43 protein-coding genes are annotated in these 46,901 nt (G+C 64.8%); 21 read left to right on the forward strand and 22 right to left on the reverse strand.

Features of this window, described 5'->3' with window-relative positions:
* Positions 1–24 precede the first annotated feature (24 nt).
* Positions 25–576: a VOC family protein gene (locus QUV11_RS14390; RefSeq protein WP_300883586.1), complete on the reverse strand. Its 552-nt coding sequence runs from the start codon at positions 574–576 to the stop codon at positions 25–27.
* 96 nt (positions 577–672) lie between these two features.
* On the opposite strand from QUV11_RS14390, the gene QUV11_RS14395 reads away from it, so the two are divergent.
* From QUV11_RS14395 to QUV11_RS14435, 9 genes are all read left to right on the forward strand, one after another.
* Positions 673–1,890, forward strand: coding sequence for an aromatic ring-hydroxylating dioxygenase subunit alpha (locus QUV11_RS14395; RefSeq protein WP_300883587.1), 1,218 nt, complete (start codon positions 673–675; stop codon positions 1,888–1,890).
* Between the two features lie 126 nt (positions 1,891–2,016).
* Complete coding sequence (locus tag QUV11_RS14400; RefSeq protein ID WP_300883588.1) at positions 2,017–3,402, forward strand: aromatic ring-hydroxylating dioxygenase subunit alpha; 1,386 nt, start codon at positions 2,017–2,019, stop codon at positions 3,400–3,402.
* Positions 3,399–3,812, forward strand: coding sequence for a nuclear transport factor 2 family protein (locus tag QUV11_RS14405; protein ID WP_300883589.1), 414 nt, complete (start codon positions 3,399–3,401; stop codon positions 3,810–3,812). Before QUV11_RS14400 ends, QUV11_RS14405 begins: the two co-directional genes overlap by 4 nt.
* A complete protein-coding gene (locus QUV11_RS14410; RefSeq protein ID WP_300883590.1) occupies positions 3,809–4,162 on the forward strand; it encodes a putative quinol monooxygenase in 354 nt (117 codons plus the stop codon). The genes QUV11_RS14405 and QUV11_RS14410 overlap by 4 nt, the downstream gene beginning before the upstream one ends.
* Positions 4,159–4,956, forward strand: coding sequence for an SDR family oxidoreductase (locus tag QUV11_RS14415; RefSeq protein ID WP_300883591.1), 798 nt, complete (start codon positions 4,159–4,161; stop codon positions 4,954–4,956). The genes QUV11_RS14410 and QUV11_RS14415 overlap by 4 nt, the downstream gene beginning before the upstream one ends.
* Positions 4,957–5,077: 121 nt before the next feature.
* Positions 5,078–6,556 carry a phytoene desaturase gene (locus tag QUV11_RS14420; protein WP_300883592.1) on the forward strand — a complete coding sequence of 493 codons (1,479 nt, stop codon included), beginning with the start codon at positions 5,078–5,080 and terminating at the stop codon, positions 6,554–6,556.
* Positions 6,557–6,744: 188 nt separating this feature from the next.
* A complete protein-coding gene (locus QUV11_RS14425) occupies positions 6,745–7,119 on the forward strand; it encodes a GFA family protein (RefSeq protein ID WP_300883593.1) in 375 nt (124 codons plus the stop codon).
* 212 nt (positions 7,120–7,331) lie between these two features.
* Positions 7,332–7,925 (forward strand): TIGR00730 family Rossman fold protein, encoded by a 594-nt coding sequence (locus QUV11_RS14430; protein WP_300883594.1) that lies wholly within the window; start codon positions 7,332–7,334, stop codon positions 7,923–7,925.
* Positions 7,926–7,968: 43 nt separating this feature from the next.
* Positions 7,969–8,934 (forward strand): phytoene/squalene synthase family protein, encoded by a 966-nt coding sequence (locus QUV11_RS14435; protein WP_300883595.1) that lies wholly within the window; start codon positions 7,969–7,971, stop codon positions 8,932–8,934.
* Here QUV11_RS14435 and QUV11_RS14440 read toward each other — a convergent pair whose 3' ends face one another.
* A complete protein-coding gene (locus QUV11_RS14440) occupies positions 8,935–9,369 on the reverse strand; it encodes a hemerythrin domain-containing protein (RefSeq protein ID WP_300883596.1) in 435 nt (144 codons plus the stop codon). It lies immediately after the preceding gene.
* A gap of 161 nt (positions 9,370–9,530) precedes the next feature.
* On the opposite strand from QUV11_RS14440, the gene QUV11_RS14445 reads away from it, so the two are divergent.
* The 6 genes from QUV11_RS14445 to QUV11_RS14470 all read left to right on the forward strand — a co-directional run bounded on the left by QUV11_RS14445 (position 9,531) and on the right by QUV11_RS14470 (position 16,492).
* Complete coding sequence (locus QUV11_RS14445) at positions 9,531–10,655, forward strand: efflux RND transporter periplasmic adaptor subunit (RefSeq protein WP_300883597.1); 1,125 nt, start codon at positions 9,531–9,533, stop codon at positions 10,653–10,655.
* Between the two features lie 31 nt (positions 10,656–10,686).
* Positions 10,687–13,767, forward strand: a complete 3,081-nt coding sequence (locus tag QUV11_RS14450; protein WP_300883598.1) for an efflux RND transporter permease subunit — start codon at positions 10,687–10,689, stop codon at positions 13,765–13,767.
* A 163-nt stretch (positions 13,768–13,930) separates the two neighbouring features.
* Entirely contained in the window at positions 13,931–14,464 is a 534-nt protein-coding gene (gene msrA / locus QUV11_RS14455; RefSeq protein ID WP_300883599.1) for a peptide-methionine (S)-S-oxide reductase MsrA, read from the forward strand.
* A gap of 103 nt (positions 14,465–14,567) precedes the next feature.
* On the forward strand, positions 14,568–15,431 hold the full coding sequence (gene galU / locus QUV11_RS14460; protein ID WP_300883600.1) for a UTP--glucose-1-phosphate uridylyltransferase GalU: 864 nt from the start codon (positions 14,568–14,570) through the stop codon (positions 15,429–15,431).
* A 78-nt stretch (positions 15,432–15,509) separates the two neighbouring features.
* A complete protein-coding gene (locus QUV11_RS14465) occupies positions 15,510–15,821 on the forward strand; it encodes a hypothetical protein (protein ID WP_300883601.1) in 312 nt (103 codons plus the stop codon).
* A gap of 122 nt (positions 15,822–15,943) precedes the next feature.
* The gene (locus tag QUV11_RS14470; protein ID WP_289618883.1) at positions 15,944–16,492 is read left to right on the forward strand and encodes a hypothetical protein; all 549 of its coding nucleotides are present in this window, start codon (positions 15,944–15,946) and stop codon (positions 16,490–16,492) included.
* A gap of 121 nt (positions 16,493–16,613) precedes the next feature.
* Here QUV11_RS14470 and metK read toward each other — a convergent pair whose 3' ends face one another.
* Positions 16,614–17,831 (reverse strand): methionine adenosyltransferase, encoded by a 1,218-nt coding sequence (gene metK, locus QUV11_RS14475; protein WP_300883602.1) that lies wholly within the window; start codon positions 17,829–17,831, stop codon positions 16,614–16,616.
* A gap of 75 nt (positions 17,832–17,906) precedes the next feature.
* Positions 17,907–19,442, reverse strand: coding sequence for an apolipoprotein N-acyltransferase (gene lnt / locus QUV11_RS14480; protein ID WP_300883603.1), 1,536 nt, complete (start codon positions 19,440–19,442; stop codon positions 17,907–17,909).
* Between the two features lie 128 nt (positions 19,443–19,570).
* Here lnt and QUV11_RS14485 point away from each other — a divergent pair, with 128 nt between their 5' ends.
* Positions 19,571–20,284 (forward strand): hypothetical protein, encoded by a 714-nt coding sequence (locus tag QUV11_RS14485; protein WP_300883604.1) that lies wholly within the window; start codon positions 19,571–19,573, stop codon positions 20,282–20,284.
* Positions 20,285–20,437: 153 nt separating this feature from the next.
* Positions 20,438–21,484, forward strand: coding sequence for a sigma-54-dependent Fis family transcriptional regulator (locus tag QUV11_RS14490; RefSeq protein WP_300883605.1), 1,047 nt, complete (start codon positions 20,438–20,440; stop codon positions 21,482–21,484).
* A gap of 148 nt (positions 21,485–21,632) precedes the next feature.
* Here the strand turns inward: QUV11_RS14490 and QUV11_RS14495 are convergent, their stop codons facing one another.
* The gene (locus QUV11_RS14495; RefSeq protein WP_054135089.1) at positions 21,633–22,304 is read right to left on the reverse strand and encodes a glutathione S-transferase family protein; all 672 of its coding nucleotides are present in this window, start codon (positions 22,302–22,304) and stop codon (positions 21,633–21,635) included.
* A gap of 255 nt (positions 22,305–22,559) precedes the next feature.
* Between QUV11_RS14495 and QUV11_RS14500 the strand changes: the two genes are divergently transcribed.
* A complete protein-coding gene (locus tag QUV11_RS14500; protein ID WP_300883606.1) occupies positions 22,560–23,096 on the forward strand; it encodes an outer membrane beta-barrel protein in 537 nt (178 codons plus the stop codon).
* Positions 23,097–23,189: 93 nt separating this feature from the next.
* Here the strand turns inward: QUV11_RS14500 and gltB are convergent, their stop codons facing one another.
* Genes gltB through QUV11_RS14515 form a run of 3 tightly spaced genes read right to left on the reverse strand, consistent with a single transcriptional unit; the run spans position 23,190 to position 30,010 of the window.
* Positions 23,190–27,713, reverse strand: coding sequence for a glutamate synthase large subunit (gene gltB, locus QUV11_RS14505; RefSeq protein WP_300883607.1), 4,524 nt, complete (start codon positions 27,711–27,713; stop codon positions 23,190–23,192).
* Positions 27,714–27,762: 49 nt separating this feature from the next.
* Positions 27,763–28,512 (reverse strand): DUF2059 domain-containing protein, encoded by a 750-nt coding sequence (locus tag QUV11_RS14510; RefSeq protein ID WP_300883608.1) that lies wholly within the window; start codon positions 28,510–28,512, stop codon positions 27,763–27,765.
* A 43-nt stretch (positions 28,513–28,555) separates the two neighbouring features.
* Entirely contained in the window at positions 28,556–30,010 is a 1,455-nt protein-coding gene (locus QUV11_RS14515; protein ID WP_300883626.1) for an NAD(P)-dependent oxidoreductase, read from the reverse strand.
* A gap of 357 nt (positions 30,011–30,367) precedes the next feature.
* Here QUV11_RS14515 and QUV11_RS14520 point away from each other — a divergent pair, with 357 nt between their 5' ends.
* Complete coding sequence (locus QUV11_RS14520; protein ID WP_300883609.1) at positions 30,368–31,162, forward strand: undecaprenyl-diphosphate phosphatase; 795 nt, start codon at positions 30,368–30,370, stop codon at positions 31,160–31,162.
* Positions 31,163–31,294: 132 nt separating this feature from the next.
* The gene (locus QUV11_RS14525; RefSeq protein WP_300883610.1) at positions 31,295–33,238 is read left to right on the forward strand and encodes an alkyl sulfatase dimerization domain-containing protein; all 1,944 of its coding nucleotides are present in this window, start codon (positions 31,295–31,297) and stop codon (positions 33,236–33,238) included.
* A 141-nt stretch (positions 33,239–33,379) separates the two neighbouring features.
* Here the strand turns inward: QUV11_RS14525 and QUV11_RS14530 are convergent, their stop codons facing one another.
* The 8 genes from QUV11_RS14530 to acnA form a co-directional block, all read right to left on the reverse strand.
* Positions 33,380–34,033: a glutathione S-transferase family protein gene (locus tag QUV11_RS14530; protein ID WP_300883611.1), complete on the reverse strand. Its 654-nt coding sequence runs from the start codon at positions 34,031–34,033 to the stop codon at positions 33,380–33,382.
* A gap of 19 nt (positions 34,034–34,052) precedes the next feature.
* Positions 34,053–34,709: a ribosome biogenesis GTP-binding protein YihA/YsxC gene (gene yihA, locus QUV11_RS14535; RefSeq protein WP_300883612.1), complete on the reverse strand. Its 657-nt coding sequence runs from the start codon at positions 34,707–34,709 to the stop codon at positions 34,053–34,055.
* Between the two features lie 111 nt (positions 34,710–34,820).
* Positions 34,821–36,611 carry a membrane protein insertase YidC gene (yidC, locus tag QUV11_RS14540; protein WP_300883613.1) on the reverse strand — a complete coding sequence of 597 codons (1,791 nt, stop codon included), beginning with the start codon at positions 36,609–36,611 and terminating at the stop codon, positions 34,821–34,823.
* Between the two features lie 50 nt (positions 36,612–36,661).
* Positions 36,662–36,871 (reverse strand): membrane protein insertion efficiency factor YidD, encoded by a 210-nt coding sequence (gene yidD, locus QUV11_RS14545; RefSeq protein ID WP_300883614.1) that lies wholly within the window; start codon positions 36,869–36,871, stop codon positions 36,662–36,664.
* Positions 36,872–36,880: 9 nt separating this feature from the next.
* Positions 36,881–37,321 (reverse strand): ribonuclease P protein component, encoded by a 441-nt coding sequence (rnpA, locus tag QUV11_RS14550; RefSeq protein ID WP_300883615.1) that lies wholly within the window; start codon positions 37,319–37,321, stop codon positions 36,881–36,883.
* Between the two features lie 26 nt (positions 37,322–37,347).
* Positions 37,348–37,482, reverse strand: a complete 135-nt coding sequence (rpmH, locus tag QUV11_RS14555) for a 50S ribosomal protein L34 (RefSeq protein ID WP_300883616.1) — start codon at positions 37,480–37,482, stop codon at positions 37,348–37,350.
* 168 nt (positions 37,483–37,650) lie between these two features.
* Positions 37,651–38,322, reverse strand: coding sequence for a hypothetical protein (locus QUV11_RS14560; protein WP_300883617.1), 672 nt, complete (start codon positions 38,320–38,322; stop codon positions 37,651–37,653).
* The gene (gene acnA / locus QUV11_RS14565) at positions 38,319–40,991 is read right to left on the reverse strand and encodes an aconitate hydratase AcnA (RefSeq protein WP_300883618.1); all 2,673 of its coding nucleotides are present in this window, start codon (positions 40,989–40,991) and stop codon (positions 38,319–38,321) included. The genes QUV11_RS14560 and acnA overlap by 4 nt, the downstream gene beginning before the upstream one ends.
* A 274-nt stretch (positions 40,992–41,265) precedes the next feature.
* Between acnA and QUV11_RS14570 the strand changes: the two genes are divergently transcribed.
* Positions 41,266–41,676, forward strand: coding sequence for a DUF2442 domain-containing protein (locus QUV11_RS14570; protein WP_300883619.1), 411 nt, complete (start codon positions 41,266–41,268; stop codon positions 41,674–41,676).
* A 62-nt stretch (positions 41,677–41,738) separates the two neighbouring features.
* Here the strand turns inward: QUV11_RS14570 and QUV11_RS14575 are convergent, their stop codons facing one another.
* The 6 genes from QUV11_RS14575 to nadE all read right to left on the reverse strand — a co-directional run.
* Positions 41,739–42,728, reverse strand: coding sequence for a hypothetical protein (locus QUV11_RS14575; protein WP_300883620.1), 990 nt, complete (start codon positions 42,726–42,728; stop codon positions 41,739–41,741).
* Positions 42,729–42,798: 70 nt separating this feature from the next.
* Positions 42,799–44,235, reverse strand: coding sequence for a metalloprotease TldD (tldD, locus tag QUV11_RS14580; RefSeq protein ID WP_300883621.1), 1,437 nt, complete (start codon positions 44,233–44,235; stop codon positions 42,799–42,801).
* Between the two features lie 165 nt (positions 44,236–44,400).
* Complete coding sequence (gene gltX, locus QUV11_RS14585) at positions 44,401–45,726, reverse strand: glutamate--tRNA ligase (RefSeq protein WP_300883622.1); 1,326 nt, start codon at positions 45,724–45,726, stop codon at positions 44,401–44,403.
* Positions 45,726–46,235 (reverse strand): type II toxin-antitoxin system VapC family toxin, encoded by a 510-nt coding sequence (locus QUV11_RS14590; protein ID WP_300883623.1) that lies wholly within the window; start codon positions 46,233–46,235, stop codon positions 45,726–45,728. Before QUV11_RS14590 ends, gltX begins: the two co-directional genes overlap by 1 nt.
* Positions 46,136–46,396, reverse strand: coding sequence for a type II toxin-antitoxin system Phd/YefM family antitoxin (locus QUV11_RS14595; RefSeq protein WP_300883624.1), 261 nt, complete (start codon positions 46,394–46,396; stop codon positions 46,136–46,138). Before QUV11_RS14595 ends, QUV11_RS14590 begins: the two co-directional genes overlap by 100 nt.
* A 47-nt stretch (positions 46,397–46,443) precedes the next feature.
* Positions 46,444–46,901 (reverse strand): NAD(+) synthase (nadE, locus tag QUV11_RS14600; RefSeq protein WP_300883625.1); only part of this gene is annotated, 458 nt, incomplete at its 5' end.

A 46,901-nucleotide genomic window follows, 5' to 3' on the forward strand; every position in this document is an offset into this window, starting at 1 on the left:
GCTGGGGGAGGATTTTGGATAGCGCTACCCCACCACCCTCACCGGATCACTCCCGTCCCAGCCCTTGGCCGCGTCCGCGATCATCGCGAAGAACCCGTCGCTGCCGCTGGCCGGCTGCAGCACCTCGATGATCGCCCCCGCGTTGGGCCGGGTTTCCGCAGGCCCGCAATCGGCGTAGATCACCGCGCCGTCCGCCCCCACCTTGCCCTCGACCAGGACAAGCCCGCCGCCCGCCTCGATCGCCGCGCGCGCCGAGGCGATGTCGTCGGTGAGCAGGCAGACATGGTGCATCGCGCCGCCAGCGGGCCGATAATCGCCGCGATAGATCGAGGGTGCGTCATTGTCCTGGCGGATAAGCTCGATCTGCACATCGCCCCATTGCGCCAGCGCGATGGTGAACCGGCAGTCGGACGGCGCGCCCAGGAAACGGCCGTCCTCGAGCACGATGTTCTCCATGACGAAAAACGGACCGACGCCCATGGCCTGCGTCCAGTGCTTGAGCGCCGCGTCGAAATCGAGCGGGACGAACGCAATCTGCATTGGCTTGCCGATGGCGGAAATGGCGGATGCGGTCATGGCGGTGCTCTCCCACTGACTAAACCAATAGTGTTCTTGGCGCGCTGGTTTCTGGCATGATCCCCCAAATTGCCATTGTCCAATTTGGGAGGCCCCATGGCCGAGCGCGATCCATCCGACAGCCTGACGCCCGACTGGGCGGCCTCGCGCAAGCTGCGTGCGCGCGAAATACGGCGCAAGATCGTCGCCAACGTCACCGCCAGGACCACCGACATGGCCGACGGCCCGCTGCCGCTGCACAAGTCGGTCTATACGGGCGAAACCCGGTTCCAGGCCGAGCGCGAGCATCTGTTCCTCGGCCAGCCTCTGGTCGCGGGGCTGACCGGCGACATTCCGGAACCCGGCGATTATCTGGTGTTCGACGCCGCCGGCCCCTCGATCCTGGTGATCCGCGGCAAGGACAACGTCGTCCGCGCGTTTCGCAACCTGTGTACCCACCGCGGCGCGAAACTCGTCGAGGAGGCCGAGCCGTTCACCGGCAAGGCATCGCGGATCTCGTGCCCGTTCCACGCCTGGACCTTCGACAATCTGGGCAAGCTGGTCGGCCAGCCGGGCAAGGCGGGGTTTGCCGATTGCGACATCGGCGCGCGCAACCTGCTCGAACTGCCCTGCACCGAGCATCTCGGGCTGATCTTCGTGCGCGCCTCCGAGGGCGATCCGATCGATGCCGCCGCGCATCTGGGCGACTTTGCCGACCAGCTCGCCTTGATCGAGCTGCACCGCGCTGTGCCGGTGAAGAAGGGCATATTGCATGCGCAATCCAACTGGAAGTTCGCGCTCGATACCTATGGCGAGGGCTATCATTTCGCCGCGCTGCACGCCTCGACCATCGGCCAGACGCATTACAACGACATCTCGGTGCTCGAACGCTTCGGCCGCCACCACCGCATCAGCTTTCCTGACAAGACCGTCGGCGATCTGGTCGGCACCAGTGAGACCGAGTGGCCCGACACCGAATATGGCGGGGTGCATTATCTGTTCCCCAACACCGTGATCTTCTTCGGCGCGGTGACGCCGGGCGTCTATTTCACGCAGGTGTTCCGGCTGTTCCCCGACGGCGTCGGCAAGACCCGCTGCCAGTTCGGCGTCTATGCGCCGTTCGGGATCATCGACGAGGATTATCGCGGCGTCTGCGAGATGGCGTACGATGCCACCGCCGAGGTGGTGCAGACCGAGGACTATCGCGTCGCCAGCCATGGTTTTGCGAACTTGCTGACCGCGCCGGCGGATTTCCACGTCGTCTTGGGCGCGAACGAAAGCGCCCCGCAGGCGGTCCACCAGCACATAGCCGAGGCGATCGGGATGCCGATTTAGTTCAAGCCGGTCCCCCGCGAAGGCGGGGGCCCATCTCCTGCCGGTGCATCTTGGTGCACGCTTAGAAGATGGGCCCCTGCCTGCGCAGGGGACCGGAAAAAACAGAATGCATAAGGAGAGTACCCCATGGAAGATGCGAGCCGGACCTACCCTGCCGACCGCTGCCCGGCGATCACGGTCGACGAGATTCTCGACCTCGACAGCCGCACGGTGCCCGACGAAGTGCGCGGCGACAGCTGGCGCGATCTGGGCACCGAGCCGGTCACCGCCGAGCGCTATACCAGCGCCACGTTCTTCGAGGCCGAGAAGAAGCACATGTGGCCCAATGTCTGGCAGATGGCAGCGCGCGAGGACGAACTGCTGCAGCCGGGCGATTATGTCGTCTACAACAATGTCGGCCGCTCCTATCTGGTGATGCGGCAGGACGACGGCTCGGTGAAGGCCTTCCACAACGTCTGCCTGCACCGCGGCCGCAAGTTGCGCACCGAAAGCGGCTCTGCCGACGACCTGACCTGCCCATTCCACGGCTTTGCCTGGAAGACCGACGGCGCGATCAAGCACATCCCGTGCGAATGGGATTTCACCCACCTCAAGGACCGCGACATGAGCCTGCCCGAATTGCGGGTCGAGCGCTGGCAGGGCTTCATCTTCGTCACCGAAAGCAGCACCCAGCTGTCCTTGCGCGATTATATGGGCGCGGAGGTCTATGACCGGTTCGGCCGCTGGCGGCTTGACGAATGCTATACCGCCTTGTGGATCGGCAAGGTGGTCGATGCCAACTGGAAGGCGGTGTCCGAGGCGTTCATGGAAGCCTGGCACTCGATCGTCACCCACCCGCAGATCCTGCCCTATACCGGCGATGCCAACACCCGCTATTCGATGTGGGGCGACCATGCGAACCTCGCGCTGACCCCGTTCGGCCTGCCCAGCCCGCATCTGGCCGCCGACAACCTCAGCCAGGACGACATCATCGCGGCATTCAGCCGCACCTCGGGTCGCTCGGCCTCGCTCGAGGGGCGCAAACTGGGCGAGGGCGAAACCGCGCGCACCGCAATGGCCGACACCAACCGCGCCAATTACCTCGATGCTTTGGGCTATGACAGCTCGGACATTTCGGACAGCGAGATGCTCGACGCATTCACCTACAACATCTTCCCCAACCTCTCGCCCTGGGGCGGATTCGTGCCCAACATCGTCTACCGCTGGCGGCCCTGGCCCGACCAGAATTCGACGCTGATGGAGGTGCGGCTGCTGGCGCGCAAACCCAAGGACGGCGCCATGCCCGAAGCCGCCGAAATGCGCTTCCTCAGCGCTGACCAACCCTGGGCCACCGTGACCGAATGGGGCGCGCTGGGCGAGGTGTTCGATCAGGACATGGAAAACCTGCCCTATGTGCAGGAGGGCCTGATCGCGTCGGCCAACAACCGCGTCGAGCTCGGCCGCTATCAGGAAGGCCGCATCCGCCAGTTCCACCAGACGATGGACAAATATCTGGCGGGCCAGCTGCCGTGACCGGTTTTCGGGGGGCAGCCGAAGACCAGCTCGCGATCCGCGCGCTGATCGACAGTTACACCGATGCGGTGTTCCGCCGTGATCCCAATGACTGGGGCGATACCTGGACGCAGGATGCACTGTGGAACCTGATGGGCACCGAGGTGCGCGGGCGCGAGGCGATCGTGGGGCTGTGGACGCAGGCGATGGCGGGCTTCCCGTTCGTGGCATTCTTCGCGCAGGTCGGAAGCATTGTTATCGACGGCGATCGTGCGACGGGGCGGGTCTACACCCACGAATATCTCGAACTGGCCGATGGATCGGTCAGCCGCCCGATCGGTCAGTATCTCGACGTCTATGCCCGCACCGCCCACGGCTGGCGCTTTGCCGAGCGGCATTTCCGTGTCCTGAAGGAGACCCATCGCCCATGAGTATCGTCATTGCCGGGGAAGTCGATTTTCCGCCCGAGAACCGCGACGCCGCGCTGGCCGGCGCAAAGGAACTGATCGATATGGCGCTCGCGGAAGCCGGATGCCGCCACTATGCCTGGAGCGCCGATCCGCATGACCCGGGCCGGGTGCACGTGTTCGAGGAATGGGACAGCGCCGACGAATTGCAGGTCCATCTCGAAGGACCCGCCTATCAGGGCATGCTGGGGCACCTCAGCCAGTTCACCATCCTCAACGCCGATACCCGCAAATACCGCTTCGACCTCAAGGAACCGGTCTACGGAGCCGATGGCGTCGCCACCGCGCGCTTCACCTCGGGAGCCGCCGCATGACCGACCTTGCCGGCAAGACCGCGATCGTCATCGGTGCGGCGGGTGACCAGAACATGGGCCAAGTGATCGCGCGCGCGCTCGCCAATGCGGGGGCGAAGGTCATCGTCTCGGGGCGCAAGCGCCAACCGCTCGAGGCGCTGGCGCGCGACATCGGCGGCGAGGCGGTGACGTGCGACCTCACCTCGCGCGGGGATGTCGATGCGCTGTTCGACGGCGTTGCCGCGCGGCACGGCAGCGTCGATATCGCGATCAACGCCACCGGCTGGGGGCTGATGAAGCCCTGGCCCGATGTCACCGACGACGATCTGGCGCAGATGGTCGCGCTGCAGTTCACCGGCGTGCACCATATGCTGAACGCCTGCCTGCGCACGATGACGCAGGGCGGGTCGGTGATCCAGATTTCGTCGGCGACGACGCAGTGCATGATCTTCGACCATGCCGCCTATATCGGCACCAAGGCGGGGTCGGAGGCGCTGATCCGCTGCTTTGCCAACCAGTATGGACCGCAGGGCATCCGCGCCAATATCGTCTCCCCGGGGCTGACCGCGACACCGATGGCGGCGAGCGCGCTGGCCGCGCCCGGGCTCGAGGCAGCGTTCGCAAAGGAGTATCCGCTGGGGCGCATCGGCACGGCGGACGACATTGCGCACACGATCTTGTGGCTGTGCGACGATCGCACCTTCGTGACCGGGCAGAATATCCACGCCAATGGCGGGCTGACGTTGCGGCGCAATCCGCGTCCGGAGGAAATCGCGGCATCCGTAGGGGCAGCGATGGCGGCGATGGCTTCATAACGCTCAAGGCGAATCCGATTGCCCCGGAAGCTGCGCATCTGCTGGCACATTGCAAACGTAACGCTATAGTGCCGCACAATCTGCCCGCGCATTCGGGTCGCAACCAGGGGCCAAGTATCACGTGAAGAAAGCTGCTGTCATCGGGTCCGGATTCGGCGGGCTCGCACTCGCCATCCGCCTGCAATCTGCCGGAATTGCCACCACCGTCATCGAAGGCCGCGACAAGCCGGGTGGCCGCGCCTATTTCTGGGAAAAGGACGGCTTCACCTTCGACGCCGGTCCGACCGTGATCACCGATCCGCCGTGCCTGGAGGAACTCTGGGCGCTTTCGGGCCACCATATCAGCGAGGATGTCGAGCTGATGCCGGTGATGCCATTCTACCGGCTCAACTGGCCCGACGGCACCAATTTCGATTATTCGAACGACGAGGCCGGGCTGCGCGCCGAGATCGAGAAGCTCAATCCTGCCGATGTCGCGGGCTATGAACGGTTTCTCGAATACAGCGCCGGCGTGCACGACGAGGGCTATCTCAAGCTCGGCCACAAGGCGTTTCTCGACTTCGCCAGCATGATCAAGGCCGCGCCCGCGCTGATGAAATATCAGGCCTGGCGTTCGGTCTATTCGATCGTCTCGTCGTTCGTGAAGAACGAGAAACTGCGCGAGGCGCTGAGCTTCCATACGCTGCTCGTCGGTGGCAACCCGATGAAGACCAGCTCGATCTACGCCCTGATCCACAAGCTGGAAAAGGACGGCGGCGTCTGGTTCGCCAAGGGCGGCACCAACCGGCTGATCGCCGGCATGGTCACGCATTTCGAGCGGATCGGCGGCACGATGCGGCTCAATGACCCGGTCACCGAGATCGAGACGATGGGCGACAAGGTCACCGGCGTGGTGACCAAGAGCGGCTGGCGCGACAGCTTCGATGCGGTCGCGAGCAACGCCGACATCGTCCACAGCTATCGCGATCTGCTCGGCAAATCGGGCCGCGGCAAGCGCGCGGCGGCGAGCCTCAAGAAGAAGAAGTTCTCGCCGTCGCTGTTCGTCGCGCATTTCGGCATCAAGGGCGACTGGCCGGGCATTCCGCACCACATGATCCTGTTCGGCCCGCGCTACAAAGGTCTGCTCGACGACATCTATGATAACGGCGTGCTGTCGAAGGACTTCTCGCTGTACCTGCACCACCCGACCGTCACCGATCCCAGCATGGCGCCTCTGGGCCACAGCACCTTCTATGTGCTCTCTCCCGTACCGCATCAGGGCAAGCTGCCGATCGACTGGAAGGAAATGGGGCCGATCTACGAAAAGCGGATCCTCGACGAGATCGGCCACCGGCTGATCCCCGACATCCACGAGCGGATCGTCACCAGCTTCCATTATACACCCGCCGATTTCTCGACCGATCTCAACGCGCATCTGGGCAGCGCGTTCAGCCTCGAGCCGCTGCTGACGCAGAGCGCGTACTTCCGCACCCACAACCGCGATGATGCGATCCCCAATATGTATTTCGTCGGTGCAGGCACGCACCCGGGCGCGGGCATCCCCGGCGTGGTCGGAAGCGCCAAGGCAACGGCTGCATTGATGCTCGAGGATATGCCTTGAACCTTAAATTCCTCCCCCAGCTTGCTGGGGGAGGGGGACCGCCCGCGCAGCGGGTGGTGGAGGGGAAGCGAGGTTGAGCTTCTCTCCAAAACATGCACTATCCCGCTTCCCCTCCACCACTGACCTTCGGTCGGCGGTCCCCCTCCCCGAGACAAGCTCGGGGAGGATTTGAGAACGGAGCACCTGTCATGCACACCGGATCCTGCTTGTGCGGCGCGATAACCTTCACCGTCTCGGCCCTGCTGAAAGCCCCCGACGCGTGCCATTGCGGACAGTGCCGCAAGCAGTCGGGCCATTACTGGGCCTCGACCGACGTCCAGCGCAGCGACCTTTCGATCTCCGGCGAACCCAATATCCGCTGGTATCAATCGAGCCCCAAGGTGCGCCGCGGGTTTTGCGCCAACTGCGGCAGCTTCCTGTTCTGGGACCCGCCGCAGCGCGATTCGATGGCGGTGGCGATGGGCGCGTTCGATGCGCCGACCGATACCCAGTTGCACGTCCACATCTTCACCGCCGACAAGGGCGACTATTACGATATCGCCGACGGCCTGCCGCAGGAGTGACCGTGCGCGTCTGGACCCACCCGGTCTCCTGCGAAGGCAGGAGCCCATCTCCGGACGGCGGCGATATCGGGTGAGGGTAGGAGATGGACCCCTGCCTTCGCAGGGGACCAGAAAATTTGGTGCCGGTGGCAATTCGCCTTTTCGGCAGACCTGTCGAAGGCTAAGCGATCTCGCACAACGCTCGTCTCCGATTGATCCGGGAAACCTTCACCATGACCGCCCCCTTCAAGCGCCTTGCCATCTATTGCGGCTCGGCCACGCCTTCCGACCCCGTCTATATCGAGAACGCCCGCATGGTCGGCGCGACGCTGGCCGGGCGCGGCATCGGCGTGGTCTATGGCGGCGGGCGGCTGGGGCTGATGGGCGCGGTTGCCGATGCCGCGCTTGAGCTGGGCGGCGAGGTGATCGGCATCATTCCCGAAGCGCTGGTCCGTCCCGAAGTCGCGCATGAAGGCTGCACCGAGCTGCACATCGTGCCCGGCATGCACGCGCGCAAGCAGAAGTTCACCGATCTCGCCGACGGCTTTGTCGTGCTGCCCGGCGGGGTCGGCACCATGGACGAATTGTGGGAGGCCATCAGCTGGTCGCAGCTTGGCTATCACACCGATCCGGTCGGGCTGCTCAACATCAACGGTTTCTATGACGCGCTGATCGCGTTCAACCGCCATATGATCGAGGTCGGCTTCATCCGGCCGCAGCACGCCGACATCCTGATCGTCGACGAGACGCTCGACGGGCTGCTCGCCAAGATGGAAGCCTATCAGCCGCACCGGACGATCTTTGCCATGACGGCGGATGACCTTTGATGGGTCTCCCCTCCCCTTTAGGGGAGGGGCTGGGGGTGGGGCTGTGACGTCCTCCCCCACCCCAACCCCTCCCCTAAAGGGGAGGGGCTTTGATCGCGAATCCCTCGTCGCTTACGCCCGCGATTCGATTGCGCGCGGGTCCAAGTCGTTCGCGCTTGCCTCGCAGCTGTTCGATGCGCCCACCCGCGAACGCGCCTGGCTGCTTTATGCCTGGTGCCGCAAGTGCGACGACCTCGCCGACGGCCAGGACATGGGCCATGGCATGAGCGCGGTCACCGATGCGCATGCCCGCACCGCCTATATCCGCGCGCAGACCGAAGCGGCGTTGGCGGGCGAGCCGACCGACGACCCCGCGTTTGCCGCATTGGCCGTGGTTGCCGCCGAATGCCGCCTGCCGCACGCCTATATCTTCGATGTCATCGACGGATTCGATCTCGACGCTGACGAATGGCGCCCGCGCAGCGCAAACGATCTGTATCAATATTGCTATCATGTCGCGGGCGCGGTCGGGCTGCTGATGGCGATCGTGATGGGGGTCGATCCCGACGACGACGCCACGCTCGACCGGGCCTGCGACCTGGGCCTCGCGTTCCAGCTCGCCAATATTGCGCGCGACCTGTCCGAGGACGACAGCGTCGGGCGCTGCTATCTGCCGATGGACTGGCTCGCCGAAATGGACATTCCGCCCGGCCAGCACATGAAACCCTGGTTGCGCCCGCAACTGGTGACGCTGGCGGCGCGGCTTGCCGACCGGTCTGAAGCGCACGAAGCATCGGCGCGGGTGGGGGCGGAAAAGCTGCCGCTGCGGGCGCGCTGGGCGGTGCTCGCGGCAGCGGGAATCTACGGCGATATCGCGCGCGAGGTCCGCAGCCGCGGCGCGGCGGCATGGGACCACCGGGTCATCACCACGCGCGGGCAGAAGTTCGGCTGGCTGGCGCGCAGCGGCTGGCAGGCGACGCGGCGCCCTGATCCGGTGACCCGCGAAGGGTTGTGGACCCGCCCGCGCTGATCAGGCTGCGCGCGTGGCCTTGGAGTGCTCGGCGAGCGGGTAGACCTCGCGATGTTCCATATCGATCCGCTGCGCGAGCGCCTTGAACACGGTGTCGGATTCGCTGCGAAACCTGGCCTGGTTGGCAAGCAGCGCGTCTGCGCGTTTCCACCGGTCGATGAAATCGAGGAAGATGTCGGCGAGCCCGCCCATCTCGCGCCATGCCCGCTCACCAATCGCAGCAACGTGCGGATCGCTGGATTTGCGCAGCGCCGGATAGAGAATCTCGTCTTCCAGCGCGAGATGAATGCGCAGGATGCCGGTCAGCCTCGCCAGCATCAATGTGATCTCCACCGCGCTGGGACGATCGGCGATACAGGCCGAACGGGTCTGGATATCCTGGATGATCGCCAGACACGCTTCGTGCTGGGACTGCAGTTGAGCGATGCGCCACATGATGCGGTGATACCCCGAAGCATCTCGGAAAGAGTGCGGCGTTCAGAATGAGGGCGTCATGCTTAACATTGCCCTAAGCGACCCAATGATGGCCCGAATTTGTCGGATCATCCGATGGATGAACGCTTGCCAGCGAAACTGGTTGCATATAGAAACCCAATATGCGCTGTTTTCCCCTTCCCGCCGTCCAGGCGACGCTTGGCCTGCTGCTATCCTCGCTCGTGCTGGCAACCGGCGGGTGCTCGGATGGAAAGTCCGCGTCTGCGCCCACGGGGACCGAGAAAATCTATCCGGTCACGCTGGCCGTGGTTCGGCCTGCTGCCACATCGAAAGAGATCACCGCAGCCGGCACGGTGCGCTATCGCTACGAGACGCCTTTGGGGTTCACGACCGCAGGCAAGATCGCCAGCATCCGCTTTCAGGAAGGCGACAGGGTGGTGCCCGGCGCGCTGATCGCCGCGCTGGATTCGACCCAGGTCAGTGCCGGGCTGGAAAGCGCCCAAGCCGAACAGCAGCGCGCACAGTCCGAACTCGCCCGCTTCCAGCAGCTCTTCGAGAAGGGCTGGGTCACCCGCGCCCAGCTTGAGCGCAGCGAGGCGGCAGCGCGCGCCGCCGGCGCCCAGGTGAGCAATGCAGGCTTTGCCAGCGGCACCTCGCGCATCGTCGCGCCTTCGGGCGGCATCATCCTGGCGCGCACCGCCGAGCCGGGACAGGTCGTGCTGGCGGGAACGCAGATCGTCGTGCTGGGCGAGACCAGCGGCGGCATGGTGCTGCGCGCGCCGATGATCGACAGCGATATCGGCCGTCTGTCAGCCGGAATGCCCGCGCAGGTAACGCTTTCGGGGCTGCCCGAAGGGAGCATCGAGGGGACGATCAGCGAGATCGACGCCCGCGCCAACCCGGCATCGGGCGCGTTCGAGGTCACCATCGCGCTGCCCGCCAATCCTGCCCTGCGCTCGGGCCAGATCGGCACCGCGCAGTTCCGCGTCGCGGCAGCGCCGGGCGATGCCGGGCTCGCCGTTCCCGCCAGCGCCGTGTTCAACGTGCGCGCGGGCGAAGGCTTCGTCTATCTGCTCGATGCCAAGGCCAATCGGGTGCGCGCGCGTGCGGTGCAGATCGGCAGGGTCGATGATCGCGAGCTGGTGATCACCGGCGGGTTGAAGCCCGGCGATCGGATCGTGGCCAGCGGACTGGGCATGCTGGTCGACGGCGCGCGGGTCAAACCGCTCGCCACCAGCCAGCCCAGCCGCACGCGCCAGCCGGCGCCCGCAGCATCCGCCCGGTGACGCCCCCGGTCCTGCAGGCGCCGCGCGTCCGATGAACCTCGCCGCGTTCACGATCAGCCGGTGGCAGCTCAGCCTGGTGGCGTTCATGCTGCTCGCCGCTCTGGGCCTCACCTCGCTGCTCACCATCCCGCGCTCGGTCGACCCGCATTTCCCGATCCCCGTGATCACGGTGATCATCGCGCTGCCCGGCGCCGACGCTGCCGATATCGAACAGACCATCGCCAAGCCGATCGAGGAGGTGCTGCGCGGCATCGACGATATCGACGAGATCCGCGCGGGCATCACCGACGGCTTTGTCTCGATCACCGCCGAGTTCGACTGGGACGGCGACCCCGACCAGTATTTCAACGACGTCGTGCGCGAGGTCAGCGCGATCCGCAGCCAGCTGCCCGAGGGCATTACCGAGCTGCGCTATCGCAAGGCGCGCACCACCGAAGCGGCGGTGCTCCAGCTCGCGATGGTCAGCGAGACCGCAAGCTGGCGGCGGATGCAGAAATACGCCGAGGACATCCGCGATACCTTCGTGCGCTATCCCGGGGTGCGGAACACCGTGATCGACGGCCTGCCCCAGCCCGAGGTGCAGGTCTCGATCGACAGCCGCCGCCTTGCCGAACTCGGTCTCGCCCCGTCCGCCATCGCCGATGCGCTGCGCCGGGGTGGCGCCGAATTGCCGCCGGGCGCGGTCGAAAGCGCAGGCCGCCGTTTCAATGTCGAGGCCGGCGGCGCCTATCGCGATCTCGAAACCATCCGCAATCTGCCGGTGCGCGCAGGCAACGGCACGTTGCTGCGCATCGCCGATGTGGCGCGCGTCGATTGGGGGAGCGCCGAGCAGCTCTACATCACCCGCTTCAACGGCGAGCGGGCCATCTTCCTCTCGATCCTGCAGAAGGATGGCTATGACGTCATCCGGCTGCGCGATTCGCTCGACGCGGAACTGAAGAACCAGCAGGCAAATTTCCCGCCCGATATCCGCCTCGAGCAGGTGTTCGACCAGAGCCGCGACATCGAATACCGGTTGCGCGAGCTCACCCGCGACTTCTCGATCGCGCTGTTTCTCGTCATCTTCACGCTGCTGCCCCTGGGCTGGCGCGCATCGGTGATCGTGATGATCTCGATCCCGCTGTCGCTGGCCTCGGGGCTGCTGGCGATCAGCGTGATGGGCTTCAACCTCAGCCAGCTCGCGGTCGCCGGGTTCATCGTCGCGCTGGGGCTGCTGGTCGACGATTCGATCGTGGTGACCGAGAACATCGCGCGGCACCTGCGCATGGGCAAGCGCCGCTCGATCGCCGCGATCGATGCCACCCGCGAGATCACGCCTGCGGTGCTCGGTTCGACCGGCGTGCTGATCTTCGCCTTCACCCCCTTGCTGTTCCTGCCCGAAGGCGCGGGCAAGTTCACCCAGTCGTTCATCTACACGATCATCTTCACGGTGTTCGCCTCGCTGGTCATTTCGCTGACCATCATCCCGTTCCTCGCCAGCCGCATCCTCTCGCGCGACGAGGACCCCGAGGGCAATGCGCTGCTGCGCTGGCTGACCCACCAGATCGAGCGCCTGTACCGCCCGATCCTGCACCGCGCGCTCGACATGCCGCGCCGCACCTTATGGGCATCGATGGCGCTCACCTTGTCGGCCTTCGCCCTCATACCCCTGCTCGGCTTCAGCCTGTTCCCGTATGCCGACACCAGCTATTTCCGGGTCACCGTCGATGCCGAGCAGGGCAGCGGGGTCGCGACCACCGATGCGCTGGTGAAAAAGACCGAGGCGGTGCTGGCGCGCGAGCCGGATATCAAGGTGCGCGCGGCCAACACCGGAAGCTCGAACCCGCAGGTGTTCTACAACGTCTTCGCGCTCGACCAGCGGCCCAATTTCGGCGAGGTGTTCGCGGTGATGGAGCGCTGGGACGCGGATGAAAGCCCGCAGATGGTGCAGCGCATCCGCGACCGGCTCGAGCAGATTCCCGGCGCGCGCTTCAACGTCGAACTGTTCCAGAACGGCGCGCCGATCGCCTCACCGGTGGCGCTGCGGATCACCGGCGAGGACCTCGATGTGTTGCGCACGCTCGCCGCCAGGGTCGAGGTGATCCTGCGCACCACGCCGGGCGCGCGCGACGTGATCAACCCCGTGGCCAACAACGGCATCGATCTGGATGTCGGGATCGACGAGGCCAAGGCCGCCTTGCTCAACATCGCGCCGGGCGAGGCGCGCCGCGCGGTCCGGCTGGCGCTGTCGGGTGAGAACGCCGCCGCCTTCCGCGACGAGGAGGGCGACAGCTACCGCGTCGTCGTTCGCCTGCCGATCACTGGCGCCCAGCCGATTTCGGCGCTCGACCAGGTCTATGTCGCCAGCCGCACCGGCGAGGCGATCGCGCTGTCGCAGATCAGCAGCCCCAGGCTGGAGAGCGTGCCGCCGCAGATCCAGCGCTATCAGCTGCAACGCTCGGTCACCGTCACCGCCAACGCCGAGCCCGGCGCGCTGCCTGCCCGGATCAGCCGCGAGGCGATGGCGAAAATCGAAGCGATCAAGCTGCCGGCGGGCTATCGCGTGTCCGCGGGCGGCGAGGCCGAGGCAATCGATACCGTGTTCGGCGGGCTGGGTCCGATCATCCTCATCGCCCTGTTCGGCATCTTTGCGGTGCTGGTCGCCGAGTTCGGCCGGTTCCGCGAGACGATCGTGGTCGCAGGGGTGATTCCGCTGGGCACCTTCGGCGGGTTCATTGCGCTGTTCGTCACCGGATCGTCGCTCAGCTACATGGCGATCATCGGGTTCGTCGCGCTCGTCGGCATCGAGATCAAGAACTCGATCCTGCTGGTCGATTTCACCACCCAGTTGCGCCGCGAGGGCATGGGGCTGCGCGCTGCGATCGAGCGCGCGGGCGAGGTGCGCTTCCTGCCCGTGCTGCTGACCTCGGTCACCGCGATCGGCGGGCTGCTGCCGCTCGCGCTGTTCGGCGGATCGCTCTACGCGCCGCTCGCCAGCGTGATCATCGGCGGGCTGATCTCGTCCACCGTGCTGTCGCGCATCGTCACCCCGGTGATGTATCTGCTGATCGCGCGCGGCGGCGAGAAGGATGACGATGCGAAATCCGCGGCTGCGACGCCGGTTGCCGGTTGAGGAGCTTGTGCAGCGAGCATCGCGCGCTATCTAATCAATCAACGCACCCCATCCGCTCAGCCTGAGCCTGTCGAAGGCCACGCGCCCACGCTGGCCCAATAGCGGGGCCTTCGACAAGCTCAGGCTGAGCGGAAGTGGGGATTGGACCGAAGGAAAAAATGTCATGACGCAACACACCTCCATCCTCGCCGGGGGCTGCTTCTGGTGCACCGAGGCCGTGTTCAACGATGTCGTCGGCGTCAGCAAGGTCGAGAGCGGCTATATCGGCGGGACGGTCGAGAACCCGACCTACAAGGCGGTCTGCTCGGACAGCACCGGCCATGCCGAGGCGATCCGCGTGACCTTCGACACCGAGCAATTGAGCTATGCCGACCTGCTCGATATCTTCTTCGCGACGCACGACCCGACCCAGCTCAACCGCCAGGGCAACGATGTCGGCACCCAGTACCGCTCGGCGATCTTCCCGCTCGATGCCGCGCAGCAGGTCGAGGCCGAGGCCGCGATGAGCCGCAATCAACCCGATTGGCCCGCCCCGATCGTCACCACCATCGAGGAGGCGACCACCTGGTATCCCGCCGAGGATTATCATCAGGAATACTGGAACGGCGAAGGGCAGCGCAACCCTTATTGCCTCGCGGTGATCCCGCCCAAGCTGCAGAAGCTGCGCAAGAGCTTTGCCGCGCGCGTGAAGGGCTGAAGACCCGCGGCTGGCTGCGTTGCGGCGCAGCATTGCCGCCTTGACAGGGTTGCAACGCACTGCAAGTCAGGGCGTTGTCGGGACATAGACAAAAGGATCCAACGTGAAGCCCATCCGCAAGGCTGTGTTCCCGGTTGCCGGTTTAGGCACCCGTTTCCTGCCCGCCACCAAGGCCATCCCCAAGGAGATGCTGCCGGTCGTCGACCGGCCGCTGATCCAGTACGCCGTCGACGAGGCGCGCGAGGCGGGGATCGAACAGATGATCTTCGTCACCGGCCGCGGCAAGAGCGCGATCGAGGACCATTTCGACATCGCCTATGAACTCGAGCACACGATGACCGAGCGCGGCAAGTCGCTCGAGGTGCTCGCGCCTACACGTCTCTCCCCCGGCAACTGCGCCTATGTCCGCCAGCAGGAGCCTTTGGGGCTGGGCCATGCGATCTGGTGCGCGCGCGATATCGTTGGCGACGAACCGTTCGCGATCTTCCTGCCCGATGAATTCATGGTCGGATCGCCCGGCTGCATGAAGCAGATGGTCGATGCCTATGCCACGCTTGGCGGCAACCTGATCAGCGTCCTCGAAGTGCCGCGCGAGGCGGTGTCGAGCTATGGCGTGATCGCCCCGGGGCGTCAGGATGGCGCGATCACCGAGGTCACCGCGCTGGTCGAAAAGCCCAAGGTCGAGGATGCGCCGTCCAACCTGATCATTTCGGGCCGCTACATCCTGCAGCCCGAGGTCATGCGGACCCTGGAAAACCAGGGCAAGGGTGCGGGCGGAGAGATCCAGCTGACCGACGCCATGGCGCGGATGATCGGCACCCAGCCGTTTCACGCGGTGACCTTTGCCGGCAAGCGCTATGACTGCGGATCGAAGGCGGGCTATGCGCAGGCCAATCTTGCGGTGGCGCTGGACCGCGAGGATATCGGTCCGGAAATCCGCGCCTTCGCGCTCGACCTCTTGAAATAGCGGTTCAGCATCGGCTCAGCCGCTCTATAGCAGGCAGGCGCGTGCCCGCATGACCTTGCGCGCCGGAGGACCGATTCGATGAAGGCCGCTTATCTCATCCTGCTGCTGGCACCGCTGGCGCTGTCGGGCTGTATCGCCAGCGCCGTGGGCACGGTGGTCACCGCGCCGGTGAAGATCGTCTCCAAGGGCGTCGACTGGGCGACCACCAGCCAGTCCGAAGCCGACGAGAACCGCGGCCGTGCGATGCGCAAGGCCGAGGAGCGGATGGGCAAATTGCAGCGCCAGCGCGACAAAGCCTGGCGCAAATGCTATGACGGCAACGAGCGGGCGTGCGCCGAGGCGCAGTCGTTCCAGGACGAGATCGACGAGGAAATGGCCCGCTTCAACTGATCTGCGGATGTTCGCGCGCTGAGCGCATCGCAACACTGGCCAAGAATCGCCGAAGCCGATAAGGGCAATGCTGCGCCGCAGCGATTGACCGCGGCAGCGTTGATGAAAGGCCTCGATTTCCCATGGATGGACAGCAGCTTTTTTTCCTGATCGCCGCTTTGGTGATCGTTGCTATGATCGTGATCTGGGCGCTGGTCGGGCGCAAGGGCGGCACTGGCACGTCCGGGCACGACGACCATGGCCATCACGACACCGCGCACGGCCATGAACCCGCCGCGGTCGAGCCACCGCCGACCATCGTCCCGACGATGGGCGCCGCGCTTGATCCGACCGTCGCTGCGCTCTCGACCGCGGATGTCGACGCGCAGATTGCCGCTCAGGCGCAGGAAGCCGCCGCCAGCGGCACGCCGCGCATCGCAGCAGCCGTCGGCGATCCCGACGACCTGCGCAAGATCAAGGGCATCGGCCCCAAGCTCAACACCCTGCTGGGGGAGCTGGGCGTCGCCCGCTATGACCAGATCGCCGCCTGGACCGCCGCCGACGTCGCCGAGGTCGATCCGTATCTGGGCAGCTTCAAGGGCCGCATCGTCCGCGACAACTGGATCGAGCAGGCCGGCTTCCTGGCCAAGGGCGACATCGCCGGGTTCGAGGCGAAGTTCGGAAAGCTGTAAGGGTCGGGAGGTTCGGTCTTACCACCCCCCGCTCAGCCTCCCGTATTTTCGAGCCCCAACAAAAAGGGCCGGGTCATCGTAGGATGACCCGGCCCTTTTGCTATCGATCGATCCGATCAGATCAGGCCAGAGCGGCCTTGAGCTTGTCGGCGAGGTCGGTCTTCTCCCAGGGGAAGAAGTCGCCTTCGGGCTTGCGGCCGAAGTGTCCATAAGCGGCCGACTTTTGATAGATCGGCTTGTTGAGGCCGAGATGCTCGCGGATGCCGCGCGGCGTCAGACGCACGAGCTGCGGCAGCACCGCCTCGATCTTGTCGTCGGCGACCGTACCCGTGCCGTGGGTGTCGACATAGAGCGACAGCGGCTCGGCGATGCCGATGGCATAGGACAGCTGGATGGTGCAGCGGCGCGCGAGGCCGGCAGCGACGATGTTCTTGGCCATGTAGCGGCTGATATAGGCTGCCGAGCGGTCGACCTTGGTGGGGTCCTTGCCCGAGAACGCGCCGCCGCCGTGCGGCGATGCGCCGCCGTAGGTGTCGACGATGATCTTGCGGCCGGTCACGCCGGCATCGCCATCGGGACCACCGATTTCGAAACGGCCGGTCGGGTTGACGTAGATCTTGGTCTCGTCGGTGATGAAGCCTTCCGGCAGCACGTCGTGCATCACGCCGACGACATAGTCGTACAGCGCCTGATACTTGTCGGCATCGCCCTGGCCTTCGTGCCAGTAATAGCCGGGAGCATGCTGGGTCGAGACGACCAGAGCGGTGGCGCGCACCGGCTTTTCGTTGTCATACGCGAGCGTCACCTGGCTCTTGGCGTCGGGCTCGAGGAAGTCGACGACCTTGTTGTGGCGGTCTTCGGCCATCTTCTGCAGGATCTTGTGCGAGTAATCGAGCGTGGCGGGCATCAGGTCTTCGGTCTCGTCCGAGGCATAGCCGAACATGATGCCCTGGTCGCCTGCGCCTTCGTCCTTGTTGTCCTTGGCATCGACGCCCTGCGCGATTTCCGAGGACTGGCCGTGCAGATGGTTCTCGAAGCTGAAGGTTTCCCAGTGGAAGCCGTCCTGCTCATAGCCGATCCGCTTGACGGTGGCGCGCACCGTCTTTTCGATTTCGTCGAGCGCGCCGGGAGCCCATTCGCCATTTTCGTAGACGCCCTTGCAGCGGATTTCACCGGCCAGCACGACGCGCTGTGTGGTGGTCAGCGTTTCGCACGCGACACGCGCATAGGGGTCCTTGGACAGGAACAGATCGACGACCGAGTCGGAGATCTGGTCCGCAACTTTGTCGGGATGGCCTTCGCTGACCGATTCGGAGGTAAAGAGGAAGCTCTTGCGCATGGGTCGCCTTCTTGCTGGGGCATGCCGGAGAACCTCCCGGCAGGCACATATAAAGATTTCCTTATATGATCGCCCTTAACGGCGGAATGCCCGCAGCGCAACCGCCAACAGCAGGAGCGCGCCCGCAAACATCACCGACAGCAGGTTGCCCCAGGTGGCAAACAGCGTCGGCGGATGCGCACGCGGCATAAGCGCATCGATATGCCCCGCGGTGCGGTGCGGGATGCTGTGCAGCAGCCTGCCATCGGCATCGATCACGGCCGATATGCCGGTCGGTGTCGAGCGGATCACCGGCACGCCTTCTTCGAGCGCGCGCAGCCGGGCCTGCGCCAGATGCTGCGGCGGGCCCCAGGGGCCGAACCACGCATCGTTGCTGGGGTTGAACAGGAAGCCGGGACGGTCGGCCGCATCGACCACTTCGGCTGCAAAGATGATCTCATAGCAGATCTGCAGCCCCATGTTCCCGAACGCACCCAGGTCGAGCGTCTGCGGGCCAGGGCCCGGGGTGAAGCCGATCGTGCCCGGCACCAGCCGCGACAGGCCGAGCTGCCCCAGGATATTCTCGTAAGGCAGATACTCGCCGCCGGGCACCAGATGGCTCTTGTCGTAGCTGCCCAGGATCTCGCCATCGCTCGACAGCGCGAACACGCTGTTGGCGGCAGCGACCGCCTGGCCGTTGGCATCGAAGTCCAGCTTGACCCCGCCGGTGATCAGCACATCGCCGTCATTGAGCGTCCCGGTCACACGGGCGCGGACGCCCGCGGCGGTTTCGGGATAGGTGTAGCGGCGCGGATAGCCGTCCTCGAGAAAGTCCTCGATCGCAGCTTCGGGCCAGAAGACGATCCGCGGGCGCGGCGCGCTGCGATCGATCGTCTGGCGGGTCAGCCGCGCGAAGTTCTGCGCGGCAGCGACGGGATCGTATTTGTCGCTCTGGTCGTTGTTGGGCTGCACCACGGTGATCGGCGTATCGGTCAAGCCGGCAGGCGCGCTCTGGCTGAGCCAGCCTGCCCCCGTCACCGCACCGACCCCCGCAAGCAGCGCCAGCGCGGGCACGATCTGCCGCCGCGCCAGCAGGCACAGGCCGCCCGCCGTCAGCATCACCAGCGCGCCCAGCCCGTAGGTCCCGATCAGCCGCGAGGCCCAGCCGGCCTCCAGCGCGATCACGCCCAGCGGGTTCCAGGCAAAGCCGGTGAACAGCCAGGCGCGCATCCATTCGGACACCAGCCACAATGCGGCAAAGGCGAGAACCAGCACCGCCGAGGCCTGCCCGCCCTCGCGGGGCGCCAGCCATCTGGCGAGCATCGCCGCCACGCCTGGAAACAGCGCGAGATACAGCGACAGCCCGACCACCGCGACCCAGCCCAGCCAGGCCGGCATCGCATCCTGATAGGTAAAGGCGATCGCGATCCAGTTGAGCCCGATCGTAAACTGCCCGACCCCGAAGGCCCAGCCGCGCGCAAACGCGCTGCGCCGGGTTGGCGCATGGGCAATCAGGTGGAGCAGCAGCGCATACGCCGCCAGCGTGACGGGCCACAGCCCCAGAGGTTCAAAGCCGGTGGCGGACAGGCCGCCCGCGAGCAATGCGAGCAATCGGGGATAGCGCAGGATCATGGGACTGAGCCTATGCCCGCCCGGCGATAGCCTGACAATCGGCGTTGCAACGCCGCTGTCATATCCCGGCGCCTTTTCGGGCGCAAAATCAGGTGACAGCCGCGGGGCCGATCCCCATAAGCTGCCGCATGAAAAGCCTGTTCCTGCTGCTGGCGAGCTTGCAGACCGCCACCGTCCCTGCTGCCGAGCCCGCAATCCCCCCGGCCGCCCCTGCGCTTTCGGCGCCGACGCTGACCCCGGCGCAGCGCCAGGACCTGACCTGCGCGGCGGCGTTTGCGATCATCGCATCCGAACAGGCGCGCGGGGTCACCTCGGCGCTGGCCTATCCCACGCTCGTCATCCGGGGCCGCACCTATTTCGTCGCCACCGCCGAGCGCATCGTCACCGAAACCGCAACGAACGACGACGCGGTCGGCCTCGCGCTGACGCAGATCGTCGAGGATTTGCAGGCCGAAGCCGCACAATCCAACGACCCTGCCGGCGTCGTCGACGCGGTGATGACCCCGTGCCTTGCCAAGCTCGACGCTGCGGTTCCGCTGCTGCCGCCGCCATCGATGCTGCAATGCGCAATCTACCTGCAGCTCGCCGCTGACGAGGTCGGTGCCCGAGAAGGCGACTCGGCATCGGCGCGCGACCTCAAGACGCTGGCCACCGTGCTCGAAGCGCGCGCCCGTGACGAGATGCGCGACGAGGGGCTGAGCGGCAACGAGGCCGACCAGCGCTTCATCGAGACCCGAGAGGCGATCGACGCGCGCGAAAAGGCACGCGATTCCGACGACGATGCCGCCGACGTCGATTTCGAACACTGCTTCACGCTGGCAAAACCCGCCGAAAAGCGCTGACCCATTGCGGCACAGCAGCGTGGGTCGCCCTGTCAAATAATTGGCGCAATGTGTCACCCGGGCTGACGGCTTTACGCATCGTTAACGATTTACCCCTAAATCGTTAACCCAAGGCGGTAACGACCGTCGGGGCAAATAAACGGGGCACATCACATGGAATCGCTGGACGCACTGGCAATGGCAGACATGATCGTGGGCAACAGCACCGCGATCCGCGAAGTGCGGGGACTTGTCCGCTTTGCTGCCGAAACCCGCGCCTCTGTCCTGATCACCGGCCCTTCGGGCACCGGCAAGGAACTGGTCGCGCATGCGCTGCACCGCGCATCGGCCCGCGCCGCCGCACCGTTCATTGCGGTCAACAGCGGTGCCATCCCGCGCGAACTGATCGAATCGGAGCTGTTCGGACACGAGAAGGGCAGCTTCACCGGCGCGATGGCGCGCCGCATCGGCCATTTCGAAGCCGCGCATGCCGGCACCCTGTTCCTCGACGAGATCGGCGAAATGCCGCTCGACATGCAGGTCCGCCTGCTGCGCGTGCTCGAGGACCACAAGGTCCGCCGCATCGGCAGCAATGACGACGTCAACGTCGATGTCCGCCTGATCGCAGCGACCCACCAGTGCCTGGAAAGCGCGATCGCCGATGGCCGGTTCCGTGCCGACCTTTTCTACCGCCTCAACGTCCTTCCGATCGAACTGCCTTCGCTGGCCGAGCGGGTCGAGGACGTGCCGGTGCTGGTCGAGCATTTTCTGTCGCGCGGCTTTGCCAGCGACAACCCTCCGGTGTTCACCGATGGAGCGCTCGCCATCCTGATGGCGCACGACTGGCCGGGCAATGTCCGCGAACTCAAGAATCTGGTCGAGCGCGCCGCGGTGTTCTTCCGCGGCATGGATGTCGGCCGCGACCAGATGGCGATGCTGCTGCGTCCTGCCCGCTCGGCCCGGCCCGCTGCCGTCGCCGCGCCCGTGGCGGTCGACCTGCCCGAGAATGTGGTGGCAATCGCCGCGAGCCCGCGCTTTGCCCGCCCGATGGATCTGCGCGAGCACCTGCAGAACGAAGAGAAGCGCGTGCTGATCGAGGCGCTCGAATCGACCGGCGGCGTAGTCTCCGCCGCGGCCCGCCTCGTCATGCTCCAGCGCACGACCTTTGTTGAAAAGATGAAGCGCTACCAGATCGGTCGCGAAATGGCGCTGAGCGCCTGAGAACGAGCCTCTCCCCTCCCGTTTACGGGAGGGGTGGCTGAGCCGAAGGCGAAGACGGGGTGGGCCTGCGCCAACGTCGTGCTTTAAGGCCCACCCCGGTTCAGCAAGCTGAACCTGCCCCTCCCGCAGGCGGGAGGGGAGAGTTTCTCTAAAAATCCGCCTCTTCGTAATGCGAGGGCGGCTTGATCACTTCCATCCGTTCGGCCAGCAACGGACGAAAGGAAGGCCGGGATTTGAACTTTCGATACCAGTCTGCGGTCTGCGCGTGCGCCAGCCAGTCGATCCCGCCCAGATAATCGGCGATCGAGATGTGCGCCGCAGCGGCCAAGTCGGCCAGGCTCATCGTCGCACCGCCGATCCAGGCATTGTGATCGAGCAGATAGTCGATGTAATCGAGATGGGTGTTGGCCAGCCGCATCGCCTCGCGCAGCACGCGGCCATCGGGCGGCTGGCGATAGATCAGCCGCTTGCGCATCCGCTCGTGCATCAACGGGGCGACGACATCACCGAAAAACTGCTCATCGAACCACGCCACCAGCCGCCGGATTTCGGCACGGTTGTCGGCGGACCCGTTGATCATCGGATTCTTCTCGACGGTTTCCTCGAAATACTCGCAGATCGCCCAGCTGTCGCACAGGGTCTGGTCGCGGTCGCGGTGCCGCATCACCGGGGTGCGCCCGGCAGGGTTCATGTCGAGGAACTCGTCGCGCTGTTCCCAGGGTGATTCGCGCACCAGCTCATAGCCGATGCCCTTTTCACCCAGCAGCAGGCGGACTTTTCGCGAAAACGGACACAAGGGAAACTGGAACAACTGCCACATGCCATTATCCATGCCTTAGCAACAGGCAGGCGTCCACCGCCGCGAGCAGGCGCACGGCGATTTTCCCGGTGGAAAAGCCATTCGATGGGCGAGCCGGCCAAGCTGCACGCCAGATGAACGAATTGTCATTATATTACGACCAACCGCAGCAATCTATCGACTGACAGCATCTTTCGTTCAGCTTGCAGTCCGGCTCCACACGCTATTCGGGGCGGGCGTCGGCGTACAAACCGACGCCAAATGAAGGACACAACAATGAAAACACGCACCCCCATTCAGTTCACCGCCTTTGCCGCATTCGTTGCAGCACCGTTCGCGCTCGCGGCTCCGGCCATGGCGCAGGAAGCAGCCGGACCCGAAGTCTATGTCGGCGCGCAAGGCGGCTACCACGATCTTGGCGACAACCCGTTCGGCAAGGATGGCAGCCCGATTTACGGTCTGTTCGCAGGCGTCGACGTTCCCGTCGGCCCGCTGGTCGCCGGTGTCGAAGGCAACTTCAACCTGGGCTCGGGCATCATCGACCGCGAATATGGCGCAACCGGCAAGATCGGCGTGCGCGTTGGCGACAGCGGCCAGATTTTTGCCCGTGGCGGCTATCAGTGGGTCGATGTCAACGTCCGCAAGGCGGTTGGCGTCAATCCCCCGGCTGGCTTCGATGACACCAGCGGCGACTATCTCGTCGGCATCGGTGCCCAGTACAAGATCGGCACCAACACCGCGTTGCGCGTCACGGCCGATACGCTGGGCTTCGACACCACCCGTGTCACCGGTGGCCTGGCGTTCAACTTCTGAACGACCGGCCTTCGGGCTCTATCGGCTGAGTAATATCGGCTGAAACAGAACCCCGCCTGCCGCCCTTCCCCAAGGCGGCAGGCGGGGTTTCTTTTATTCCGCCGCTTCCATCGCCACCGCATCGCTGAGCGGATGGGCGAGCCGGGTCAGCATTTCCTTGGGGCACACCTGCCAGAACTGCGGCAGATAGCGATCCCAGTTGCGCAGGATCTCCTGCGCCCACTGGCTATCGGTGCCCTCGACATGCGCGGCGATCAGGCCCTTGAGGCGGTCTTCCCAATACAGGCTGTCGATGCGCTGCCAGGTGATCGATTCAGGGTTGGCGAGCCCCGCGAACCGGTCGTGGCGGTCGAGCACAAACGCCATGCCCCCGGTCATCCCCGCGCCGAAATTGCCGCCGGTCTCGCCCAGGATGACCGCGGTGCCGCCGGTCATGTATTCGCAGCCATTGGCGCCGCAGCCCTCGACCACCACTTCGGCGCCCGAGTTGCGCACCGCGAAGCGCTCGCCCGCCTGGCCCGCGGCGAACAGCTTGCCCGCCGTTGCGCCATAGAGCACGGTGTTGCCGATGATCGTGTTGGCATGGCTGACCAAAGGCGAGCTGACCGTGGGCCGCACGATGATGGTGCCCCCCGACAGCCCCTTGCCGACATAATCGTTGGCATCGCCGAACACTTCGAGCGTGATCCCCTGGCACAGGAACGCGCCCAGCGACTGGCCCGCCGATCCGCGCAGCCGGATGCGGACATGGCCCTCGTCGAGCGCCTTCATGCCGTAGATGCGCGTGATCTCCGCCGACAGCCGCGTGCCCACCGCGCGGTGGGTGTTGCGCACGTTGTAGGTCAGCTGCATCTTCTCGCGCCGCTCGAACACGGGCTTGGCATCCTTGATGATCAGCGCATCCAAGCTGTCCGGCACCGCATTGCGCCAGGTGTCGAGGTTGAACCGGCGCTGGTCGCTGGCGACATCGACCTTGGCGAGGATCGGGTTCAGATCGAGATCGTCGAGATGCTCGGCACCGCGGCTGACCTGACGCAGCAGATCGGTGCGGCCGATGATCTCGTCGAGACTGCGGAAGCCCAGCCGCGCGAGGATCTCGCGCACTTCCTCGGCGATGAAGGTCATCAGGTTGATGACCTTTTCGGGCGTGCCGGTGAACTTGGCGCGCAGCCGCTCGTCCTGCACGCAGATGCCCACCGGACAGGTGTTGGAGTGGCACTGGCGCACCATGATGCAGCCCATCGCCACCAGCGACAACGTGCCGATGCCGAACTCTTCTGCCCCCAGGATCGCCGCGATCACCACATCGCGTCCGGTCTTGAGCCCGCCATCGGTGCGCAGCTTGACCCGGTGGCGGAGCCCGTTGAGCGAGAGCACCTGGTTGGCTTCGGACAGCCCCATTTCCCAAGGGGTGCCCGCATATTTGATGCTGGTCTGCGGGGAGGCTCCGGTGCCACCGACATTGCCCGAGATCAGGATCACGTCGGCATGCGCCTTGGCGACACCCGCCGCGATCGTGCCGATGCCTGCTGCCGAGACCAGTTTGACGCAGACGCGCGCGTGCGGATTGATCTGCTTGAGGTCGTAGATGAGCTGCGCCAGATCCTCGATCGAATAGATGTCGTGGTGCGGCGGTGGACTGATCAGCGTGACCCCCGGGGTCGAATGGCGCAGTTTGGCGATATACTCGGTGACCTTGAAGCCGGGCAGCTGGCCGCCCTCGCCGGGCTTGGCGCCCTGCGCGACCTTGATCTCGATCTCCTCGCACGCGCCGAGATATTCCGCGGTGACGCCGAACCGGCCCGAGGCGATCTGCTTGATGCCGCTGTTGGCGTTGTCGCCATTGTCGCGCGGCGAATAGCGTTCGGACGCTTCGCCGCCCTCGCCCGACACCGCCTTGGCGCCGATGCGGTTCATCGCGATCGCCAGCGTTTCGTGCGCTTCGGGCGACAGCGCCCCCAGCGACATCCCCGGCGTGACGAAGCGCTTGCGGATCTCGGTGATCGCCTCGACTTCATCCAGCGGCACCGCCTTGGGCGCGTAGTTGAACTCCATCAGGTCGCGCAGATAGACCGGCGGCAGCTGGCGCACGCCCTCGGCGAACTGGAGGTATTGCGAATAGCTGTCCTTGGCGACCGCGGTCTGCAGCAGGTGCATAAGGCCCGCCGAATAGGCATGCGCCTCGCCGCCATCGCGCTGCTTGTAGAAGCCGCCGATCGGCAACCGCGCGACATTGGCGTCCCATGCCGCGTCGTGGCGCAATTTGGCGTTGAGGTGCAGCGAGGCATAGCCCTCGCCCGAGATCTTCGACGGCATGCCCGGGAACAGGTCGTTGACCAGAGCGCGGCTCAATCCCACCGCCTCGAAGTTGTAGCCGCCGCGATAGCTCGAGATCACCGCGATGCCCATCTTGGACATGATCTTGAGCAGCCCCTCGTTGATCGCCTTGCGATAGTTGTAGACGCATGTCTCGAGGCTGAGGTCGCCGCACAGGCCGCGGGCCTGACGGTCGGCGATCGACAGCTCGGCCAGCCAGGCATTGACCGTGGTCGCGCCTGCACCGATCAGCACCGCAAAATGGTGCGTGTCGAGGCATTCCGCCGAACGCACGTTGATCGAGGAATAGGCGCGCAGCCCCTTGCGCACGAGGTGCGTGTGTACGGCGGCTGCGGCCAGGATCATCGGGACGCCGACATTGTCCTCATCGGCGCTCTCGTCGGTCAGGAAGATTTCGGTGCTGCCCTCGCGCACCGCCTGCTCGGCCTCATTGCGGATGCGCGTGATCGCACCGCGCAGCTGCTCGGGGCCGCCATCGGCGGCGAACACGCAATCGATCTGCGCGACATTCGATCCGAAATCGGCCTTCAATCGCAGCCAGTCGGCATTGGTCAGCACCGGGCTGTCGAGCACCAGAACACGCTCGTTCTGGCTGTCCTGCTCGAGAATATTGGCGAGGTTCGAAAACCGCGTCTTCAGGCTCATCACGTGCCGCTCACGCAGCGAGTCGATCGGCGGGTTGGTGACCTGGCTGAAATTCTGCCGGAAGAACTGCGCGATCGGGCGCGGCTTGGCGCTGACCACTGCGAGCGGGGTATCATCGCCCATCGATCCGATCGCTTCCTTGCCGTCCTCGGCCATCGGCGACAGGATCGTCTCCATGTCCTCGATGGTCAGGCCCGCGGCCACCTGACGCCGGGTCAGTTCGGCGCGGGTCATGTCGGGCAGACTGTCGGGGCCGGCGGGTGGCAGGTCGGAAAGCTGGCGGAAGCCCTTGACCAGCTCGCGATAGGGCTGCTCGGCGGCGATCCGGTCCTTGATCGCGCGATCGTGATAGAACCGACCCTCATGCAGATCGACCGCGATCATCTGGCCCGGGCCCAGCCGGCCCTTTTCGACGATCGTGCTTTCGGGCAGCACCACCATTCCGGTCTCGGAGCCGATCACCAGCAGATTGTCGTTGGTAACCGAGTAGCGCAAGGGACGCAGCGCGTTGCGATCGACACCCGCGACGGCCCAGCGGCCATCGGTCATCGCCAGCGCTGCCGGGCCGTCCCACGGCTCCATGACGCTCGCCATATATTCGTACATCGCCTTGTGCTCGGGCGGCAGCACCTGATCGCCCTGCCAGGCCTCGGGCACCAGCATGATCTTGGCGGTGGGCGCCTCGCGGCCCGACCGGCAGATCGCCTCGAACACCGCATCCAATGCGGCGGTGTCCGACGCGCCGGCGGGGATCACCGGCTTGATGTCCTCGCTGTTCTCGCCGAACGCCAACGACGCCATCTTGATCTCGTGGCTCTTCATCCAGTTCTTGTTGCCGCGGATGGTGTTGATCTCGCCGTTGTGCGCGAGGCAGCGAAACGGCTGCGCCAGCCACCATTGCGGGAAGGTGTTGGTCGAATAGCGCTGATGGAAGATCGCGATGCGGCTTTCGAAGCGCGGATCGGTCAGATCGGGATAGAACACCGAAAGGCTCTCGGCGAGAAACAGCCCCTTGTAGATGATCGAGCGGCACGACAGCGAGCAGACGTAGAAATCGTTGATCTGCGCGGCGATGACCTTGTTCTCGATCCGCCTGCGGACAAGATACAGCTGCTTTTCGAACTCGGCGACATTCTGCTCGTCGGGCATCGGCCCTGCGATCATGATCTGCTCGATCTCGGGCCGGGTGCGCTGCGCCTTGTCGCCGATCACCGAGATGTCGACCGGCACCTGGCGCCAGCCATAGATGGTATAGCCCGCCTCGATGATCTCGCTCTCGACGATCGTGCGGCAGGTTTCCTGCGCCTGCAGATCGGTGCGCGGCAGGAAGATCATGCCCACGGCGAGCTTGTTGGGCAGCACCTTGTGGCCTGAATCGGCGATCGCATCGTCGAAGAAGCGCACCGGCAGATCGACATGCAGGCCTGCGCCATCGCCGGTCTTGCCATCGGCATCGACCGCGCCGCGGTGCCACACCGCTTTCAGCGCATCGATCGCGCTTTCGACCACCCGCCGCGAGGGCTTGCCGTCGGTCGCGGCTACGAGGCCGACGCCGCAGGCATCCGACTCATAATCGGGCCGGTACATGCCTTCGCGGGCCAGGCGTTCGTGTTCGGGTGTGGGATAATGGGTCATCGGGAACGTCTTTCTTGGCTGGGCGGCCCGGGTGACGGGCCTGCCCGGATCATTCGGGTGTCGCTGGATCGCTGAAGGAGTTCGCCCCGCCCGGTTTGGCAGGTGGTGGCAGATGCGCGGTCGCCGCCTCGACCTTGGCGGTAATAGCGGGCATCGCGGCCATCAATTCGGGCACGAACGACTGCATCTGCCCCATCAGCTCGGGGTTGACGAAGGTCATCATGAACTCGCCGGCAAAAGCCGTGCCCGATGGTGTCGCAAAGAAGCTGTTCATGTCGGCAAGCTGTTGGGCGGAGAATTTGCGCGCATAGACCATGGCCAGCGCCTCGCGGATGCCCGGCTCCAGCTTCTCGACCAGCGGGATCATTTCCTTCATCATCACATCGGTTGCGATGGTCGTCCGCTCGCGAAAATGCGGGTCGGCCTCGGTGGCCAGCTCGCCCAGCGTCTTGTCACCGGCGGCATCGGCGGTGGCCCCCGACGCTCCTGCGGCCTTGGCGAAATCCCCCGCGCGCATCTCGAACATCTGGTTCATCACCTGCTCCATCATGCCATTGATGACGCCATCCATCATCCGGCGATAGGTGCCCAGCGGCCAGAGCTTTTCGACCACCGGTCGTGCCGCGACCAGCCTGGCCGGATCAGCCGGCGGCTGGGCAGCTGCCTGAGCCTGCGCGGCCGCAGAGGTGGTCTGAGCGGCTGCCCCTGCCGGCACCAGCGCTGCCATCGCGACAGACGCAAGGGCGAGCCTGGCAAAACGCGGCATCGGCAATGTCGGGCGGTAGAACATCATTCTCATCCGGTTTGATCGAACAACACACGTATACGGCACACCGCGCAGATCAGGCGGCGACCTTTTCGGCGCCGGCGCGTGCACTGGCCTTGAGATATTTGTGCATGTGCTCGGCGACATCGCGGCCATCGCGGATCGCCCAGACGACCAGCGAGGCGCCGCGGACGATGTCGCCGGCGGCAAACACGCCATCCAGGCTGGTCATCATCGTCTTGTGGTCGACGCGCAGCGTCCCCCAGCGGTTGACCGAGAGGTCCTCGCAACCAAAGGCGCGTGGCAGATCCTCGGGATCGAAACCCAGCGCCTTGATCACCAGATCGGCGGGAACCGAAAAATCGCTGTCGGGATCGGGCTCTGGCGTGCTGCGACCCGAGGCATCGGGCGCGCCCAGCCGCATCCGGCTGGCGCGCACCGCGCTCGCGCTCGGCGTGCCCTCGACCGCGACGGGGCCCGAGAGCCAGACGAACTCGACGCCCTCTTCCTCGGCATTGAGCACCTCGCGCTGCGAGCCGGGCATGTTGATGCGGTCGCGCCGGTACAGGCATTTGACCGACGATGCACCCTGGCGGACGGCGGTGCGTACGCAGTCCATCGCAGTATCGCCGCCGCCGATGACGACGACGTTCTTGCCCGCAGCGTTCAGCGCGCCATTTTCGAAATCGAGGACCTCATCGCCAAAGCCCTTGCGGTTGGAGGCGACGAGAAAATCGAGCGCGGCGACCACGCCATCGGCGCCGATCCCGGGCACCTTGATGTCGCGCGCCTTGTAGACCCCGGTGGCAATCAGGATCGCGTCGTGCCTGTCGCGCAGCTCTTCCATGCTGGCGTCGCGGCCGACCTCGAAGCCAGAGTGGAACACGATGCCCGCGTCCACAAGCCGCTGAACGCGGCGCATCACAACGTCCTTTTCGAGCTTGAAGCCGGGAATGCCATAGGTCAGCAGCCCGCCTGCGCGATCGTAGCGATCATAGACATGGACGTCATAGCCGCCCATGCGCAGATATTCGGCGGCCGTCAGCCCTGCGGGGCCCGCGCCGATGATGCCGACCGACTGGCCGCGCGGACGCCCGACCGCGACCGGTTCGACCCAGCCCTGCTCCCAGGCGGTATCGGTGATGTACTTTTCCACCGATCCGATGGTGACCGCGCCGTGCCCGGAAAACTCGATGACGCAATTGCCTTCGCAAAGGCGATCCTGCGGGCAGATGCGGCCGCAGATTTCGGGCATCGTCGAGGTGAGATTGGACATCTCATAGGCTTCGCGCAGCCGCCCTTCCGCGGTCAGCCGCAGCCAGTCGGGGATGTGGTTGTGCAACGGGCAATGCGTCGAGCAATAGGGCACGCCGCATTGCGAGCAACGCGCGGACTGCTCCTGCGCGGCATGGCCGTCGAAACGGTCGGAGATTTCGTCGAAATCTTCGGCGCGCGCATCGGCAGCGCGCTTGGGCGGATAAGACTGGCCAAGATCGACGAACTTCAGCATCGCCAGCTTCTCAGCCGCCATGGCTGCCACCGTTGCGGTGGGTTGGTTTCCGGATTGCTCGGACATCGCCCCTGAACCTTAATCTGTGTGTCGACATAAATCGGCCAGACCTTCGAGGCCAGCCGCGCATCACGCAGCTTTAGGCGATTGGGCTGGCCGAGTCACGCATTTTTATTCCAATAGGTAAGCAACACTTCCATGTCTTGGGAGGGCTGAGACACCAAGGGACACTTGCCGTGCCCACCCCCATCAACTGGGTATCATTTCGGTCCCATTTTTGGGGGCGACACACCCCGGGCGAACGATTAAATGCCCCGCTGACCATTTTCAAAGCCCCTGACCGTGCGTTGCGCCGTCGCCGACTGAAAGCCGATCCGCATGGATTTCCTCCAGATGCTGCTCATCGCCATCGTTCAGGGCGTGACCGAATTTCTTCCGATCTCGTCTTCGGGGCACCTGATTCTGCTGCCGTTTCTGACCGGGTATGAAGATCAGGGACCGATGATCGATGTCGCGGTGCATGTCGGCTCGCTGCTGGCGATCATCACCTACTTCTTCCGCGATGTCTGGGGGCTGGCGCGCGGCGGTTTTGCAACGGTCGGTATCGGCAAGGCGCCCGCAGAACGCCGGCTGTTCTGGTTCATCATCCTGGGCACCATCCCTGCTGTGATCGTCGGGCTGTTCCTGAAACAGGGCGGCTACATGGAAGGCTTCCGCTCCACCCAGTTGGTTGCGATCAACCTGATCATCTATGGCGTGCTGCTGGGCATCGCCGACCGCCTCGGCCGTTCGGACCGCAGCTATGAGGACATGGGCCTCAAGGACGCGATCATCGTCGGCCTGGCACAGGCGCTCGCGCTGGTCCCGGGCACATCGCGCTCGGGCGTGACAATGACCGCCGCGCGCGTGCTGGGCTTTGGCCGCGTCGAGGCAGCGCGTTTCTCGTTCCTGCTGTCGATCCCGGCGGTGGCGGGCGCGGGCGTGCTGATCGTTCCCGATCTGCTCGAGGCCGGCGGCGACATGGTGATCGAGGCGCTGATCACCGGCGGGCTGACCTTCCTTGCCGCGCTGGGCACGATGGCGTTCCTGATGCGCTTTTTGAAGCGCGCATCGATGATGGTGTTCGTGGTGTATCGCATCCTGATGGGCGTGGCATTGCTGATCCTGTTCTAAGGCGCCTGCCCACGCCCTCACCTCCATCATCGCCTGCCACGATCTGCTGCTGACATCCGCCCCCGCTTATGGCAGCATGACTGCCAATATATAAGGCGCAGCAGCGCCAGGCGATCAGGATGGAGGATGACGATGAAGCGGATCTGGAAAACCGGCGTGATGGCGCTTGCACTTGCGACCCCGATGGCGGCGCAGGCGCAACTCACCGACGCTGAGCGCGCCGCGGTGCTGGCGCGGCTGCCCGCCGATGACGGCAGCGACCTCGCCGACGCCACCCGCGGCAAGATAGCTGACATTCCCGGCGGACTGATCAGGACAGCCGATGGCAAGACCGTGTGGGATGCGGGCGCGTTCGACTTCCTGAAGGCCGAAACCGCGCCTGCCACCGTCCACCCCTCGTTGTGGCGCCATGCCCGGCTCAACCATATCCACGGCCTGTTCGAGATCGTCCCCGGCAAGGTCTGGCAGGTGCGCGGCTATGACATCGCGGTGATGACGATCATTGCCGGCAAGACCGGATGGATCGTCATCGATCCGCTGCTCACCGAAGAAGCGGCCGCCGCCGCGATGGCATTGGCCGAACCGAAGATCGGCAAGCGCCCCATTTCCGCGGTGCTGTTCAGCCACAGCCATGCCGACCATTTCGGCGGCGTTGGCGGGATCATTTCGGCTGACGAGGTCAAGCGCCGCAAGGTGCCCGTGGTCGCGCCGCATGGCTTTGCCGAAGAAGCGGTGAGCGAGAACGTGTTGGCGGGCAATGCGATGACCCGGCGCAGCGCGTACATGTTCGGCACCGCGCTAGCACCGGGGGCCGAAGGTCGCGTCGACACCGGCCTGGGCACGGGTCTTTCGGTCGGCACCACCGGCTATCTCGCGCCCAACATGCTGATCGGGCCCGAGGGCGGATTGAAGACCATCGACGGGGTGCGGTTCGACTTCATGGATGCGGCGGGCACCGAGGCGCCGGCCGAGTTCCTGTTCTATCTGCCCGACTTCAAGGTGCTGCACACCACCGAGGTTTCGGTGAAGACATTGCACAACATCCTGACGCTGCGCGGCGCGCAGGTGCGCGATGCGCTGCGCTGGTCGAAGATCATCGACTCGGCTTTGGTCAAATGGGGCAATGAGGCCGAAGTGCAGATTGCCTCGCACAACTGGCCGACCTGGGGCCAGGCGCGGGTTGCCGCCTATCTCGAGAACCAGCGCGATGCCTATCGCTATGTCCACGACCGCACGCTGGGCCGCGCCAACTCGGGCATGACGCTGCACGAGGTCGCCGACGGCATCGCCGAGCCCTCCGCGCAGCAGCAAGCTTTTGCCTCACGCGGCTATTACGGCACGATCAACCACAACATGAAGGCGACCTATCAGCGCTATTATGGCTGGTGGGATGGGGTGCCTGCCAACTTCAATCCGCTGCCGCCGGTGACTGCTGGCAAGGGCTATGTCGAGCTGGCTGGCGGCGCCGATGCGTTGCTTGCTGCCGGGAAGAAGGCGCAAGGCGCGGGCAACCACCGCTGGGCCGCCGAACTGCTCAACCATCTGGTGTTCGCCGAGCCGAACAACGCCGCAGCCAAGGCGGCGCTCGCGGACAGCTACGAGGCCTTGGGCTTTGCCGCCGAGTCGGGCATCTGGCGCAATTATTATCTGGCAGGCGCCGCCACGCTGCGCGGCACCGAACTTCCGCGCCGCGGCGCAAGCACCCAGAGCCGCAGCTTCATCAGCGCGATTCCGACGGCCGAGTTCTTCGATGCGCTGGCCACCCGCTTTGCCGCCGAGCGATCGGGCAACATGCGCGCGCGGATCAACTTCATCCTGCCTGACACCAAGGAGACCCTGGGCATCATGGTCAACGGCGATGTCGAGATCCCGCGCTACGGCGCGACCCTGAGCGATGCCAATGCTACGGTGACACTCAACCGCAAGGACTTCGACGCGATCGTGCTGGGCGAGACCGATTTTCCGAAACTGATGCAATCGGGCGCGATGAAGATCGACGGCGATTCAGGCCTGTTCCTGCGCTGGCTGATGCTCCACCCGCCGTTTGACCCGGCGTTTGCCGTGGTGACGCCTTGAGAAGAGCGCTTTCCCCTACCGCTTGCGGGAGGGGTGGCTGAGCCGAAGGCGAAGACGGGGTGGGCCTGAAATTAGAGGCAGAACAGGCCCACCCCGGCCTTCGGCCACCCCTCCCGCAAGCGGGAGGGGTGATGTCTGTCCCTACCGCTCGAACCGATCGATCACCCACGGCTCGGCGAGCGCAGCTTCGGTCCACTGCGCCATCCATTCGTGGCCCAGCACCGCCTCGCTATAGGCGCGGGCGAAGCCCGGCAGCGTGAAGCCATAGGTTTCGAACCGGCTGATCACGGGGGCGAACATGATGTCCGCCGCGCCAAAGCTGCCGAACAGGAACGGGCCGCCGCGCCCCCAGCGCGCGCGCGCCTCGGCCCAGAGCGACAGGATGCGCATGACGTCCTGATGCGCCTCTGGGCTGACCGGCACGTCGGTGTGGCGGGCGCGCATGTTCATGCTGAATTCGCGACGCAGCGCCATATACCCGCTGTGCATTTCCGCCGCCATCGACCGCGCCAGCCCGCAGGCGACCGGATCCTTGGGCCAGAAGCGGTCGCGGTGGGTCTTGTCGGCCAGCCAGTCGATGATCGCCAGCGAGTCCCAAACCACCGCCTCGCCGTCCCACAGCACCGGCACCTTGCCGGCCGAGGGCTGGAATTCTTCACGCTGGCGGGTTTCGGCCCAGGCATCGTCATACAGCGGAACAACGATCTCTTCGAATGGCAGGCCGGACTGCTTGCACGCCAGCCAGCCGCGCAGCGACCAGCTCGAATAGGTCTTGTTGCCGATGTAGAGTTTCATGGCTGCCCTGCCGTGCTGGTCACTCGCTGATCGAATCCATCACGAAGCCGCGCAGTTCGTCAATCCCCATGCGCTTTTCGGACGAGGTGATGATGACATCGGGGAAGGCGGCGGCGTGCTTGCGGGCTTCGGCGCGGGTGGCGTCGGCGACCTTTTCGAGCTCGCTCGCCTTGATCTTGTCGGCCTTGGTCAGCACCAGCCGGTAGCTGACGGCAGCTTCGTCGAGCATCTTCATGACGTCGAGATCGACCTCCTTGATCCCGTGGCGGCTGTCGATCAGCACCAGGGTGCGCTTGAGCACCGCGCGGCCACGCAGATAGTCGTTGATCAGGAAGCGCCATTTCTTGACGACATCCTTGGGCGCCTTGGCATAGCCATAGCCCGGCATGTCGACGACGCGGAAACGCACCGGATCACCGATATCGAAGAAGTTCAATTCCTGCGTACGCCCCGGCGTCACCGAAGTGCGCGCGATCGCGCGCCTGCCGACCAGCGCATTGAGCAGCGAGGACTTGCCGACGTTCGAACGCCCTGCAAACGCGATCTCGGGCACCGATGGCGGCGGCAGGAATTCGAGCGCAGGCGCCGACTTGAGGAAAGTCACCGAGCCCGAGAACAGCCGGTTGGCCTCCTGCAGCAGCGGGTGGATGGTGGGCTGGGCTTCATCCATGTTCATTTTCCATTTCCTCGTCATTCCCGCGCACGCGGGAATCCCGCTTCTGCGCGAATGCTAAGACAGGTAGCGGGACCCCCGCCTTCGCGGGGGTGACGAGAAATCTGGCAACCATCACGCCTTGCTCTTGTCTTTCTCGGCCTTGGCCGCCTTGGCCGCCGCCTCTTGCGCCGCCAGTTCCTTCAATTGCGGATGGCGGCTGTAGAGCCACTTCTGCTGCGCGATGGTGAGCACGTTGGACATCGCCCAATACAGCTGCAAACCGGCGGCGAACGGCGCCATCACGAACATCAGCACCCACGGCATGATCGAGAAGACCTGCTGCTGGACCGGGTCCATCGGCGCGGGATTGAGCTTGAACTGCAGCCACATGGTGACACCCAGGATGATCGGCAGTATGCCGATGGCGATCATGCTCGGCGGATCGAAGGGCAGCAGACCGAACAGGTTGACCGGGGTCAGCGGATCGGGCGCCGACAGATCCTTGATCCACAGCACGAACGGCTGGTGGCGCATTTCGATGGCGAGCAGCAGCACCTTGTAGAGCGCGAAGAACACCGGAATCTGCAGGAACATCGGCAGGCATCCGGCGAGCGGATTGACCTTTTCCTTGCGGTACAGCTCCATCATCTCGGTCTGGAGCTTCTGCTTGTCGTCCTTGTAGCGCTCCTGCAGCGCCTTCATCTTGGGCTGCACCGCGCGCATCGAGGCCATCGAGGCGAACTGGCGCTGCGCGATCGGGAACATCAGCCCGCGGATGATGATGGTGAGCAGGATGATCGCGACGCCGAAGTTGCCGACCTGCTCGAACAGCCAGTTGAGCAGCTTGAAGATCGGCTTTTCGAACCAGATGAACCAGCCCCAGTCGACCGCGCGGTCGAGCAGCTTGATATCCTTGGCATCGACATAATCGTCGAGCAGTTCGGTTTCCTTGGCACCGGCAAACAGCATCGAGTTGGTCTCGATCATCCGGCCGGGGGCGACCACCTTGCTGTCGAACAGCAGCTCGGACTGATAGAGGTTGTTGCCCAAAGCGCGGAAGTTGCCCGCCATCTGGCCGGTCGAACCCGGCGCGGGGATCAGCGCGGACAGCCAGTAATGGTCGGTAAAGCCCAGCCAGTCGATGTTGCCGCCATATTCGACCAGCCGTTTGGGGTTCTCGTCGAGATCGTCATAATGCACGTCGAAATCGGCGACATCGTCGAACACGCCGAGCGGTCCGTTGCGCACGGTCCAGGTGCTGGGATCGGCATTGGCGCTGGTGCGGTTGATCAGCCCAAGCGGACGCACGATCGCGGGCGACGTGCCCGAATTGATGAAGCGCTGGGTGATGGTGATCAGATAATTCGCGTCGATCGCGTAGACGATCTCGAAGCGCTGTCCGGCAGGGTTGGTCCAGCGCAGGGTCACCGGCGTCGCCGGAGTCAGCGTGGCGCCGCTCGGGGCCCACACCGTCTGGCTGGTGGGGGTGACGACACCCTCGCCGATCCAGCCGAACTGCGCGAAATACTGGTCGGCGGTGCCGGCGGGCGAGAACAGGTGGACGAGGTCGCTGTCGGCGTCGAGCCGCTCGCGATAGTCCTTGAGCACGACATCGTCGATGCGCGCGCCGGTGAGGTTGATCGAACCGCCAACGCGCGGAGCGTCGATCGCGACGCGGGTGCTGTCGGCGAGAACGGCGGTGCGGCTGCGGATGATCTTGGACGCGCTGCCGGTATCGGGAACAGCCCCTGAAACGGAGCCGCCCCCGGGCGCGGTGTTGTCGAGGCCGGGACGCGGCGCGTTCGCCACATCCTCGACCGTTGCCGGGCGCGCTGGATAGAAGACTTCCAGCGCGTAAGGCCATCCGAACAGAATCAGGGCCATCAGGGTGATGGCCAGGATGACGTTACGCTGATTCTCCACGCTTCAAACCTCGTTCCGGTAATGCAATTCGGGGGCGCCTCATGTGCGCGTCAGGGCACCGGATCATGGCCGTGCCCGCCCCATGGGTGACAGCGCAATAGCCGCTTCATCGCCAACCAGCCACCCTTAATCGCACCATGCTTGTTGAGCGCCTGGATGGCATATTCCGAGCAACTCGGGCTGTAGCGGCAAGTCGGCGGCAGAATGCGCGAAGGGCCCATTTGCCAGCCCCGCGCGATCCAGATGAGGATCTGCTTCATCGCAGCCCCCTACCGCCGTTTGGGCTTGCCGCGCGGCGGACGGCGATCGGCCGATGCCTTGCCATCGCGCACCCGTTCGAGCGCGCGGACCATGTCCGCCTGCATCGCTGCGAAGTCGCGCGTCATGGCTTCGCCGCGCCCGATCAGCACATGATCGGCGCCGGCCAGGCCATGATCGGCGAGCACCTGGTGCACCATCGCCCGGAAGCGCCGCTTGATGCGGTTGCGGGTGACCGCGTTGCCGATCTTCTTGGTGACGGTGTAGCCGACGCGAATCTGTGCGCTGTCGTCGCCGCGCGGCTTGACCAGCAGCACGAACGCCGGAGTACCGACACGCAGGCCGCCATTGGCCGCGAGAAAATCGGAGCGTTGACGCAGCACGACGGGCGCGCCGACCATAGCCGGAGCGCCCGTCGATGCGGTCAAACTGGAAGGAAGATCAGCAGCCACGCCCGCATCCACGGGCGAAGCCCCGATCAGGCGCTCAGGCGCTTGCGGCCCCGCGCGCGACGGGCGCGCAGGATCGAACGGCCACCCGGCGTGGCAGTGCGCGAACGGAAACCGTGACGACGAGCGCGCACAAGGTTGCTGGGCTGAAATGTGCGCTTCATGCGGCACTCCTGAAAATCGGTGTTAGTGAATGATTCGCCGCGTGCCTGGGTGATACCATGCCCGCGAAAGCAGGCCGCTTACGGTTGCAGCCCGGCAAAGTCAAGCGATCCGCGCGAAACCTGCACCATTTCCGCCAGTCTGGAAGAGGCCCCCAGCGCGCACGCCGGTCACGCCGCGGCCGCCTCGCATGCGGTCAATATGCTCATCAGATTGCCGATCGGACTGACATCGCGCAGCGCGCGGGCCAGCGCCAGATTTCGTGCCGCCTCGTCAGCAAGGCCAGCGGCCTGATAGCGCTCCGGGGTCAACCGCGCGGTCAGCCGGGTTTCCAGCGCCTGCAGCCGCGTCACGAAGGCCTCGCTGCCGGTATCGTCGAGGTCGCCTTGCGCCATATCGGAGAGGTAAATCGTCAGCGCGAGGCACTGCATGTCGCGCGCAAACGCATCGGCAGGCAGCGTTATGGCTCGCTTGGAACTGATCAGCGGATAGCGGCTGGCGCATTGCGGCAGCATCGCCGGGGCATCGGTGGTCAATGTGTCGAGATTGGGCGGCGGCGCGGCGACCAGCTCCTCGACCTTGTCGACAAAGCCATCGGGAGCGTCGGCGGTCGCGGTGCGTGCGGCATCGAACAGGAACCACATCGCCTCGGCCATCGGCTCGGCCTGGCCGCGCCCGGTCAGCACCGCGGAATAAAAGCACATGATCGCAGCGTCCTGCGAACTTTCGGGCAATTGCGGCGCAGGTTGCGCCTGCGCCCCGGGAAAAGCGGCAAGGGCCAGCGCCGCGCCCATCAGCGCGGCACCGGCCCTTGCACGAAATCCTGAGGCAGGCCCGATCATGCAGCCAGTTTGCGCAGCACGTAATGCAGGATGCCGCCGTTCAGGAAGTATTCGAGCTCGTTGGCGGTATCGATGCGGCACAGCGCCTCGAAGCTGAACGTCGAGCCATCGGCGCGGATGACGTTGACGGTGACCTGCTGGCGCGGCTTGATCTCGGCCACGCCTTCGATGGTGAAGCTGTCGTCGCCGGTCAGGCCCAGGGTTTCGCGGGTATCGTCGCCCTGGAACTGCAGCGGCAGCACGCCCATGCCGACGAGGTTCGAACGGTGGATACGCTCGAAGCTTTCGACGATCACCGCGCGGACGCCGAGCAGGTTGGTGCCCTTGGCCGCCCAGTCGCGCGACGATCCGGTGCCGTATTCCTTGCCCGCGATGACCACCAAAGGCGTGCCGTCGGCCTTGTGCCGCATCGCGACGTCGTAGATCGGCATCACTTCTTGGCCATAGCGGCTCATGCCGCCCTCGATGCCGGGGACCATCTCGTTGCGGATGCGGATGTTGGCGAAGGTGCCACGCATCATCACGTCATGATGGCCACGGCGTGCGCCATAGCTGTTGAAGTCGGCGCGCGCGACCTGATGCTCCATCAGCCACTTGCCTGCGGGGCTGTCGGCCTTGATCGAGCCTGCGGGCGAGATGTGGTCGGTGGTGATCGAATCGCCGAGGATCGCCAGCGGCTTGGCCTCGATGATGTCGCCGACCGGTTCGGGGGTCATGCTCATGCCCTCGAAATACGGCGGGTTGGCGACATAGGTCGAGCCGGCGCGCCAGTTGTAGGTGTCCGAACCTTCGACGTTGATCGCCTGCCAATGCTCGTCGCCCAGATAGACGTTGGCATAGCGCGCCTGGAACATTTCGCGGTCCATGCAGGTCGAGATGGTGTCGGAGACTTCGAGGTTGGTCGGCCAGATGTCCTTGAGATAGACGTCCTTTCCGTTCGTGCCGGTGCCGATCGGGGTGGTGGTGAAGTCCTCGATCACCGTGCCCTTGAGCGCATAGGCAACAACCAGCGGCGGCGAGGCGAGGAAGTTGGCGCGCACGTCGGGCGAGACGCGGCCTTCGAAGTTGCGGTTGCCCGAGATCACCGCGGCAGCGACCAGGCCATTCTCGTTGATCGCCTTGCTGATCGGCTCTGCAAGCGGACCCGAGTTACCGATGCAGGTGGTGCAGCCATAGCCGACGAGGTTGAAGCCGACCGCATCGAGATGCGTCTGCAGACCGGCCTTTTCAAAATAGTCGGTGACCACCTGCGATCCCGGTGCCAGCGAGGTCTTGACCCAGGGCTTGGGCCTCAGGCCCAGCTCGTTCGCCTTCTTGGCGAGGAGGCCCGCAGCGATCATCACGCTGGGGTTCGAGGTGTTGGTGCACGAGGTGATCGCGGCGATCATCACGTCGCCATCGCCGATGTCGTAATCCTTGCCTTCGACCGCGACGCGCTTGTTGGCGCGCTTGTACGTGTCGGTCATGTCCTTGGCGAAGACGTCGTCGACCTCGGTCAGGTCGACGCGATCCTGCGGGCGCTTGGGGCCGGCGAGCGAGGGGATGACGGTCGACAGGTCGAGTTCGAGCGTGCTGGTGAACACCGGATCCGCGGCGTCGGGGTGGATCCAGAAGCCCTGCTCCTTGGCATAGGCTTCGACCAGCGCCAGCGCGTCTTCATCGCGACCGGTCAGACGCATGTAATCGAGCGTCTTGTCATCGATGCCGAAGAAGCCGCAGGTCGCGCCATATTCGGGCGCCATGTTGGCCAGCGTCGCGCGATCGGCGAGGCTCAGCGACGCCAGGCCCGGGCCGTAATATTCGACAAAGCGGCCGACCACGCCGTGCGAACGCAGCATGTTGGTGCAGGTCAGCACCAGATCGGTCGCGGTAACGCCCTCGTTGAGCGATCCAGTGAACTTGAAGCCGACGACCTCGGGGATCAGCATCGAGACCGGCTGGCCGAGCATCGCGGCTTCCGCCTCGATCCCGCCGACGCCCCAGCCGAGCACGCCCAGGCCGTTGATCATCGTGGTGTGGCTGTCGGTGCCGACGCAGGTGTCGGGATAGGCGACCGTCGCGCCGCTCTCGTCGCTGCTGGTCCACACCGCCTGCGCAATGTTCTCGAGGTTCACCTGGTGGCAGATGCCGGTGCCGGGAGGCACCGCCTTGAAGTTGTCGAGGCTCTTGGAGCCCCACTTCAAGAAGTCGTAACGCTCGCCGTTACGGTAATATTCGATCTCGACATTCTGCTCGAACGCCTTGGGGTGGCCGAATTCGTCGACCATCACCGAGTGATCGATGACGAGATGGACGGGGACAAGCGGATTGATCTTGCTGGTGTCGCCGCCCAGCGTCGCGATGGCATCGCGCATCGCGGCGAGATCGACGACGCAGGGCACGCCGGTGAAATCCTGCAGCAGCACGCGCGCGGGGCGATACTGGATCTCGGCGCTCGACACGCGGTCCTTCTGCCAGTCGACGATCGCCTGGGCATCGGCCACCGAAACGGTGAAACCGCCGTCTTCGAAGCGCAGCATGTTTTCGAGCAGCACCTTCATGCTGAACGGCAGCCGCGAGATATCGCCGAGCTTTTCAGCAGCCTTGGCGAGCGAATAATACGCGATGGACTTGCCGCCCACCTCCATCGTCGCGCGGGTGCCGAGCGTGTCCTGTCCAACAGCGGTCATGGGAAGTCCCTTCCAAAAGTAACAATGTGTTCTGGCGCCGGAGCGGCACCCAAGTGTGACGGTTCGCACCAAGGCCGGAATGGGGACGCGCGCGACCATTGACTGCGCGAAACCGGCGGGCCGATACGGAAAACCGTTATGCCGCGGCAGGCCTTAGCGCAAGGGGGTGTAAGGGGGAAGGGGGGATGGGGGTGGAGGCAGTGGTTGAAAAACCCAGCCGGTTGGGTTTACGATGCTTTCGTCAAATAGACCCCCCGCCTAGGGAGTGAATGACATGATAGCCAATCGACACTGGTCCGATAGCCAGGCAGACGCAGCGATCGAACGCGGCAAGGCCAAGCTTATCGCAGAACCACGCGCAATTGCCGCCCGCTATGACACTGCGGCGGACCGCATCATCGTCGATCTCACCAGCGGCGCCACCTTCGCCTTCCCCCCCGCATTGGTCGAGTTCCTGCAGGATGCCACCCCCGAGCAACTCGCCGAGGTGGAGGTGCAAGGCGCAGGCTTCGGCCTGCACTGGGAAACGCTGGACGTGGACTACACCGTGCCCGGCCTGATGAACGGCGTCTTCGGCACGGCAAGATGGATGGCCGCGCGGGCGGGTCAGGCGACGTCGAGCGCCAAGGTCCAGGCATCGCGCGAGAACGGGAAGAAGGGTGGGAGGCCGCGGAAGGTAGGGTAATGGGTTGAGTACAGAGTGCCCAAAATTGCCGGAGTGGCTGGAGTTACGGTCACATGGCTCAATCAGTCCTTTGGGTTCTGTTGCATAGCCCCTGGTGGCTGTGGCCGGTCAGACCCGCCGGGACATATGTCGCTAGCGGCGTGCTCTGACGTCGCCAATGCAACGCAGGCACATCGGGCGGCTGAGTTTCGGAGATACTCCGATACAGCGCCTATAAATTTCAAACGATCACTTCTTATATCGCTGATTCGAGAAAACTCTTTGTTCCACCTCACCATTTCAGAATTCCATAGATCCGCCTCTTTCTTTGTCATTTCGAACACTGGGCCGGCCGACGTTTCAACGCGACGGCCATACCGTTGGGGAGGATCGGGCCACGGCGCAACCTCGGGGATGATTGGCGAATAACCTTTAAGGTGCGCGCAGAGTTGAGGAGCTTTTTCCCTAATTTCAGCGAAATAAGGAAATAGCTCACTGCTGCCTGTCGGAGCAGAAATTTGATTTATTGATGCCAACGCTTGTTCGCCTGAGATAAAATACGTTCCTTCAAACCTATTTCCTGTTCCAAACGAAACTTGAATTAACCCTGACTCATATGCTCTTTGACGTCTAAATAGATCAAGGCGCCGCTGCTGTTTCATGGTTTCATCCCGAAGAGCGATACCTTCGGCACGTGACTGGCTGAGAGATTGCAGGGTAGCAAATGATTGCCGTTGAATCAAAGAAAGATCGCGCTCTGCACTCTGTAAACGTCCCTGTGCTTCAATGTAATTAGCAATCACGCGGTTGGTTGAGGCATCGAGCTCGAGCAGACGCTGTTCTTTCTCTGCCGCAGATTTTCTAGCTATCGCTGAGTCTTCTACCTGTCGATTAAGTTCGCTATTTCGGCGGGTTATCTCAGAACGAAAATAGTCCTCAAGCCCAGAAATCTGCATGGTCGTCCATATGCTCACGATAGCAACCAGCAGTGCAGCTGCAGCCACCATCACGTTCATCCACTCACGAACTTCAGTCCAATTTCGGGGAGTTGGAGTCTCTGTGCCTTCCGTCATCACTGATTCCATCTATTCGCTAACACTAGAAGCAAAATGCGAAAAGCCGGAGATACCTTATTAGCCTGGCCTACCCCCCAGTCCCCCCCACCGTCAGCCCGCTGACCAGCAGCGTCGGCTGGCCGACGCCTGCAGGCACGCCCTGGCCGCCCTTGCCGCACATGCCGACGCCTTCGTCCAAGGCAAAATCGTTGCCGATGCCGGTGACCTTGGTGAGCACGGTGGGGCCGTCCCCGATCAGGGTGGCGCCCTTGATCGGGGCGCCGAGTTTGCCGTTTTCGACGCGATAGGCTTCGGTGCACGAGAAGACGAACTTGCCCGAGACGATGTCGACCTGGCCGCCGCCGAAGCTCTTGGCGAAGATGCCGTTTTTCACGCGCGACAGCAGCTCTGCCGGGTCGTCGTTGCCGGCGCGCATGAAGGTGTTGGTCATGCGTGGCATAGGGGCGTGGGCGTAGGACTGGCGGCGGCCGTTGCCGGTGGGCGCGACGCCCATCAGCCGGGCGTTCAGCCGGTCCTGCATATAGCCGCGCAGAATGCCGTTTTCGATCAGCACGTTCTCCTGGGTCGGCGTGCCCTCGTCATCGATGCTGAGCGATCCGCGCCGGTCCAGGATCGAGCCATCGTCGACCACGGTCACGCCATCGGCGGCGACGCGCTGGCCGATGCGGCCCGAAAACGCGCTGGTGCCCTTGCGGTTGAAGTCGCCCTCGAGCCCGTGCCCGATCGCCTCGTGCAGGATGATCCCGGGCCAGCCGGGGCCGAGCAGCACGGTCATCTCGCCCGCGGGCGCGGCGACGCTTTCGAGGTTGGTCAGCGCCTGCGCCAGCGCCTCGTCGATCGCGCGGTTCCAGGTCGCGTCATCGAACAGGCCATCGTACAGATAGCGCCCGCCCATGCCGAAGCTGCCGACCTCGCGCCGCTCGCCGCTCGAAGCTACGATCGAGACATTGAGGCGGACCAGCGGGCGGACATCGGTGGCGACGAAGCCATCGGCGCGGACCACCTCGATCACCGACCAGCTGCCGATCAGGCTCGCGGTGACCTGCGCGACGCGCGGATCGCGCGCGCGCGCGGCAGCGTCGATCTTTTCGAGCAAGGCGATCTTGGTCTCGAACGGAATGCTCTCGAGCGGGTTGCCGTCGGTGTAGAGGTGGCGGTTGTTCTGCCGCGGCGGGGGTGCGGCCTCGCCCTTGGCGGGATCGAGCAGCTTGAGCGTCTCGGCGGCGCGGCGGATGCCCGCTTCGCTGACGTCGTTGGCGTGCGCAAAGCCGGTCATCTCGCCCGAAACGCCACGCAGGCCGAAGCCCGAGTCGGTCGAATAATCGGCGGTCTTGAGCCGACCATCATCGAACACGAAGCTCTCGCTCGCGGCATACTGCAGGTAGAGCTCGCCATCGTCGCAGCGGCTGAGCGCGTCGCGGGTGAGGCGCTGCGCGGCATCGGGATCGAGCGCATCGGGGCGGTAGAGGAACGAGCGGGGGTCTGCGGTGGCGATCATGGTCATGCCTGACATATGCGGCATGCGGGTGGATTATCCAAGGGCGTGCGGGTTTTTCCCCTTCTCGTCATTCCCGCGAACGCGGGAATCCCGCTTTGCTGCCCAGCCGAGAGAAGAAGCGGGACCCCCGCGTGCGCGGGGGTTACGAGAATGGGCAGGCGTGGAGTGGGCCTAGCCCCCCAACCGCTCCAAGGCCCGCTCGCGCCCGATCAAGGGAAGCAACTCGCCCATGTCCGGTCCGTGGTCCATTCCGGTGAGTGCGCGGCGCAAGGGCAGGAACAGCCCCTTGCCCTTGCGCCCGGTCGAGGCCTTGAGCACCTCGGTCCAGTCTTTCCAGACCGTGGCGCTGAACTCCAGCGGCTCGAGCGCGGCGCGCGCTTCGGTCAGGAATGCTGCATCCTCGGCCTCGGGCGCGGGCGCGTCGATCGGCCCTTCGATGATCCGCCAGTAATCGGCGACCTCGCCCAGATGCGCGATATTGGGGCGGATCGCGTGCCAGGCGGCCTCGTCGACTTGGCGCGGCAATTGGTCGGCCACCATCGCGAAATCGGCGGTGTGGATCAGCTGGCGGTTGATCCGCTCGAGATCCTCTTCGGCAAAGCGCGCAGGCGCGCGGCCGAAGCGGGCGAAGTCGAAGCTCTCGAGCAACGCCGCGCGGTCGTGCAGCGGCTCGACCGGATCGGACGTGCCCAGCCGTGCCAGCAAGGCGACGATCGCCTGCGGCAATATGTGCTTGTCGCGCAATTCTCCGACCCCCAGCGAACCCAGCCGCTTGGAGAGCTTGCCTTCCGCGCCCACCAGCAGCGCCTCGTGCGCGAACGCGGGCGGGGTGCTGCCCAAAGCGGTGAACATCTGCAACTGCACCGCGGTGTTCGAAACATGATCCTCGCCGCGCACGACATGGGTGATGCCCATATCGACGTCATCGATCGCGGAAGGCAGCATGTACAGCCAGCTGCCATCGGCGCGGCGGATGACGGGGTCGGAGAGGCTCGCGGCATCGAACTTCTGCGCTCCGCGGATCAGGTCGTCCCACGCGATCGGTTCGGCGTGATCCAGCTTGAAACGCCAATGCGGCTTGATCCCCTGCGCCTCCAATTCGGTGCGCTCCGCATCGGTCAGCGCAAGCGCAGCGCGGTCGTACACCGGCGGCAGGCCGCGGCCCAAGGCGATCTTGCGCTTGAGGTCGAGCTCCTGCGCGGTCTCGTAACAGGCATAGACCCGCCCCGTGTCGCGCAGCTTTCCGAACGCCGCGTCATACAGCGAAGCCCGCTCGGACTGGCGATATTCAGCGTCGGGGGCCAGCCCCAGCCAGGCGAGATCGGAGCGGATGCCCTCGACATACTCCTCACGGCAGCGCTCCTTGTCGGTATCGTCGATCCGCAGGATGAACTTTCCACCCGTCTTCTTCGCCCACATCCAGTTGTGCAGCGCGGTGCGGATGTTGCCAATGTGCAGATGCCCGGTGGGGGACGGGGCGAAACGGGTAATGGTCATTATGCAATCAGTTCCAGTTTTTCGTGTCGAGCGGCCTTGGCCAGCGCCTTGTCCAGCGTCAACAGCGGGGCGTCAACGCGCTTGGCAAGCTCGATATAGGCGGCATCATAGGCCGTGAGGTCGTGCCGTTGAGCAAGCCTCATGCAAGCGCCCCATGCATGCACATTCGTGCCCTCGTCGACGTGAATGCGATATTGCGAGAGGCTGGCCAATGCCTTTTCCAGTTGCCGATGGTCAATCCGCTTGCGGCGCAGGGCCATGCGCGCCAGATTGAGGACTTCGAGCCGCCAGTGCTGCGGAACCAGCGCGCGCCCCTCGACCATCACCGGCTCGAGCCCGGCAGGCATCAAGTCTGCTTCGTCGGGCAGGATCATCGGGCCAATGACGCTGGCGTCAACGACGCACAGCTTCAACGCTGGCCCTCGTTCTTCCACGCAATCATTTCCTCGATCGTAGCGGTCTTGCCTTGGGCGCGAAGCTCTGCACGCAGCTCCGCCAGCGCATCCCATGCCTTGCGTCCGCGCTCTTCGACCACTTCCTGATCGGTGATCGGCACCAGCTTGGCAGCGGCCTTGCCATGGCGGGTGATCACGATTTCATCACCCTGCTCGGCAGCAGCGATAAATTCGGAAACCTTATCCTTGAAAGTGGCAACGGGAACATGACGCATAACGCGATCCTTTCGGCCAGAATTATAGCCGGAAATTGCTCTCGCGTCTATGCCGTCCGGAACCGGTTGGTGATCGGATAGCGCCGGTCGCGCCCGAAATTGCGGATGCCAAGCTTCACGCCCGGCGGGGCCTGGCGGCGCTTGTATTCGGCGATATAGAGCAGGCGCTCGATCCGCGCGACGGTGTCGTGCTCGAAGCCGCGCGCGACGATATCGGCGACGCTCAATTCTTCCTCGATCAGGCCGTGCAGGATCGGGTCGAGGATCTCGTACGGCGGCAGGCTGTCGTCGTCGCGCTGGTCGGGGCGCAGTTCGGCGCTGGGCGGCTTGGTGATCACGCGGTCGGGCATCACCGGGCCATCGGGGCCCAATGCGAGCGGCGGCTTGTGCGCGTTGCGCCACCGCGACAGATCGAACACGGTGAGCTTGTAGGCGTCTTTCAGCACATTATAGCCGCCCGCCATGTCGCCATAGATGGTGGCATAGCCGACGCTCATCTCGCTCT

The organism is Blastomonas sp. (assembly GCF_030373265.1).
Classification (GTDB): domain Bacteria; phylum Pseudomonadota; class Alphaproteobacteria; order Sphingomonadales; family Sphingomonadaceae; genus Blastomonas.

Excerpts from the sequence above, each read along its gene's own strand:
- QUV11_RS14485 (WP_300883604.1), top strand. The coding sequence starts at position 19,571 with ATGAAAAGCCTGTTCCTGCTGCTGGCGAGCTTGCAGACCGCCACCGTC.
- rpmH (WP_300883616.1), bottom strand. The coding sequence starts at position 37,482 with ATGAAGCGCACATTTCAGCCCAGCAACCTTGTGCGCGCTCGTCGTCAC.
- acnA (WP_300883618.1), bottom strand. The coding sequence starts at position 40,991 with ATGACCGCTGTTGGACAGGACACGCTCGGCACCCGCGCGACGATGGAG.
- QUV11_RS14450 (WP_300883598.1), top strand. The coding sequence starts at position 10,687 with ATGAACCTCGCCGCGTTCACGATCAGCCGGTGGCAGCTCAGCCTGGTG.
- QUV11_RS14445 (WP_300883597.1), top strand. The coding sequence starts at position 9,531 with ATGCGCTGTTTTCCCCTTCCCGCCGTCCAGGCGACGCTTGGCCTGCTG.
- QUV11_RS14395 (WP_300883587.1), top strand. The coding sequence starts at position 673 with ATGGCCGAGCGCGATCCATCCGACAGCCTGACGCCCGACTGGGCGGCC.
- QUV11_RS14425 (WP_300883593.1), top strand. The coding sequence starts at position 6,745 with ATGCACACCGGATCCTGCTTGTGCGGCGCGATAACCTTCACCGTCTCG.
- lnt (WP_300883603.1), bottom strand. The coding sequence starts at position 19,442 with ATGATCCTGCGCTATCCCCGATTGCTCGCATTGCTCGCGGGCGGCCTG.
- QUV11_RS14470 (WP_289618883.1), top strand. The coding sequence starts at position 15,944 with ATGGATGGACAGCAGCTTTTTTTCCTGATCGCCGCTTTGGTGATCGTT.
- yidD (WP_300883614.1), bottom strand. The coding sequence starts at position 36,871 with ATGAAGCAGATCCTCATCTGGATCGCGCGGGGCTGGCAAATGGGCCCT.
- QUV11_RS14495 (WP_054135089.1), bottom strand. The coding sequence starts at position 22,304 with ATGTGGCAGTTGTTCCAGTTTCCCTTGTGTCCGTTTTCGCGAAAAGTC.
- QUV11_RS14430 (WP_300883594.1), top strand. The coding sequence starts at position 7,332 with ATGACCGCCCCCTTCAAGCGCCTTGCCATCTATTGCGGCTCGGCCACG.
- QUV11_RS14510 (WP_300883608.1), bottom strand. The coding sequence starts at position 28,512 with ATGAGAATGATGTTCTACCGCCCGACATTGCCGATGCCGCGTTTTGCC.
- QUV11_RS14465 (WP_300883601.1), top strand. The coding sequence starts at position 15,510 with ATGAAGGCCGCTTATCTCATCCTGCTGCTGGCACCGCTGGCGCTGTCG.
- QUV11_RS14590 (WP_300883623.1), bottom strand. The coding sequence starts at position 46,235 with ATGGGATGCGCTGGCGGAGCTGCGTGCAGAGCTTCGCGCCCAAGGCAA.
- QUV11_RS14400 (WP_300883588.1), top strand. The coding sequence starts at position 2,017 with ATGGAAGATGCGAGCCGGACCTACCCTGCCGACCGCTGCCCGGCGATC.
- msrA (WP_300883599.1), top strand. The coding sequence starts at position 13,931 with ATGACGCAACACACCTCCATCCTCGCCGGGGGCTGCTTCTGGTGCACC.
- QUV11_RS14595 (WP_300883624.1), bottom strand. The coding sequence starts at position 46,396 with ATGCGTCATGTTCCCGTTGCCACTTTCAAGGATAAGGTTTCCGAATTT.
- QUV11_RS14500 (WP_300883606.1), top strand. The coding sequence starts at position 22,560 with ATGAAAACACGCACCCCCATTCAGTTCACCGCCTTTGCCGCATTCGTT.
- QUV11_RS14520 (WP_300883609.1), top strand. The coding sequence starts at position 30,368 with ATGGATTTCCTCCAGATGCTGCTCATCGCCATCGTTCAGGGCGTGACC.
- gltB (WP_300883607.1), bottom strand. The coding sequence starts at position 27,713 with ATGACCCATTATCCCACACCCGAACACGAACGCCTGGCCCGCGAAGGC.
- QUV11_RS14525 (WP_300883610.1), top strand. The coding sequence starts at position 31,295 with ATGAAGCGGATCTGGAAAACCGGCGTGATGGCGCTTGCACTTGCGACC.
- tldD (WP_300883621.1), bottom strand. The coding sequence starts at position 44,235 with ATGACCATGATCGCCACCGCAGACCCCCGCTCGTTCCTCTACCGCCCC.
- QUV11_RS14415 (WP_300883591.1), top strand. The coding sequence starts at position 4,159 with ATGACCGACCTTGCCGGCAAGACCGCGATCGTCATCGGTGCGGCGGGT.
- metK (WP_300883602.1), bottom strand. The coding sequence starts at position 17,831 with ATGCGCAAGAGCTTCCTCTTTACCTCCGAATCGGTCAGCGAAGGCCAT.
- QUV11_RS14575 (WP_300883620.1), bottom strand. The coding sequence starts at position 42,728 with ATGACGGAAGGCACAGAGACTCCAACTCCCCGAAATTGGACTGAAGTT.
- QUV11_RS14490 (WP_300883605.1), top strand. The coding sequence starts at position 20,438 with ATGGAATCGCTGGACGCACTGGCAATGGCAGACATGATCGTGGGCAAC.
- yihA (WP_300883612.1), bottom strand. The coding sequence starts at position 34,709 with ATGAACATGGATGAAGCCCAGCCCACCATCCACCCGCTGCTGCAGGAG.
- QUV11_RS14410 (WP_300883590.1), top strand. The coding sequence starts at position 3,809 with ATGAGTATCGTCATTGCCGGGGAAGTCGATTTTCCGCCCGAGAACCGC.
- QUV11_RS14560 (WP_300883617.1), bottom strand. The coding sequence starts at position 38,322 with ATGATCGGGCCTGCCTCAGGATTTCGTGCAAGGGCCGGTGCCGCGCTG.
- QUV11_RS14515 (WP_300883626.1), bottom strand. The coding sequence starts at position 30,010 with ATGGCGGCTGAGAAGCTGGCGATGCTGAAGTTCGTCGATCTTGGCCAG.
- QUV11_RS14570 (WP_300883619.1), top strand. The coding sequence starts at position 41,266 with ATGATAGCCAATCGACACTGGTCCGATAGCCAGGCAGACGCAGCGATC.
- QUV11_RS14440 (WP_300883596.1), bottom strand. The coding sequence starts at position 9,369 with ATGTGGCGCATCGCTCAACTGCAGTCCCAGCACGAAGCGTGTCTGGCG.
- gltX (WP_300883622.1), bottom strand. The coding sequence starts at position 45,726 with ATGACCATTACCCGTTTCGCCCCGTCCCCCACCGGGCATCTGCACATT.
- QUV11_RS14530 (WP_300883611.1), bottom strand. The coding sequence starts at position 34,033 with ATGAAACTCTACATCGGCAACAAGACCTATTCGAGCTGGTCGCTGCGC.
- QUV11_RS14390 (WP_300883586.1), bottom strand. The coding sequence starts at position 576 with ATGACCGCATCCGCCATTTCCGCCATCGGCAAGCCAATGCAGATTGCG.